This window comes from Pseudomonas sp. SR18, from assembly GCF_023701505.1.
Taxonomy (GTDB): domain Bacteria; phylum Pseudomonadota; class Gammaproteobacteria; order Pseudomonadales; family Pseudomonadaceae; genus Aquipseudomonas; species Aquipseudomonas cyclaminis.
In genome coordinates this window covers 112,953-168,366 of sequence record NZ_JAMQAU010000014.1, presented here as the reverse complement: position 1 = coordinate 168,366, position 55,414 = coordinate 112,953, and the positions used below count along the sequence as shown (strand labels likewise).

General features: G+C 60.2%; 57 protein-coding genes (2 of these 57 only partly in view). 34 read left to right on the top strand and 23 right to left on the bottom strand.

Annotated features, from left to right (window positions below):
- Positions 1 to 763: the 3' portion of a 1-acylglycerol-3-phosphate O-acyltransferase, YihG family gene (gene yihG, locus NDJ82_RS20450; protein WP_158878556.1), read on the top strand. Its footprint begins 125 nt before the window's first position; 763 of the gene's 888 nt are visible here — the last part of the coding sequence; its start codon lies off the left edge, out of view; its stop codon occupies positions 761 to 763.
- Here the strand turns inward: yihG and NDJ82_RS20445 are convergent.
- A complete protein-coding gene (locus NDJ82_RS20445) occupies positions 760 to 1,332 on the bottom strand; it encodes a DUF2780 domain-containing protein (RefSeq protein WP_191946813.1) in 573 nt (190 codons plus the stop codon). The two genes, yihG and NDJ82_RS20445, sit on opposite strands and share 4 nt — an antisense overlap.
- Positions 1,333 to 1,462: 130 nt before the next feature.
- Here NDJ82_RS20445 and NDJ82_RS20440 point away from each other — a divergent pair, with 130 nt between their 5' ends.
- From NDJ82_RS20440 to NDJ82_RS20410, 8 genes are all read left to right on the top strand, one after another.
- Positions 1,463 to 2,089, top strand: coding sequence for a sigma-70 family RNA polymerase sigma factor (locus NDJ82_RS20440; protein WP_250926179.1), 627 nt, complete (start codon positions 1,463 to 1,465; stop codon positions 2,087 to 2,089).
- Positions 2,086 to 2,763 carry an anti-sigma factor gene (locus NDJ82_RS20435; RefSeq protein ID WP_112192608.1) on the top strand — a complete coding sequence of 226 codons (678 nt, stop codon included), beginning with the start codon at positions 2,086 to 2,088 and terminating at the stop codon, positions 2,761 to 2,763. The genes NDJ82_RS20440 and NDJ82_RS20435 overlap by 4 nt, the downstream gene beginning before the upstream one ends.
- A 76-nt stretch (positions 2,764 to 2,839) precedes the next feature.
- On the top strand, positions 2,840 to 3,298 hold the full coding sequence (locus NDJ82_RS20430; RefSeq protein WP_112192609.1) for an anti-sigma factor domain-containing protein: 459 nt from the start codon (positions 2,840 to 2,842) through the stop codon (positions 3,296 to 3,298).
- Positions 3,299 to 3,548: 250 nt separating this feature from the next.
- Positions 3,549 to 4,523 (top strand): hypothetical protein, encoded by a 975-nt coding sequence (locus NDJ82_RS20425; protein WP_250926178.1) that lies wholly within the window; start codon positions 3,549 to 3,551, stop codon positions 4,521 to 4,523.
- Positions 4,524 to 4,883: a hypothetical protein gene (locus NDJ82_RS20420; protein ID WP_250926177.1), complete on the top strand. Its 360-nt coding sequence runs from the start codon at positions 4,524 to 4,526 to the stop codon at positions 4,881 to 4,883. It begins immediately after the preceding gene.
- Between the two features lie 134 nt (positions 4,884 to 5,017).
- A complete protein-coding gene (locus NDJ82_RS27545) occupies positions 5,018 to 5,629 on the top strand; it encodes a hypothetical protein (RefSeq protein WP_352230446.1) in 612 nt (203 codons plus the stop codon).
- Positions 5,554 to 5,991 (top strand): hypothetical protein, encoded by a 438-nt coding sequence (locus NDJ82_RS27540; RefSeq protein WP_352230445.1) that lies wholly within the window; start codon positions 5,554 to 5,556, stop codon positions 5,989 to 5,991. The genes NDJ82_RS27545 and NDJ82_RS27540 overlap by 76 nt, the downstream gene beginning before the upstream one ends.
- Positions 5,992 to 6,351: a hypothetical protein gene (locus NDJ82_RS20410; protein ID WP_158878552.1), complete on the top strand. Its 360-nt coding sequence runs from the start codon at positions 5,992 to 5,994 to the stop codon at positions 6,349 to 6,351.
- A 46-nt stretch (positions 6,352 to 6,397) separates the two neighbouring features.
- Here the strand turns inward: NDJ82_RS20410 and fdhA are convergent, their stop codons facing one another.
- From fdhA to NDJ82_RS20370, 8 genes are all read right to left on the bottom strand, one after another.
- Complete coding sequence (gene fdhA, locus NDJ82_RS20405; protein ID WP_099585732.1) at positions 6,398 to 7,597, bottom strand: formaldehyde dehydrogenase, glutathione-independent; 1,200 nt, start codon at positions 7,595 to 7,597, stop codon at positions 6,398 to 6,400.
- Between the two features lie 182 nt (positions 7,598 to 7,779).
- On the bottom strand, positions 7,780 to 8,637 hold the full coding sequence (gene purU / locus NDJ82_RS20400) for a formyltetrahydrofolate deformylase (protein ID WP_016977808.1): 858 nt from the start codon (positions 8,635 to 8,637) through the stop codon (positions 7,780 to 7,782).
- Between the two features lie 10 nt (positions 8,638 to 8,647).
- Entirely contained in the window at positions 8,648 to 9,280 is a 633-nt protein-coding gene (locus tag NDJ82_RS20395; RefSeq protein ID WP_250926176.1) for a sarcosine oxidase subunit gamma, read from the bottom strand.
- 124 nt (positions 9,281 to 9,404) lie between these two features.
- Positions 9,405 to 12,422 carry a sarcosine oxidase subunit alpha gene (locus NDJ82_RS20390; protein WP_250926175.1) on the bottom strand — a complete coding sequence of 1,006 codons (3,018 nt, stop codon included), beginning with the start codon at positions 12,420 to 12,422 and terminating at the stop codon, positions 9,405 to 9,407.
- Positions 12,419 to 12,721: a sarcosine oxidase subunit delta gene (locus NDJ82_RS20385; protein ID WP_065885450.1), complete on the bottom strand. Its 303-nt coding sequence runs from the start codon at positions 12,719 to 12,721 to the stop codon at positions 12,419 to 12,421. Before NDJ82_RS20385 ends, NDJ82_RS20390 begins: the two co-directional genes overlap by 4 nt.
- 15 nt (positions 12,722 to 12,736) lie before the next feature.
- Positions 12,737 to 13,987, bottom strand: a complete 1,251-nt coding sequence (locus tag NDJ82_RS20380; RefSeq protein ID WP_010207084.1) for a sarcosine oxidase subunit beta — start codon at positions 13,985 to 13,987, stop codon at positions 12,737 to 12,739.
- Positions 13,988 to 14,009: 22 nt separating this feature from the next.
- Positions 14,010 to 15,263 carry a serine hydroxymethyltransferase gene (glyA, locus tag NDJ82_RS20375; protein WP_099585735.1) on the bottom strand — a complete coding sequence of 418 codons (1,254 nt, stop codon included), beginning with the start codon at positions 15,261 to 15,263 and terminating at the stop codon, positions 14,010 to 14,012.
- 154 nt (positions 15,264 to 15,417) lie between these two features.
- Positions 15,418 to 16,146, bottom strand: coding sequence for a TraX family protein (locus tag NDJ82_RS20370; protein WP_250926174.1), 729 nt, complete (start codon positions 16,144 to 16,146; stop codon positions 15,418 to 15,420).
- A 90-nt stretch (positions 16,147 to 16,236) separates the two neighbouring features.
- Between NDJ82_RS20370 and NDJ82_RS20365 the strand changes: the two genes are divergently transcribed.
- Together NDJ82_RS20365 and NDJ82_RS20360 are read left to right on the top strand one after the other, a co-directional pair.
- On the top strand, positions 16,237 to 17,277 hold the full coding sequence (locus NDJ82_RS20365) for a threonine aldolase family protein (protein WP_250926173.1): 1,041 nt from the start codon (positions 16,237 to 16,239) through the stop codon (positions 17,275 to 17,277).
- Positions 17,278 to 17,453: 176 nt separating this feature from the next.
- Positions 17,454 to 17,651 carry a hypothetical protein gene (locus NDJ82_RS20360; protein ID WP_250926172.1) on the top strand — a complete coding sequence of 66 codons (198 nt, stop codon included), beginning with the start codon at positions 17,454 to 17,456 and terminating at the stop codon, positions 17,649 to 17,651.
- A gap of 56 nt (positions 17,652 to 17,707) precedes the next feature.
- On the opposite strand, the gene gbcB is transcribed toward NDJ82_RS20360, so the two are convergent.
- The gene (gene gbcB / locus NDJ82_RS20355) at positions 17,708 to 18,808 is read right to left on the bottom strand and encodes a glycine betaine monooxygenase reductase subunit (RefSeq protein ID WP_017738440.1); all 1,101 of its coding nucleotides are present in this window, start codon (positions 18,806 to 18,808) and stop codon (positions 17,708 to 17,710) included.
- A 282-nt stretch (positions 18,809 to 19,090) separates the two neighbouring features.
- Between gbcB and gbca the strand changes: the two genes are divergently transcribed.
- The 14 genes from gbca to NDJ82_RS20285 all read left to right on the top strand — a co-directional run bounded on the left by gbca (position 19,091) and on the right by NDJ82_RS20285 (position 32,234).
- Entirely contained in the window at positions 19,091 to 20,386 is a 1,296-nt protein-coding gene (gbca, locus tag NDJ82_RS20350; RefSeq protein ID WP_099585739.1) for a glycine betaine monooxygenase oxygenase subunit, read from the top strand.
- Between the two features lie 677 nt (positions 20,387 to 21,063).
- The gene (locus NDJ82_RS20345; protein WP_112192615.1) at positions 21,064 to 21,558 is read left to right on the top strand and encodes a type II secretion system protein; all 495 of its coding nucleotides are present in this window, start codon (positions 21,064 to 21,066) and stop codon (positions 21,556 to 21,558) included.
- Positions 21,533 to 21,913: a type II secretion system protein gene (locus NDJ82_RS20340; protein WP_099585741.1), complete on the top strand. Its 381-nt coding sequence runs from the start codon at positions 21,533 to 21,535 to the stop codon at positions 21,911 to 21,913. The genes NDJ82_RS20345 and NDJ82_RS20340 overlap by 26 nt, the downstream gene beginning before the upstream one ends.
- Positions 21,900 to 22,406, top strand: a complete 507-nt coding sequence (locus NDJ82_RS20335) for a type II secretion system protein (protein ID WP_177411501.1) — start codon at positions 21,900 to 21,902, stop codon at positions 22,404 to 22,406. Before NDJ82_RS20340 ends, NDJ82_RS20335 begins: the two co-directional genes overlap by 14 nt.
- 74 nt (positions 22,407 to 22,480) lie before the next feature.
- Positions 22,481 to 24,013: a lytic polysaccharide monooxygenase gene (locus NDJ82_RS20330; protein WP_250926171.1), complete on the top strand. Its 1,533-nt coding sequence runs from the start codon at positions 22,481 to 22,483 to the stop codon at positions 24,011 to 24,013.
- A gap of 269 nt (positions 24,014 to 24,282) precedes the next feature.
- A complete protein-coding gene (gene gspG, locus NDJ82_RS20325) occupies positions 24,283 to 24,714 on the top strand; it encodes a type II secretion system major pseudopilin GspG (RefSeq protein WP_112192618.1) in 432 nt (143 codons plus the stop codon).
- A gap of 6 nt (positions 24,715 to 24,720) precedes the next feature.
- Positions 24,721 to 25,185: a transglycosylase SLT domain-containing protein gene (locus tag NDJ82_RS20320; RefSeq protein WP_250926170.1), complete on the top strand. Its 465-nt coding sequence runs from the start codon at positions 24,721 to 24,723 to the stop codon at positions 25,183 to 25,185.
- Positions 25,182 to 26,366 carry a type II secretion system F family protein gene (locus tag NDJ82_RS20315; RefSeq protein WP_112192619.1) on the top strand — a complete coding sequence of 395 codons (1,185 nt, stop codon included), beginning with the start codon at positions 25,182 to 25,184 and terminating at the stop codon, positions 26,364 to 26,366. The genes NDJ82_RS20320 and NDJ82_RS20315 overlap by 4 nt, the downstream gene beginning before the upstream one ends.
- Before the next feature lie 4 nt (positions 26,367 to 26,370).
- Positions 26,371 to 28,008, top strand: a complete 1,638-nt coding sequence (locus NDJ82_RS20310) for a GspE/PulE family protein (protein WP_250926169.1) — start codon at positions 26,371 to 26,373, stop codon at positions 28,006 to 28,008.
- Positions 27,989 to 28,714, top strand: coding sequence for a hypothetical protein (locus NDJ82_RS20305; RefSeq protein ID WP_250926168.1), 726 nt, complete (start codon positions 27,989 to 27,991; stop codon positions 28,712 to 28,714). Before NDJ82_RS20310 ends, NDJ82_RS20305 begins: the two co-directional genes overlap by 20 nt.
- Positions 28,711 to 29,265: a hypothetical protein gene (locus tag NDJ82_RS20300; RefSeq protein ID WP_250926167.1), complete on the top strand. Its 555-nt coding sequence runs from the start codon at positions 28,711 to 28,713 to the stop codon at positions 29,263 to 29,265. The genes NDJ82_RS20305 and NDJ82_RS20300 overlap by 4 nt, the downstream gene beginning before the upstream one ends.
- A gap of 6 nt (positions 29,266 to 29,271) precedes the next feature.
- Positions 29,272 to 29,808: a hypothetical protein gene (locus NDJ82_RS20295; RefSeq protein WP_250926166.1), complete on the top strand. Its 537-nt coding sequence runs from the start codon at positions 29,272 to 29,274 to the stop codon at positions 29,806 to 29,808.
- Positions 29,805 to 30,296: a hypothetical protein gene (locus NDJ82_RS20290; RefSeq protein WP_250926165.1), complete on the top strand. Its 492-nt coding sequence runs from the start codon at positions 29,805 to 29,807 to the stop codon at positions 30,294 to 30,296. Before NDJ82_RS20295 ends, NDJ82_RS20290 begins: the two co-directional genes overlap by 4 nt.
- Positions 30,297 to 30,314: 18 nt before the next feature.
- Positions 30,315 to 32,234, top strand: coding sequence for a secretin GspD/PilQ domain-containing protein (locus tag NDJ82_RS20285; RefSeq protein WP_099585751.1), 1,920 nt, complete (start codon positions 30,315 to 30,317; stop codon positions 32,232 to 32,234).
- A 46-nt stretch (positions 32,235 to 32,280) separates the two neighbouring features.
- Here the strand turns inward: NDJ82_RS20285 and etfB are convergent, their stop codons facing one another.
- From etfB to NDJ82_RS20255, 6 genes are all read right to left on the bottom strand, one after another.
- Positions 32,281 to 33,051 carry an electron transfer flavoprotein subunit beta gene (gene etfB, locus NDJ82_RS20280; protein WP_112192626.1) on the bottom strand — a complete coding sequence of 257 codons (771 nt, stop codon included), beginning with the start codon at positions 33,049 to 33,051 and terminating at the stop codon, positions 32,281 to 32,283.
- Between the two features lie 10 nt (positions 33,052 to 33,061).
- Positions 33,062 to 34,282 carry an electron transfer flavoprotein subunit alpha gene (gene etfA, locus NDJ82_RS20275; RefSeq protein ID WP_250926164.1) on the bottom strand — a complete coding sequence of 407 codons (1,221 nt, stop codon included), beginning with the start codon at positions 34,280 to 34,282 and terminating at the stop codon, positions 33,062 to 33,064.
- Positions 34,282 to 36,234, bottom strand: a complete 1,953-nt coding sequence (dgcB, locus tag NDJ82_RS20270; protein ID WP_250926163.1) for a dimethylglycine demethylation protein DgcB — start codon at positions 36,232 to 36,234, stop codon at positions 34,282 to 34,284. The genes etfA and dgcB overlap by 1 nt, the downstream gene beginning before the upstream one ends.
- A gap of 171 nt (positions 36,235 to 36,405) precedes the next feature.
- Positions 36,406 to 38,466 carry a dimethylglycine demethylation protein DgcA gene (gene dgcA / locus NDJ82_RS20265; RefSeq protein WP_099585755.1) on the bottom strand — a complete coding sequence of 687 codons (2,061 nt, stop codon included), beginning with the start codon at positions 38,464 to 38,466 and terminating at the stop codon, positions 36,406 to 36,408.
- A gap of 15 nt (positions 38,467 to 38,481) precedes the next feature.
- Positions 38,482 to 39,012 carry a DUF5943 domain-containing protein gene (locus tag NDJ82_RS20260; protein ID WP_005792152.1) on the bottom strand — a complete coding sequence of 177 codons (531 nt, stop codon included), beginning with the start codon at positions 39,010 to 39,012 and terminating at the stop codon, positions 38,482 to 38,484.
- Between the two features lie 69 nt (positions 39,013 to 39,081).
- Positions 39,082 to 40,059, bottom strand: a complete 978-nt coding sequence (locus NDJ82_RS20255; protein WP_099585757.1) for a dipeptidase — start codon at positions 40,057 to 40,059, stop codon at positions 39,082 to 39,084.
- Between the two features lie 220 nt (positions 40,060 to 40,279).
- Here NDJ82_RS20255 and NDJ82_RS20250 point away from each other — a divergent pair, with 220 nt between their 5' ends.
- Complete coding sequence (locus tag NDJ82_RS20250; RefSeq protein ID WP_099585758.1) at positions 40,280 to 40,681, top strand: lysozyme inhibitor LprI family protein; 402 nt, start codon at positions 40,280 to 40,282, stop codon at positions 40,679 to 40,681.
- A gap of 41 nt (positions 40,682 to 40,722) precedes the next feature.
- Here NDJ82_RS20250 and NDJ82_RS20245 read toward each other — a convergent pair whose 3' ends face one another.
- Positions 40,723 to 41,688, bottom strand: a complete 966-nt coding sequence (locus NDJ82_RS20245; RefSeq protein ID WP_099585759.1) for a tyrosinase family protein — start codon at positions 41,686 to 41,688, stop codon at positions 40,723 to 40,725.
- A gap of 216 nt (positions 41,689 to 41,904) precedes the next feature.
- On the opposite strand from NDJ82_RS20245, the gene NDJ82_RS20240 reads away from it, so the two are divergent.
- On the top strand, positions 41,905 to 42,321 hold the full coding sequence (locus NDJ82_RS20240) for a DUF3010 family protein (protein WP_250926162.1): 417 nt from the start codon (positions 41,905 to 41,907) through the stop codon (positions 42,319 to 42,321).
- 124 nt (positions 42,322 to 42,445) lie between these two features.
- Here the strand turns inward: NDJ82_RS20240 and NDJ82_RS20235 are convergent, their stop codons facing one another.
- The gene (locus NDJ82_RS20235; RefSeq protein ID WP_250926161.1) at positions 42,446 to 43,624 is read right to left on the bottom strand and encodes an AAA family ATPase; all 1,179 of its coding nucleotides are present in this window, start codon (positions 43,622 to 43,624) and stop codon (positions 42,446 to 42,448) included.
- A 68-nt stretch (positions 43,625 to 43,692) separates the two neighbouring features.
- Positions 43,693 to 44,637, bottom strand: coding sequence for a GlxA family transcriptional regulator (locus NDJ82_RS20230; RefSeq protein ID WP_250926160.1), 945 nt, complete (start codon positions 44,635 to 44,637; stop codon positions 43,693 to 43,695).
- A 193-nt stretch (positions 44,638 to 44,830) separates the two neighbouring features.
- Here NDJ82_RS20230 and NDJ82_RS20225 point away from each other — a divergent pair, with 193 nt between their 5' ends.
- The 4 genes from NDJ82_RS20225 (at position 44,831) to NDJ82_RS20210 (ending at position 48,255) form a co-directional block, all read left to right on the top strand.
- The gene (locus tag NDJ82_RS20225; RefSeq protein WP_099585763.1) at positions 44,831 to 45,775 is read left to right on the top strand and encodes a choline ABC transporter substrate-binding protein; all 945 of its coding nucleotides are present in this window, start codon (positions 44,831 to 44,833) and stop codon (positions 45,773 to 45,775) included.
- A gap of 73 nt (positions 45,776 to 45,848) precedes the next feature.
- Entirely contained in the window at positions 45,849 to 46,736 is an 888-nt protein-coding gene (gene cdhC, locus NDJ82_RS20220) for a 3-dehydrocarnitine:acetyl-CoA trimethylamine transferase CdhC (protein ID WP_099585764.1), read from the top strand.
- A gap of 63 nt (positions 46,737 to 46,799) precedes the next feature.
- Entirely contained in the window at positions 46,800 to 47,765 is a 966-nt protein-coding gene (locus NDJ82_RS20215) for an L-carnitine dehydrogenase (RefSeq protein WP_099585765.1), read from the top strand.
- A 13-nt stretch (positions 47,766 to 47,778) separates the two neighbouring features.
- A complete protein-coding gene (locus NDJ82_RS20210; RefSeq protein ID WP_250926159.1) occupies positions 47,779 to 48,255 on the top strand; it encodes a thioesterase family protein in 477 nt (158 codons plus the stop codon).
- A gap of 147 nt (positions 48,256 to 48,402) precedes the next feature.
- On the opposite strand, the gene NDJ82_RS20205 is transcribed toward NDJ82_RS20210, so the two are convergent.
- Both NDJ82_RS20205 and NDJ82_RS20200 read right to left on the bottom strand, forming a co-directional pair.
- Positions 48,403 to 49,329 (bottom strand): hypothetical protein, encoded by a 927-nt coding sequence (locus NDJ82_RS20205; protein ID WP_198426412.1) that lies wholly within the window; start codon positions 49,327 to 49,329, stop codon positions 48,403 to 48,405.
- The gene (locus NDJ82_RS20200) at positions 49,326 to 50,603 is read right to left on the bottom strand and encodes an AAA family ATPase (protein WP_191959335.1); all 1,278 of its coding nucleotides are present in this window, start codon (positions 50,601 to 50,603) and stop codon (positions 49,326 to 49,328) included. Before NDJ82_RS20200 ends, NDJ82_RS20205 begins: the two co-directional genes overlap by 4 nt.
- Before the next feature lie 456 nt (positions 50,604 to 51,059).
- Between NDJ82_RS20200 and NDJ82_RS20195 the strand changes: the two genes are divergently transcribed.
- On the top strand, positions 51,060 to 51,323 hold the full coding sequence (locus NDJ82_RS20195) for a hypothetical protein (protein ID WP_017735989.1): 264 nt from the start codon (positions 51,060 to 51,062) through the stop codon (positions 51,321 to 51,323).
- Positions 51,324 to 51,429: 106 nt separating this feature from the next.
- Here the strand turns inward: NDJ82_RS20195 and gbdR are convergent, their stop codons facing one another.
- Entirely contained in the window at positions 51,430 to 52,533 is a 1,104-nt protein-coding gene (gene gbdR / locus NDJ82_RS20190; RefSeq protein ID WP_099585767.1) for a choline metabolism transcriptional regulator GbdR, read from the bottom strand.
- Between the two features lie 457 nt (positions 52,534 to 52,990).
- Entirely contained in the window at positions 52,991 to 54,367 is a 1,377-nt protein-coding gene (locus tag NDJ82_RS20185) for an L-serine ammonia-lyase (protein WP_158876711.1), read from the bottom strand.
- A 4-nt stretch (positions 54,368 to 54,371) separates the two neighbouring features.
- Here NDJ82_RS20185 and NDJ82_RS20180 point away from each other — a divergent pair, with 4 nt between their 5' ends.
- Positions 54,372 to 54,587 carry a hypothetical protein gene (locus NDJ82_RS20180; protein ID WP_143522468.1) on the top strand — a complete coding sequence of 72 codons (216 nt, stop codon included), beginning with the start codon at positions 54,372 to 54,374 and terminating at the stop codon, positions 54,585 to 54,587.
- 196 nt (positions 54,588 to 54,783) lie between these two features.
- Positions 54,784 to 55,414, top strand: the 5' portion of a protein-coding gene (locus tag NDJ82_RS20175) for a choline ABC transporter substrate-binding protein (RefSeq protein WP_099585769.1). The gene runs 317 nt beyond the window's last position; the window shows 631 of its 948 coding nt (coding positions 1-631); it begins with the start codon at positions 54,784 to 54,786; the stop codon falls past the right edge of the window.

Here is a 55,414-nt window from a genome sequence, read left to right as displayed (position 1 = left end):
CATGTCGTGGGCGGTGATGTGGATCGCCGAGACCTGGGCCGAGATCGACAAGCTGATCTTCGCACGCTGCATCCCCACCCAATGGGACATTCGCGGCGGCGACGACTTGCGCAGTGACACCTCGTATCTGGTCATCAGCAACCACCAATCCTGGGTGGATATTCCGGCGCTAATCCAGGCGCTTAACCGGCGTACGCCGTTCTTCAAGTTCTTCCTGAAAAAAGAATTGATCTGGGTGCCCTTCCTGGGCCTCGCCTGGTGGGCGCTGGATTACCCGTTCATGAAGCGCTACAGCAAGGCATTCCTGGCCAAGCATCCGGAACTGGCGGGGCAGGATCTTAAAATCACCAAAGAGGCCTGCGAGCTGTTCAAGCGCCAGCCGGTGACGGTGGTCAATTACCTGGAAGGTACGCGGTTCACCGAGGCCAAGCGCACGCAGCAGGGTTCACCCTTCACGCGGTTGCTCAAGCCCAAGGCGGGCGGCGTGGCGTTTGTGCTGGCGGCGATGGGTGAACAACTGGACGCGATCCTCGACGTCACGGTGGTCTATCCGCAGCAGAAGATTCCGGGGTTCTGGGACTTGATCAGCGGCGCAGTGCCGAAGGTGATCATTGATATCCGTACCCGTGAGCTGGACCCGGCGTTGTGGCAGGGGGATTACGAGAACGATCCGGCGTTTCGCCAGACCGTCCAGAACTGGGTCAACCAGCTCTGGAAGGAGAAGGACGCGCGCATCGGGCAACTGCGCGCGGAATCGACTTAGCTGCCGGTGCCCCAGGCCTCGGCCAGCTTGCCCAGCACGGAACTGCTGGCACCCTGGCCGCCCAGGTACTGCAGGATCACCGGGGCGAATTGACCGATCATGCCACTGTCCATGCCCAGCGCGCTGAACGCGGTGTTGAGGTCGTTGGTGCTCTTCACATTACCCAGCAGGCCGTCCAGGCCGCTGGTCTTGCTGCCGCCGGTCTGGCCGAGCATCCCGCTCAAGGCACCGAGGCTGCCCAGGGCATTGTTGCCCGATAGCTGATCCAGGCCAGGCACGCTGCTGCCCAACTGCGAGTAATCGTTGCCGCTCAGTTTATTCTTGGCCAGGCCCAGCATGGCGCCAGTACCGCCAACGGCTTGTTCGGGGGTGATATTGAGTTGCGAGGTCAGGGCGCTCAGCAGGCCGGCCGTCTCGGAAGACGGCGCGGCGGCAGCGGCTTTGTTGCTGCCGCCCTGCATACCGGAAATGGCATTGGCCGCGTCGCCGAGGCTGAAGCCTGCGGCAAACACCGGGGTTGCCGCCAGGGTCATCAGACAGGAAAGGGCGAAACCGCGTGAAATCTTCATTGAAACAACCTCTGGATATAGGTGCGAAAGCAGGCGTTTGACTGGGTATTCCGGAGGATTGTTCCCATGCCCGCATCCGAATCGCCCTACCCTACGTATAGGCTTCATACCCCGCCCGGAGCAGGATGGAATGAATGCCCAAGCTGGACTAACCTCTGCCTACCGTGCGCAGTCCCGTCGCCCTCGAAAGAGAGCCTGGAGAAGCCCTATTACCCTCACCGATGCTGACCCGTTGCGGCCCCTGCTGGCCCAATGCGCCTTGGGCAATCGCCAAGCGTTCGAAACGCTCTATCGCACTGTATCGCCACGTCTGCACGGCGTGGCCATGCGCTTCATGGGCCGCCAGGACCTGGCTGAAGAGGTGCTGCAGGAAGCCTTCATACGCATCTGGTACAACGCCTCGCGTTACGAAGCCCACTTGGCTGCGCCGATGACCTGGATGATCAACATCACCCGCAACCTGGCCATCGACCAACTGCGTAAACGCCGCGAACAGCCCCTGGCCGACGGTCAAGAAGACGCCTTGCTCGACGAAAGCCCCAGCGCCCACGACCTGCTCGACAGCGAACGCGACGCCCGCGCCCTCAACCGCTGCCTCGACACCCTCGACGGCATGCAGCGTCAATCGATCACGGCGGCGTACTTCCAGGGCCTGTCGTGCTCGGAGTTGGCCGAACACTTGGCCGCGCCGCTGGGCTCGGTCAAATCCTGGATTCGCCGCGGCATGGAACGCCTGCGCAGGTGCCTCGAATCATGAACTACCAAACCACAGCCCTGCGCCGCGCCCTGGCCGCCGACTACGCCATCGGCCTGATGCCCGCCACCGCCCGTCGGCGTTTTGATGCCCTCTTGCTGGACGATGCCGCATTGCGCGTCGAACTGGGTCATTGGCAGCAAACGCTTGCCAGCCTGACCGGCGGCCTGCCCGAGCGGCCGGTGCCTGAGCATGTATGGGCAGCCATCAACGCGCGGATCGAGCCGCAAGTGCTGCATGTGCCGGCGCAGAAACCGTTCTGGATGAACCTGCGCCTGTTGGCGGCAGCCTTTGGGGTCGTGCTCGCGGTGCTGGTCGGCCTGCTTTACCAGCGCGACACATCCGTGGAATACAACGCCACGCTGGTCGCCGCCGACCAGCAACCGGCGCTGCACATCCAGGCGTTTAGCGACCACCTGCAAATCGAACCGCTGGCCTTGGCTGCGGTAGAGCCGACGCGAGACCTGGAGCTGTGGGTCATCCCGCCCGGTGGCAAACCCATCTCACTGGGGCTGGTACCGGCTGCCGGCAAGGGTCGAATCCAGTTGAGCAAGGAACAGCAAGCGCTGCTGACAGCGCCGCTGACCCTGGCCGTGAGCCTGGAGCCTCGGGGTGGCTCGCCGACCGGTCAACCAACCGGGCCGGTGCTGTATCAAGGCCAATTGGCATCACTGTGAGCTGAACCGGGGCCAGGAACCCATCGCGCCCATCGGGGTCAATGACAAGTGTGAAAGCCCTGTCAGGAAAATCTCAATGAGCGCGACACGTCCCACAGTGATTGAACAGAAGCCCCCATTCTGGAACCGCCCCCGCCTGCTTATCGGCGTCTGCGTGGCCCTCCTCAGCGGCCTCGGCGGCGCACTCTACACTCAAGACAACGTCCAATCCGCCGCCACCCTGGTGACCACCACCCAGCAACCGGCTGCGCAAATCAGGGCGCATAAGGATTACCTCGAAGTCGAACCCATCGCCGCCACTGCCCCGGCACCCGACCAAAGCCTGGAGCTGTGGGCCATGCCCGAAGGTGGCCAGCCGGTTTCGCTGGGGCTGTTGCCGGAGGATGGCCAAGGCATCATCGGCTTGAACCCGCGCCAGCAGGCGAGCATCAGCCAGCCGGTGGAATTGATGGTGAGTGCGGAAACCAAAGGCGGTTCGCTGAGTAAGCAACCGACAGGCCCGACGGTGTACCAGGGCGCACTGGCTATTCGCTGATAGCGTAAAACCCGTGTGGGAGGGGGCTTGCCCCCGATGGCGGAGTGTCAGGCAGCCTATGTGTGCTGACCCACCGTCATCGGGAGCAAGCTCCCTCCCACATTTGATCTTCATCAGCTGATGGGATCGTAGGCATGCGCCTGGACTTAAGTAGTCCATTTCCGAAACGTTAAAACCGCCCCTGCATGCGTCTTACCTCGCTTGTAGCGCCTTCTTATAGTCGTGCGCCACAGTCCTGGAGGTACACGTTATGCAGGGAGCCTATGCATTTATCAATGAACGGCCGCAGCCTTATCCGTTACTCAAACTGAGCCTCTCGCTCAACCCCAATACCCAAACCAAGTTCGACATCCTCAACCAGCACATTCGCAACACCGTCGTGCTGCCTGGGCAATTAGTCATTATCGGGGACAGCCGAACCGCCGCTTGTACCGCTGAAGAAGCTCGCTTGATGCAATCAGCCGCTAACATCAAACATGCTTTATTGGCTCACTCCGCCACTGATCAATTTCTGATCAAAAACTACGATCAGTTGCAGGCCATCATGTCCCATGCGTCTTTGGGCATCGGCAGCGTGAGCAGTGCTTGGAGCAAGCACCTGACGCACGTCGAGCAGACGCTCAAGGAAATCGATGAGTTGCATAAGCAGTTCCTGAGGAGCGGTACCGTGAATGCGAGAAATGAATTTCTGGTTAAGCGCAGGGCTTTGTTTGCGAAGCTGGATGGTCAACTTTCAGGATTGGCACGGTTGGGGACGGGCTTGAAAAACGAAGGTTCGATTAAAAAAATGCTGGGAATTTCCAGTAAGAGTTATTGGCACTACGGGGAGATTCGCGGGTACGAGGAGACGATCAAGCGGGTAGCCAGGGCCTCGGAGATGTTGAAAAAAGGCACTTATATCGGGATCGCCCTGGATATTGGAGCGACTACGCTGGAGATAGCGGAGGCTTGCTCCACCGGGCGCGAGCAAGAATGTACGCAAGCGAAGTATGTTGAAGGAGGCAAATTGGTGTTTGCCGTTGGCGGTGCATACGCAGGAGGTAACATTGGCGCGGCTATCGGGATCGGTGCCTGCATGCTTGTTTTTGGCATACCTACAGCCGGCGCCGGGGCGCTGGCCTGCGCAATCGTAGGAGGCGCTGCAGGAGGGTTTGCCCTAGGCTCCGCCGCGAGCGACGTAGATAAAGAAGCGGGCACCTTTCTCTACAAAACCTGGGGAGACTGAATGGACCCCGTATCTATTGGCATGTTGTCAGGAGCCATCATGCTACTCAGCCTCCCGCTCAACTTTTATGTCATGTTCGATAAGCTCGATGCAGCAGAACACTATCTGCGATACAGCGCATACATCGTGGGGAATCGACTTACTCTGCGCCGTTTGCCCTTTGAGGGTAGACACGTGCGCCTCTATGTCGTGGCCACGGTTATTCTTCTGCCAAAACTTTTTCAGTGGAGAAACCTGATACTCACGGAGGATGTTGAAAAGATCCCGAGACGCCTCAGATACTGGATGGTTATACCCTCACTTATTACCCATCTATCAGCCCTGACGATGTTTATCAGTTGGCTGTTAATAAAAGCCTGATCTCCACAAAAGGTAGGTGCAAGCCTAATTCTTCGTAGTCCATTTCCGAAACACTCCCAACATCTCGGCCAGCTTCTTACACCCGCTTTGGCATCTTCATATAGTCGTGCGCCACAGTCCTGGAGGTGCACGTTATGCAGGGAGCCTATGCATTTATCAATGAACGGCCGCAGCCTTATCCGTTGCTCAAACTGAGCCTCTCGCTCAACCCCAATACCCAAACCAAGTTCGACATCCTCAACCAGCACATTCGCAACACCGTCGTGCTGCCTGGGCAATTGGTCATTATCGGGGACAGCCGAACCGCTGCTTGTACCGCTGAAGAAGCTCGCTTGATGCAATCAGCCGCTAACATCAAACATGCTTTGTTGGCACACTCCGCCACTGATCAATTCCTGATCAAAAACTACGATCAGTTACAGGCCATCATGTCCCATGCGTCTTTGGGCATCGGTAGCGTGAGCAGTGCTTGGAGCAAGCACCTGACGCACGTCGAGCAGACGCTCAAGGAAATCGATGAGTTGCATAAGCAGTACCTGAGGAGCGGTACCGTGAGTGCGAGAAATGAATTTCTGGCTAAGCGCAGGGCTTTGTTTGCGAAGCTGGATGGTCAACTTTCAGGATTGGCACGGTTGGGGACGGGCTTGAAAAACGAAGGTTCGATTAAAAAATGCTGGGAATTTCCAGTAAGAGTTATTGGCACTACGGGGAGATTCGCGGGTACGAGGAGACGATCAAGCGGGTAGCCAGGGCGTCGCAGATATTGAAGAAAGGCACTTATATTGGTCTTGCGATGGATGTGGGGTCGACGGCGATGGAGATAGCGGAGGCGTGTTCCACCGGGCGTGAGCAAGAATGTACACGGGCGAAATATGTTGAAGGCTCAAAGTTGGTGGGCAGTGTTGGCGGCGCATCTGCGGGTGGAACACTTGGACCTCTTGTCGGTATCGCCGCCTGCGCGATTGTTTTTGGCATACCAACGGCTGGCGCCGGAGCTTTGGTTTGCGCCATCGTCGGCGGTACTGCGGGCGGACTCGCGTTTGGCACGCTCGGAGGCACGGGTGGAGAATGGGTGGGTAACATTCTCTATCAGGCTGTGGAGAATTGAATGAACCAAGAATACTTTGCGGTGGGCTCATTCGCCCTTTTGTTATTGAGCTTCCCGATCATATTTTCTGCCATGTACAAAAAACTTGATGCCGCTGAGCGCTATATGAAATACAGCACTTTTATAGTCGGATGCAGGCACACCTTTCGTCATGCGCATTTTGAAGGAAGACCCCAACGCGTATTCGCTATGGCAACCGTTATTCTCATCCCCAAAATATTTCAATGGAGGGGGATGGTACTTGTTGAGGACGTTGAGAAAATACCACCTCGCCTCAAGTATTGGATGGTCATACCAACACTCGTTACTTGCCTCGCCCTTATAGGCATCGCCATCACTGGGATGCTTATAGTGGATTGAAATCGTATAAAACAAGGGCGACCCGAGGGTCGCCCTTATCTATCGTTTACGCCGCACTAAACAACTTATGCGGATCAATCACAAACTTCTTCGGCACACCCGCATCGAACTCGCCGTACCCACGCGGCGCGTCATCCAGGCTGATCACCTGCACGCCAACGATCTCGGCGATGTTGATCCGGTCCCACATGATCGCCTGCATCAACTGGCGGTTGTACTTCATCACCGGCGTCTGACCCGTGTGGAAGCTGTGGGACTTGGCCCAGCCCAGGCCAAAACGAATGCTCAGGCTGCCCATTTTGGCGGCGGCGTCGACGGCGCCTGGATCTTCAGTGACGTAGAGGCCAGGGATACCGATCTTGCCCGCTACACGCACCACGCCCATCAGCGAGTTGAGTACGGTGGCCGGGGCTTCGGCCTTGACGCCGTCGTGGCCGTGGCCGCGTGCTTCGAAGCCTACGGCATCGACGGCGCAGTCCACTTCGGGCTCGCCGAGCAGCGCGGCAATCTGCTCGTGCAGCGGTGTGTCGGTGGACAGGTCGGCAATTTCAAAACCCTGCGCCTTGGCGTGGGCAAGACGGATCGGGTTGACGTCGCCGATGATCACCACGGCCGCACCGAGCAAGCGTGCGGAAGCGGCAGCCGCAAGGCCCACGGGACCGGCACCGGCGATGTAGACGGAGCTGCCCGGGCCAACGCCAGCGGTCACGGCGCCGTGATAGCCGGTCGGCAAAATGTCGGAAAGGCACGTCAGGTCGCGGATTTTTTCCATGGCCTTGTCGCGGTCCGGCAGTTTCAGCAGGTTGAAGTCGGCGTACGGCACCAGCACGTATTCGGCTTGACCACCGGTCCAGTCACCCATGTCGACGTAGCCGTAGGCACCGCCCGGACGGGCCGGGTTGACGCTCAGGCACACGCCGGTGTGTTGTTCCTTGCAGGAGCGGCACAGGCCGCAGGCGACGTTGAACGGTACCGAGACCAGGTCGCCGATTTTCAGGTTTTCGACGCCTTTGCCCATTTCGATCACTTCGCCAGTGATCTCGTGACCGAGCACCAGGCCGGTCTGGGCAGTGGTGCGGCCGCGCACCATGTGTTGGTCGGAGCCGCAGATGTTGGTGGAAACCACGCGCAGGATGACGCCGTGCTCAATCTTCCTGCCACGGGGGTCCTGCATTTTGGGATAGTCGATTTTCTGTACTTCGACCTTGCCGTTGCCGAGATACACGACACCACGATTACCAGACATGCTTTCACCTCGCTGTTGTTTTTATGGAACTACGTTGCCCTTGGGGGCAGCGCGTTAAATGCTCGGGTACAGATGCTGTTTCTTGTGTTGTTTGTTGGGCCTCATCGGGGCAAGCCCCCTCCCACATTTGAAGGTATTCACAATTCAAAAGGTGGGAGGGGGCTTGCTCCCGATGGCGTCAGTCAGAGCACCACAGTTCTATTGGCATTCAAGAACACCCGCCGCTCAATGTGATACCCCACTGCCCGCGCCAATGTCAGCCCTTCGATGTCCCGCCCCTTGGCAATCAAATCCTCGGGATAGTGGCTGTGATCCACCACTTCCACGCCTTGGGCGATGATTGGGCCTTCGTCCAGATCGTTATTGATGTAATGCGCCGTGGCGCCCACCAGTTTCACGCCCTTGTTGTACGCCTGGTGGTAAGGCTTGGCGCCCTTGAACCCCGGCAACAACGAGTGGTGAATATTGATGGCCTTGCCATCCAGCTTGCGGCACAGCTCCGGCGACAGCACTTGCATGTAGCGCGCAAGGATCACCAGTTCGGCGCCGGTATCTTCCACCACTTGCCACACTTGACGCTCCTGGGACGGTTTGTCGTTGGGGTCGAGGGGGAAATGGTAGTAGGGAATCTGATGCCAGTCGGCCAAAGGTTTCAGATCGGGGTGGTTGGACACCACCGCGACCACGTCCATCGACAGTTGGCCGATGCGCTGGCGGTACAACAGGTCGTTGAGGCAGTGATCGGCCTTGGAGACCATGATCACCACTTTTGGCCGGTAGTTCGGCGCCGTCAGCTCGAAGATCATGCCAAAGGCTTCACCGCGAGTGGCCAGGCCATCGCGGAAACCCTGCTCGTCGAAGCCGTCGGGCTGGCGGAATTCCACTCGAATAAAAAACCGGCCCGAGAGGCGATCATCGAACGAATGGTGCTCGGTGACGTAGCAACCCTGCTCGAACAGGTAGCGGGTGACCGCGTCCACCGTGCCGAGCACGCTGGGGCAGTCGGCAGTCAAAATCCATGTATCAGGGGCGCGGCTCATGGGTCATTCCTCAGGCTTGAACACTCAGGCCGAATTCGGCAGAGGCGTCCTGCAGCCACAGCCACCAGTAATCCGAGAAACTGCGACGGATCAGCAGTTCCCAAGTGTCTTCAGCCGTGTGGCGGATCACCAGTTGCGACTTGGCGAACACCGTGCCCACTGCCTTGCCCACCGGGAAGTTGTTGGGATGCACGTCGTAGCTGGTGGACTTCATCAGCACGTCGCGCACGTTCGGGCCGCTCAGCTCAAGAATCTGCTGGCCGCCGCTGACGTTGACGATCTGGATATGCAAATCGCCCAGCGCAGCACGCAGGTTTTGCTCGGCGGCGAATTCTTCACCGCTCGGCACGATCAGCAACCACTCATCCGGGCCGAGCCATTGCAGGCTGGTTTCACCTTTGATGATGACTTGCAGGCCGCCGGGCAGTTCGATGCCCAGGGCCTTGTGCACGCCGGCGGCGAAGGCCGCGTCATGGCCGTCGCCACGAATGGTCAGGTGACCGAGGAGCTTCTTTTCACGCACGGTCACGCCGGCGTTCTTGCGGCCCTTGCCGACCAGGCTGGCGAGGTCGGCGTGGTGCAGCGAGGATTCGGCCTTGGCGCCGTTGGTGGGGCGTTGTTGGTAGACATTGGCTGCTGTCATAAAGCACCTGTTCTGAATTCTGTTGTGAGGCTGATGGCCTCATCGGGGGCAAGCCCCCTCCCACAGGGGAATGCATTTCAAAATGTGGGAGGGGGCTTGCCCCCGATGCAGGCAACTCGGTCTATCAGATGTTCTGCCGATCACCCTTAGGGTCAAAGAACACCGAAGACACAATCTCCGCCTCGATCACACTGCCATCCGCCTGCGGTGAGAACACCCGCTCACCGATGCGCTTCAAGCCGCCCTTCACCACGCCCATGGCAAACGAATAACCCAGGGAGTTGTGTGCATAACTTGAGGTGACGTGGCCGACCATCTTCATCGGGATCGTCTGCTTCGGATCGAACACCAACTGCGCGCCTTCCGGCAGCCACACGGTCGGGTCGATCGGCTTCAAGCCCACCAGTTGCTTACGCTCTTCGCGCACGCAGTCTTCACGGTTCATGCCGCGCCAGCCGATCCACGAGAACGGTTTGGTGCGGCCAACGCACCAGCCCATGTTCAGGTCGTCCGGGGTCATCGAGCCGTCGGTGTCCTGGCCGACGATGATGAAGCCCTTCTCGGCCCGCAGGACGTGCATGGTTTCGGTGCCGTACGGGGTCAGGTTGTACTTTTTGCCGGCCTCGACGATTTTTTCCAGCACGCCCATGGCGTAGTCGGCTTGCACGTTGACTTCGTACGACAGCTCACCGGTGAACGAGATACGGAACACCCGCGCTGGAACACCGCCCACCAGGCCTTCTTTCCAGGTCATGAACGGGAAGCCGTCCTTGTCCAGGTCGATGTCGGTCACTTCGCTCAGCAGCTTGCGGCTGTTGGGGCCGGACAGGGTCATGGTTGCCCAGTGGTCGGTGACCGACGTGAAGTACACCTTGAGGTCCGGCCATTCGGTCTGTTGGTAGATTTCCAGCCACTGAAGAACGCGAGCCGCGCCGCCGGTGGTGGTGGTCATCAGGAAGTGGTTGTCGGCGATGCAGGCGGTGACGCCGTCGTCGAAGACCATGCCGTCTTCCTTGCACATCAAGCCGTAGCGCGCCTTGCCCACGTCGAGCTTGGTCCAGGCGTTGCTGTAGATGCGGTTGAGGAACTCGCGGGCATCCGGGCCTTGAATGTCGATCTTGCCGAGGGTCGACGCATCGAGCAGGCCGACGCTGTCGCGCACGGCCAGGCATTCGCGTTTGACGGCGGCGTGCAGGTCTTCACCGTTACGCGGGAAGTACCATGGGCGTTTCCACTGGCCGACGTCTTCAAACTCAGCGCCGTTTTTCACGTGCCAGGCTTGCAGCGCGGTGTAACGCACCGGTTCAAAGATGTGCCCACAGTGACGGCCCGCCACCGCGCCGAAAGTCACCGGCGTGTAGTTGGGACGGAACATGGTGGTGCCCATCTGCGGGATGGTCACGTTCAGCGAGCGGGCGGCGATGGCCAGGCCGTTGACGTTACCCAGCTTGCCCTGGTCGGTGCCGAAGCCCAGCGCGGTGTAGCGTTTGACGTGCTCGACCGACTCGAAACCTTCGCGGGTGGCCAGTTCGATGGCGGCCGCGGTGACGTCGTTTTGCAGGTCGACGAATTGCTTCGGCGCCCGTGCGGTAGGTTTGTCGTGCGGCACTTGGTAGATCGCCAGGGTTGGCTCTTCCAGACGGCTCAGGGCTTTTGGCAGCGTGCCTTCCACCGGAGCGAAACCGGCTTCGCTGGCCGCGCGAACGCCGCCTTCAAAACCGTCCGCCAGGGAATCACCGAGGCCGTAGACGCCGTTGATGCCACCGACACACACACGTTTCTGCGGTGCTTCGCCCGGAACAAAACCGAGGATGTCTTCACGCCAGGTCGGCTTGCCGCCCAGGTGCGAGGCCAAGTGAACCACCGGGCTGTAGCCCCCGGAACTGGCCACCAGGTCGCAGTCCAGCCACTCGCCAGGGCTGCTGACTTTATGTGCCTTGACGTCAATCGCGGCAATCCGTGCAGCGGTCACGCGCTTGGTGCCACGGGCTTCGACCACAGCGCTGCCGGTGAGGATACGAATGCCTTTGGCGCGGGCTTCTTCCACCAGCGCGCCACGTGGGTTGTGGCGCACATCAGCCACGGCAACCACTTGCAGGCCGGCGTCGAGCCAGTCCAGCGCGACGCGGTAGGCGTGGTCGTTGTTGGTCGACAGCACCAGTTTCTTGCCCGGCGCCACGCCGTAGCGACGCACGTAAGTCGAGACCGCACCGGCCAGCATGTTGCCCGGCACGTCGTTGTTGCCGTACACCAGCGGACGTTCGCACGCGCCAGTCGCCAGCACGACACGCTTGGCGCGCACACGGTGGATGCGCTGACGCACCACGCCGATCGGCGCACGGTCACCGAGGTGATCGGTGAGTCGTTCGTGAATGGTCAGGAAGTTATGGTCGTGGTAGCCGTTGACGGTGGCGCGGGGCAGCAGCACCACGTCCGGCAGGGCTTTCAATTCGGCGATGACGCTGGCAACCCATTCAGCGGCTGGCTTGCCGTCGAGGCTTTCACGCGAGTCCAGCAAGGACCCGCCGAACTCTTCCTGCTCATCGGCGATGATCACGCGGGCACCGCTGCGCGCAGCCGCCAGTGCAGCCGCCAGGCCGGCAGGGCCTGCGCCCACGATCAGCACGTCGCAGTGACGGTTGAAGTTGTCGTAGGTGTCCGGGTCGTTCTCGGTTGGCGAGCGGCCAAGGCCTGCTGCCTTACGGATGTACTTCTCGTAGGTCATCCAGAACGATTGCGGGTACATGAAGGTTTTGTAGTAGAAACCCGGCGGCATCAGCTTGCCGCCAACCTTGCCGAGAATGCCCATCACGTCATTGTTGACGTTCGGCCAGCCGTTGGTGCTGGTGGCGACCAGGCCCTGGTACAACGCCTGTTGCGTGGCGCGCACGTTGGGAATTTGCGTGGCTTCGGTGGCGCCGATCTGCAGCACCGCGTTTGGCTCTTCAGCGCCCGCAGCAAAGATGCCGCGAGGACGCGAGTATTTGAAGCTGCGGCCGATGATGTCGACGCCATTGGCCAGCAGGGCTGCGGCCAGGGTGTCGCCTTCAAAGCCTTTGTAGCTCTGGCCGTTAAAGGTAAACGTCAGGACTTTATTACGGTCGATCCGGCCACCGTTGGACAGGCGATTGATCTGGCTCATACCTTCTCTCCAGAGGCCTTGGCGGTGAATTGTGGCTTCTCACCGATCTTGTAGGTTTCAAGAATTTCGTAGGTGACGGTGTCGCGGGTGGCGTTGAAGTACTGACGGCAACCGGCGGCATGGATCCACAGCTCGTGGTGCAGGCCACGGGGGTTATCGCGGAAGAACATGTAGTCGCCCCACTCCGCATCGGTGCAGGCATTCGGGTCCAGCGGGCGCGGGATGTGCGCTTGGCCGGAGGCGTGGAATTCCTCTTCGGAGCGCAGTTCGCCACAGTGAGGACAGAAGATATGCAACATAGGAAATTTCTCCTGTTAGTGGGCGACAGCCGCAGCGCCGTGTTCGTCGATCAACGCACCGTTATGGAAACGGTCGATGGAGAAAGGTGCGGCCAGCGGGTGCATTTCACCCTTGGCGAGGCTCGCGGCAAATACGTTGCCTGAGCCAGGCGTGGCCTTGAAACCACCGGTGCCCCAACCGCAGTTGAAGAACATGTTCGGTACCGGCGTCTTGGAGATGATCGGGCAAGCGTCCGGCGTGGTGTCGACGATGCCGCCCCACTGACGGTTCATGCGCACCCGCGACAGCACCGGGAACATCTCGACGATGGCCTGGATGGTGTGTTCGATCACCGGGTACGAACCACGCTGGCCGTAGCCGTTGTAGCCGTCGATACCGGCGCCGATCACCAGGTCGCCCTTGTCGGACTGGCTGATGTAGCCGTGCACTGCGTTGGACATGATCACGCTGTCGATGATCGGCTTGATCGGCTCCGACACCAACGCTTGCAGCGGGTGGGATTCGATCGGCAGGCGAAAGCCCGCGAGCGACGCCATATGACCGGAGTTACCCGCCGTCACCACACCGACGCGCTTGGCGCCGATAAAGCCTTTGTTGGTTTCCACGCCGATACACACGCCGTTTTCCTTGCGGAAGCCGATCACTTCGGTCTGCTGGATCAAGTCCACGCCGAGTGCGTCAGCGGCGCGGGCAAAGCCCCAGGCCACGGCATCGTGACGGGCCACGCCGCCGCGCCTTTGCACGGTGGCGCCGAGTACCGGGTAGCGGGTGTTTTTCGAGCAGTCGAGGTACGGAATCTCGTCGGCTACTTGTTTGGCGTTGAGCAGTTCACCGTCCACGCCGTTGAGGCGGTTGGCGCTGACGCGACGCTCGGAATCACGGATGTCTTGCAGGGTGTGGCACAGGTTGTACACGCCACGCTGGGAGAACATCACGTTGTAGTTCAGGTCCTGGGACAGGCCTTCCCACAGTTTCATCGCGTGTTCGTACAGGTGCGCCGACTCGTCCCACAGGTAGTTGGAACGTACGATGGTGGTGTTGCGCGCGGTGTTACCGCCGCCCAGCCAGCCTTTCTCGACCACGGCCACATTGGTGATGCCGTGTTCCTTGGCCAGGTAGTACGCGGTCGCCAGACCATGCCCGCCACCGCCGACGATGACCACGTCGTAGACCTTTTTCGGGGTCGGCGTGCGCCACATCTTCTGCCAGTTTTCGTGATGGCTGAGGGAGTGCTTGAAGAGGCCGAAGCCCGAGTAGCGTTGCATAGTCATTACTCCAAAACCGCGCTCAGCGATAAACCGGGAAATCAGCGCACAGGGCAGACACGTGCTTGGCCACGTTGGCCTCGACATCGGCGTCGCCGAGGTTGTCGAGGATGTCGCAGATCCAGCCAGCCAACTCGACACACTGCGCCACTTTGAAACCACGCGTGGTCACCGCCGGGGTGCCGATGCGCAGGCCCGAGGTCACAAATGGCGACTGTGGGTCATTCGGCACGGCGTTCTTGTTGACGGTGATGTGGGCGCGACCGAGAGCGGCGTCTGCGTCTTTGCCGGTGAGGCCCTGACGGATCAGGCTGACCAGGAACAGGTGGTTATCGGTGCCGCCGGACACTACATCGTAGCCGCGTTTGATAAACACGCCGGCCATGGCCTGGGCGTTGTCGATCACTTGTTGCTGGTAGGCCTTGAAGCCAGGCTCAGCCGCTTCCTTGAAGCACACGGCCTTGCCGGCGATCACGTGCATCAGCGGGCCACCCTGGGCACCAGGGAATACGGCGGCGTTGAGCTTCTTCTCGATGGCTTCATTGGCCTTGGCCAGGATCAAGCCGCCACGTGGACCGCGCAGGGTCTTGTGAGTGGTGGTGGTGACCACGTCGGCGTACGGCAGCGGGTTCGGGTACAGGCCAGCGGCGACCAGGCCGGCGACGTGGGCCATGTCGACGAACAGCAGCGCGCCGACTTTGTCAGCAATGGCACGGAAGCGCGGGAAATCCAGGGTCTTGGAGTAGGCCGAGAAACCAGCCACGATCATTTTCGGCTGGCACTCGACAGCCAGGCGCTCGACTTCGTCGTAGTCGATCAGGCCAGTGTCGGTGTTGATGCCGTACTGCACCGCGTTGTACAGCTTGCCCGAGGACGACACTTTGGCGCCGTGGGTCAAGTGACCGCCATGGGCCAGGCTCATGCCCAGGATGGTGTCGCCGGCATTGATCAGCGCCAGGTACACGGCGCTGTTGGCGGACGAACCGGAGTGTGGCTGCACGTTGGCGTAATCGGCGCCGAACAGCTGCTTGGCGCGTTCGATGGCCAGGGCTTCAACCTTGTCCACGTGCTCGCAGCCGCCGTAGTAGCGCTTGCCCGGGTAACCTTCGGCGTATTTGTTAGTGAGGCCGCTGCCTTGAGCTTCCATCACGCGCTTGCTGGTGTAGTTCTCCGACGCGATCAGCTCGATATGATCTTCCTGACGCTGCTCCTCGGCATTCATCGCCGCCAGCAGTGCATCGTCATAACCCTGGATCTGGTCTTTCTTGCTGAACATCGCGTCTCTCCCAGCCTTTCGTATTGTTGAGGCCCTCGCAGGGCCCTTTGATGCGATGGTAGGGCTGGCGCTGGTAGATCAAATGCCTACGCACGCCACGCAAAGGTGCGTTTACGACATTGCCGGAACAACACACAACAAATGTGGGAGGGGGTTAGGCGATAGTCTGGCGGACGAGTAGCAGCAGGAAGAAATGCAGGGGATAGAGGCTGTACGCCCAGCGGCGCATGGCGGGTGGTGAGATGCTTGTGGCATGTCGTAATAAGACCAATCCGGCCAATGGCGCAATCAGGCATGCAGCCAATCCCAGCAGCGCCACCAGCGTGCCGCTGTTGAGCAGGATTTGCCACTGATTGGCGGCCACGCAGACCAATCCCGGCAACACACTGAAATACCAAGGCCGGCGAAACACCAGCAGCATCGCCAATGGCAGCAATACACCAAAGAAACCGAACATTAAGTGGGATGAAAACAAAGCCGCTATCGTGACGGCGATCAGCGCCAATCCTCGATCAACCACCGCCTTCTGCTGCAATCCTCGGGCAACCAGCAACCCCAGCGCCAACGTGGGTAGAACGTTCAACGTATCGGCATCCTCGATAAACAACCGATACGGCACTTCGCTGATCACACTGAACAGCAGCAGCCATGCCAGGTAACGCCAATGGCCGGTCACCGGTGCATGCCGGGTGCGATGCAGGTTCGCTGCAATCGCCAGGCAAAACCACGGGAACGCCAGGCGCCCCGGCACGTACAGGCCGTCCAGGCTCAAGCCGACATAGCGCAGGTGATCCAGCACCATGCACAGCAGCGCCAACCACTTGAGCAAATCCAAAGCGCCATCGCGGACACGTCCGACAGGCATCGTTTCAGTCCCGTGCATAATTCCCCAGTGACTTTGCATTTACAGAGCGTGCGCACCCGCGACAATCTTGGTTACAGTGCGCACCAACATCGACCACAGGAATGGGCCATGACCGACAAGAGCCAACAATTCGCCAGTGACAACTACTCCGGCATCTGCCCGGAAGCCTGGGCCGCCATGGAACAAGCCAACCAGGGCCATCAACGCGCCTATGGCGATGATGAATGGACCCACCGCGCCGCCGACGGTTTCCGCAATCTGTTTGAAACCGACTGCGAAGTGTTCTTCGCCTTCAACGGCACTGCCGCCAACTCACTGGCGCTGTCGTCCTTGTGCCAGAGCTACCATAGCGTGATTTGCTCGGAAACGGCCCATGTCGAAACCGACGAATGCGGCGCGCCGGAGTTCTTCTCCAACGGCTCCAAGCTGCTCGTCGCCCGCACTGAAAACGGCAAGCTGACCCCGGAGTCGATCCGCGAGATCGCCCTCAAGCGTCAGGACATCCACTACCCCAAGCCGCGCGCCGTGACCCTGACCCAGGCCACCGAAGTCGGCAGCGTGTACACCCCGGAAGAAATCCGCGCCATCAGCGCCACCTGCAAAGAGCTGGGCCTGAACCTGCACATGGACGGCGCACGCTTCTCCAACGCCTGCGCATTCCTCGGCTGCTCGCCGGCCGACCTGACCTGGAAAGCAGGCGTCGACGTGCTGTGCTTTGGTGGTACCAAAAACGGCATGGCCGTGGGTGAAGCCATCCTGTTCTTCAACCACAAGCTGGCCGAAGACTTCGACTACCGCTGCAAACAGGCCGGCCAGCTCGCGTCGAAGATGCGCTTTTTGTCCGCCCCGTGGGTGGGCCTGCTGGAGAACGACGCCTGGCTCAAACACGCACGTCACGCCAACCATTGCGCACAACTGCTGAGCAGCCTGGTAGCGGATATTCCGGGGGTGGAACTGATGTTCCCGGTGCAGGCCAATGGTGTGTTCCTGCAACTCTCCGAACCGGCCATTGCGGCGCTGACGGCCAAGGGTTGGCGCTTCTACACCTTTATCGGCAAAGGTGGCGCGCGCTTCATGTGTGCGTGGGATACCGAGGAAGAGCGTGTAAGAGAATTAGCCGCGGATATTCGGAAAGTGATGGAAGCCTGAAACCACGGGCCTTCCAGCGCATTTTCAGAGACTGTTTGTACGTATTTCTGACAGTATCTATCTACCCCTTGCCTTGGTTAGGATCTCGTCACCCCGATTGAACGGACGCGTTATATCGGGGCTGACTGCCTGCCGAATTGTCGGCTGGAAAAGGAAATCCTATCGAGGGCAACACCATGGAAATTCAAAGCTACACCACTGATTCGCAACTCCGGAACGACACCAACGCCACACTCGTCAGCCTGGACGATCTTCGAAAGTTGGCGAACGTCGGCGATACCATCATCGAGCCTTCACGACTCTTTACCGTGACCGGTAAAGAATTCGAAATGACAGCATCCGGGGCGTACATCATCAACCTGTTTGTGCGTTAAGCACTGACTGTGGGAGGGGGCTTGCCCTCTCCCACATTTCAGACCGGCGCTGTTAGTCAGAACTCGATGCGCACGTCACCCTTCGGCACGCTGCAGCACGAGAGGATGTAACCTTCGGCTTCGTCTTCTTCGGTAATCCCACCGTTGTGCTCCATCTCCACCTCGCCACCCAGCTTCATCACCTTGCACGTCCCGCATATCCCCATGCCGCAGGCTTTCGGAATCAACAGCCCAAGCTTGGCCGCCGCTGCGTGCACGGTTTCGCCCGGCGCCACGCGAATGCTCTTGCCTGACGCAATGAATTCCACCTGATGCAGGTCCGCCAAGTCGACTTCCGGCGCGTCGGCGGCTTGTTCGGCTTGTTCCACCGCATCGGCACGGGCTTCCGGCGGCGTCGCACCGAAGGATTCCTCGTGATAGCGCGCCATGTCGAACCCAGCCACTTCCAGCAGGCGCTTGACCGCGTTCATGTACGGCGTCGGCCCGCAGCAAAACACTTCGCGCTCCAGGAAGTCGGGCACCATCAGTTCGAGCATCTTGTGGTTCAGGTAGCCGCGATAACCCGCCCAAGGCTCGCCCAGGCCGTGCTTTTCGCAGATCAGGTGCAGGCTGAAGTTGTCGATCCGCGATGCCATGTGCTCCAGCTCGCGGTGGTAAATGATGTCTTTGGGCGAGCGGGCGCTGTGGATAAAGGTCATGTCGACATTGGCGTTGGTGTCGTAGAACCAACGCGCCATGGACATCACCGGCGTGATCCCCACGCCGCCGCTGAGGTACAACACTTTCGGGCTTGGGAAATCGATGGCATTGAACAGCCCGACCGGGCCGTGCACCGCCAACTCCTGGCCTTCGTGCAACGTGTCGTGCAGCCAGTTGGAGACCTTGCCCCCCGGCACACGCTTGATGGTCACCGAGAAGCTGTACGGCACCGACGGCGAGCTCGAAATGGTGTAGGAGCGCATGATCGGCTGGCCTTCGATTTCCAGCTCCAGGGTGACAAATTGCCCCGGTTTGAAAAAGAACAGGATCGGCTGGTCGGCCATGAAGCAAAAGGTGCGCACGTCCCAGGTTTCCTGGATGACTTTGACGCAACGGACGATGTGCCGACCATTGGCCCAGGTCTGGGTGGTTACTGGATTCAGGAAACTGTTGGACATGCTGATTCTCCACTGCCGATGCTCGGCTTTATGGTGGCGATTCTGCGTAACGCGAGAACCACCCATTTACCTATCTGCGACATTCACATACTTATCGCGACCAGCCCCCAACGACAGGGGGTTGCGCGTCGGGATCAGATTGGGCCATGTCGCCCATGGATAAGGATCGTCGCAACGCCGGCCCCACACTCACTCCCAACAACGACGCTTTCTTTACGCCTTGCTGCAAACCTGATTAGCCACTTATCTCGGCCACACAGAATGGCCATGAGGACACACACGATGGACGTCACCGCAACTTTAAGCTTGGGCGATCCGCTGGAACCCGCACGCAAGGCCACCGCGCAAATGCTGCAAGAGCGCGAGCGCACGTTTTCGCTGCCGCAGCCGTTTTACTCTGATGAGCGGCTGTTTGATATCGACATGCAGGAGATCTTCCAGAAAGAGTGGTTGATCGCCGGCATGACCTGCGAGATTCCCGCCAAGGGCAACTACCTGACCCTGCAAATCGGCAAGAACCCGATCATCGTGATCCGTGGCGCCGAAGGCGTGGTGCATGCGTTCCACAACGTCTGCCGCCACCGTGGCTCGCGCCTGTGCACCAGCGACAAGGGCAAGGTCGCCAAACTTGTGTGTCACTACCACCAATGGACGTACGAACTGGACGGCCGCCTGCTGTTCGCCGGTACCGAGATGGGCGCCGACTTCGACATGAAGCAGTACGGCCTCAAGCCAGTGAACGTGAAGACCGCTGGCGGCTACATCTTCATCAGCCTGGCCGAGAACCCGCCGGCCATTGATGACTTCCTGTCGACGCTGAACCATTACATGGAACCGTACGACATGGAGAACACCAAGGTGGCGATTCAGACCACTTTGTTCGAGAAGGCCAACTGGAAACTGGTGCTGGAAAACAACCGCGAGTGCTACCACTGCAATGCGTCGCACCCGGAACTGTTGAAAACCCTGCTGGAATGGGACGACGTCACCGACCCGCGCGCCGATCAGGCGTTCAAGGACCACGTGGCCGCATCCGCCGCCGCCTGGGATGCCGAGAAGATCCCTTACGCCCACGCCAGCTTCGGCCTGCGTAACCGCATCGTGCGGATGCCGCTGCTCAAAGGCACCGTGTCGATGACGCTGGACGGCAAGCAGGGCTGCGCCAAGCTGATGGGCCGCATCAAGAACCCGGACCTGGGCTCGATGCGCATCCTGCACCTGCCGCATTCGTGGAACCACTGCATGGGCGACCACATCATCGTGTTCACCGTGTGGCCGATCAGCGCCCAGGAAACCATGGTCACCACCAAGTGGATCGTGCACAAGGACGCCGTCGAAGGCGTGGACTACGACGTGGATCGCATGCGCCAGGTGTGGGACGCCACCAACGACCAGGACCGTCGCCTGGCCGAAGAGAACCAGCGCGGCATCAACTCCACCGCTTACCAGCCTGGCCCGTACTCCAAGACTTACGAGTTCGGCGTGGTGAACTTTGTGGACTGGTACAGCGAACGCCTGCTGAGCAACCTGGGCGCGGCCCCGGCGCCGTATCTCAAAGGCGTGGCCGTACACGACTGATTGAGGTCACTCATAGTCGTCTTACCCCTACCGGGCGAGCGCACCGTTCGCCCCGTAGATACCGTCTTGACTCACACCGGGCAAGCGCGCGTTTCGCCACGCGCCTCGCCATCGATCAAAATTCAACCAAACCTCCCCCAGACCTCTCCCACCCTGCCTCCCAGCCTTTGACCAACAACTTATCCACAAAGCCACCCACAGCAATTGTGGGCAACTGCGTTGCTTGCTCAAAATTAACTGAAGAAAATCCGTGACTTATTCAAGTTGACGGGTTTCAGCGCACATTGATCAATTTATGATCAATAGCCTACAAGCTACGGAATACGTGGTTCACAGCGGTACGCAAACACCTTATCCACAGAACCGCCAACAGACTTTGGGGGCAACTCGACATCGGGCGCAGACCTTATCCACATCAAAACACCTGTAAAAACCGCCACTTAGCCTGGTCATTTTTCGTACAGCCCGCCACAGGCCTTGATTTCCGTGACCTGTGGACAAGCACAAACACCTTATCCACAGGCACGTGCACAGCGATTGTGGGTAACCACCGCTTATCGGCCAACTGTACAAAAAGCACTCATATTAAAAGTTCATCTACACTCACTTTGCAGTTATATCCACTGGCCCGGGTGAGTGCAGAAGTCCTTGGCGCGATAGAGGGAGATAGACCAGTGATGTGGCAGGGTCATTCCAGCCATCACTGCGCCAAAGGTTTTACGCTGATTGAATTACTACTGACGCTGGCCTTGTTGGCCACGCTTTCGACAGTGGCTTATCCGCTGACGGCGTTGATGGGTAAACGCGACCGGGAACTCGACCTGCAACGCTCGTTGCGGGAAATACGCCGCGCGATCGATTCCTACAAAGAAGCCAGCGACGACGGTCGTATTGAAAAAAGCATCAGCGACAGCGGTTATCCACCCTCACTGCAGGTATTGGTCGAGGGGGTCACGGACAAGACCGATCTCAAGGGCAAAAAACTCTTCTTTCTGCGCCGTATTCCCCGCGACCCTCTCTGTGAATGTCCACACCTGTCGCCTGCGCAAACCTGGCAACTACGCAGCTACAAGAGCACCGCTGATAACCCACAAGAGGGAGAAGATGTATTCGACGTTTCGTCCAGCAGCACTCGGGAGAGTTTGAATGGAACGTTATACAGCCAGTGGTAATCGGGGTTTCACCCTGATCGAGTTGCTGGTGGTCATGGCGATCATCGCCACTCTCATGACCCTGGTGACGCCCCAGTATTTTCGCCAGCACACCAAGGCCCAGGAAACCGTACTGCGCCATAACTTGTCCTCCATCCGCCAGGCGCTGGACCAATACCGTGAAGACCACGGCGCCAATCCCGAGTCCCTGCAAGCCCTGGTGGAACGGCGTTATTTGCGCGAAATCCCCATGGACCCCCTGACCGGCAAGCGCGAAACCTGGCGATTGCAGCCTTCCGATGAACAAGGCCTGGGCGACGTACGCAGCGGCGCCCCCGGCACCGCCAACGACGGGAGCACCTATGCCGACTGGTAAGCACAACCAGCATGGCTCGGTATTCATGGGCATGTTGGTGACGGTGGCCGTGGTGGCCGTGATGCTGATGGAAGCCGGCACGCTTTGGTCCAGCGTGATGCAGCGCGAGCGCGAGTTGGAATTGCTGGCGCGCGGCAATGAGATTCGCCGCGCGATCGGGCTGTATTACGCGGCCGGCAATACCTTCCCCAAGTCCCTCGAGGACCTGGTACTCGACCGCCGTCAACCGACCATCAAGCGCTACCTGCGCCGTGCCTATGCCGACCCGCTGACCGGCAGCGCCGAGTGGGGTGTCATCGCCGGCCCCGGCGACACCCTCATGGGTGTCTTCAGCAAGGCCAGCGGCACACCCTTCAAGCAAGGCAACTTTGCAGTCATCAATCAGAGTTTTACAGGACAAGGCAGTTATCAAGGGTGGGTGTTTCTGTTTGGCCCTGGGCAGAACAACCCTGCAACCCGCATCGCTCCCACGGAGGATCAACTGACCCGATGACACTCACGCAATTGGCACACTGATCGTTCCAGCAGTTCGGAACTTGTTTATCTGAATTGAAGGTGGACTAGAGCATGAATAAGTATACGAAGAGACTTTTCAAATGGACGGTGGCGACCGTGCTTCTGGCACCCGCCTTGAGCTGGGCACATGGTGCGCTGGACTTCCCGGCATCACGCGCGGTGAACTGCCAGGCGACCGGCGGTTACTGGCAATCTGAGGATGGTTCCTCCATCGTCGACAAAGGCTGCCGAGAATCCGCAAAGATATTTAACGGCTCGGCCGCGAAAGTATTCCCCGCGCAGCAATGGAATGAGGTTGCCCATATTCCAGAGATCAATAACCCATCCTTGGATCAGATCAAGGCCATCATCAAAGATGGTCAGATCTGCTCCGCCAATGATCTCAGGAAAGCCAGCCTGGATAAGCCAACGCCCTATTGGACAAAGACGGAGGTCATTCCTGGGCAATCACTCACGATGCGACTTATCGGCACTGCCCCCCATGTCCCGAGCAAGTTTTATGCATTTACGAGCCGACCCGGCTTCGATACGGCTACGGATATATTGAAATGGAGTGATCTGGTACCGCTGGGCCCGGAAGAGCGGTTTACCGTCGCTAAAACAAACTGGCAGACCCCGCCAAGAATCGCCGGGGCTTCGGGTTACTTTGAAATAGTTAGAACAATCCCGAGTGATGTGTCGGGAAGTGGGTTGATCGTGGGTATATGGGTACGGAATGACCCCAATGGCGAATTTTTTATCTCGTGCTCGGATGTGAATTACCAAGGAGGCGGCGTGCCTGAAGAACCACACAACATTGGTTCATTCATCACTGCCGATATGCAAACGGCCAAGCGCGGAGACTCCGTGCATTTCAGGATCTTTGGTATCGACGCGGCGAGAACGGAACTGGTCAACATCATCCATAAACTTACAGCTTCTAATGAAGCCCCCAGTCAGTGGGGGAAAGAAATCGCCGATAAAGTCAACCCTTCCATCGCCAGGATTGGCGAGTTGGAGGGCACGACAATCAGGTTCAATCAAGCCAACCCACTGATCAACTCGACCTATGTCACCAACAAAGGTTACACACAGGCGATGTCAATCATGCCAGGTGAGGACCCAGGCCCTGTTAATCCGGCACCGCCTGTAGCACGAATCACGGGCCCGACAACATTGAAATCGGGACAAGCCTTTACGTTCAGTGGGGCAGGATCAACTGGTAGCAATGGACCTTTACTCTATGAGTGGGCAGTGCCAGGGATGACAGGCGCACAGAACGGCTCGACCATCAGCGGCAAGGCAATCAGCGTCACACAGGCAACTCCGTTCAAGGCACGCCTGCTTGTTCGCGACCAGCAAAACGGCAAAATCAACCAGGCGGTGTTGGACTTTACGGTGACGCCACCCAGTGACGGTGGGGAATACCCGGCGTATGTACCCAACAAACAACCCCCCTATCAGGCAGGCGAGATCGTTTCCAACAAGGGCGCAAATTACGCGTGTAAACCCTTCCCTGCCAGCGGCTGGTGCTCGCAGTCACCCAGTCATTACGAGCCTGGCGCAGGAAGCCATTGGAGCGATGCGTGGGATAAAAAAGACTGAACCCTAAGGCGTTTACGGTGAAAGACAAACGCCGGATGAGTACGGCGTTTGTCTGCACATTATTCATTACGGGTTCAACCATTAGAGCCAAACGTTATTGCGGGGCCAGGGCGTCTATATCAGCCAACGCTATAGTTGAGAGAGTCCTTAACCCTAATTCAACTGGAACCACATTAAACAACGCAGTCCTACCGGCGGTGCCCGCGTGACGACGGGCCGGGAGAGTTATACACAACCGCCCTACCTTGGCACTCCCACAGGGTATTTCCATGCGCACACACTCTTTTATCCACAGCCCCCAACGCGGCTTCACGTTATTGGAGCTGCTGGTCGTCCTGCTGATCATCGCCCTGCTCGCCAGCTATGTCGGACCCAAGATGTTCGATCGCCTGGAACTGGCCAAAGTGCAAACAGCCCAGGGCCAGATGAAGTCCCTTGCCGACGCCCTGAACCAGTACCGCCTGGACAACGGCAACTACCCCGACGAAACACTCGGCCTGAATGCGCTGAGCACGCGCCCTGCCAACGCAAACAATTGGCAGGGACCGTACCTGAAAACGCTGCCGCCAGACCCTTGGGGCAACCCCTACCTGTACAAAAACCCCGGCGCCCCGCCCAACGATGCAGAGATCATTTCCCTGGGTCGCGATGGCAAGGCCGGCGGTGTGAACACTTACGCCGACATCGTGTACGGGCTGTGACCCGCCATGCGCACGCTGCGGATGGCCCTGACCCTGCTTTGTCTGTCGGGCATCGCCCAGGCCGACTGCTGGCAGTTGGCAGCCAGTCGTTACCACGTCGATCCGCTCCTGTTGTACGCCATCGCCAGGGTCGAATCCGGTCTCAACCCGATGGCTCGCAACGTCAACAGCGATGGCAGCCAGGACATCGGCCTGATGCAGATCAACAGCCGTCACTTGCCGGCACTGGCGCGGTTCGGCATCACCGAACAGCACTTGATCACCCAGCCCTGCACCAGTGTCATGGTGGGTGCGTGGATTCTTGCCGGGTTTATCCGCGAGCAAGGTTATGGCTGGCAGGCTGTGGGCGCGTATAACGCCGGGGCCAAGCCGGACCGTGAAGCACGGCGCTCGCGCTATGCCCTGGCCGTGTGGCGCTACTACGGCGAGTTGCTGCAACAACGCCAGCAACTGGCCAGGCAAACCCCATGATCGACATCGACGCCCGCATCATTCGCGACGGCCATTTGCAGACGCTGCGTCTGCAAGCCCTCGATTTGCCCCAGGCACGCCAGCAATTACAGGCCGACGGCGCCCAGGTCATTTCGCTGAAGGCGCGCCGCGCGTTCACTCTGCCGAGTCGACGCGCCAGGTTTGCCCTCGGCCTGTTTATCCAGGAACTGGTGGTGCTGCTGGACGCCGGCCTGGTGCTGGTGGAAGCGGTGGAAACCCTGCGCGACAAGGCGCCAGCGGGCGTCAACCGCCAGGTCATGAGCGATCTTCTGGCCTCCATGTACGAAGGCAACTCGCTGTCCAGGGCGATGCAGCTCAGGCCGCAGACGTTTCCTTCACTGCTGATTGCCACCGTGGCGTCCTCCGAGCACAGCGGCCAATTGGCCGTGGCCTTGCGCCGTTACCATCATTTCGAAGCGCATTTGGAAACCGTCAAAAAGCGCGTCAGCGGCGCCCTGATGTACCCCTTGGTGGTGCTCAGCGTGGGCGCGTTGATCCTGCTGTTTTTGCTGTTCTTCGTGATTCCGCGCTTCGCCTCGGTATTCGATGCGGTCAGCGACCTGCCGGCCACCGCACGCTTCATGGTGTGGTGGGGGGCGCTGGTGGATGCGCGAGGCATGGAGTTACTGATCGGCCTGGCGCTGGCCATCGCGGCACTGGTCCTGATGTTTCGCAGCGCCGGGCTCAAGCGTCGCGCAGCGGGCCTGTTCTGGAAGATCCCCAGCCTGGGCGCCCAGCGCACGCTGTTTATCCTCGCGCGGTTTTATCGCACGGCCGGCATGTTGCTGATGGGCGGGATGCCGGTGGTTACGGCGGTGGAGCTGTCCGGTGCGTTGCTGCCCGTGGAACGCCAGGCGGACCTGCGCCAGGCCCTGAGCGACATCCAGGCCGGCCAGCCACTCTCCACCGCCCTGGCCCGCCATCAACTGACCACCGCTGTCGCCGAACGCCTGTTGCGGGTGGGTGAGCAAAGCGGCGAGCTGGCGGCCATGTGCGAACGGATCGCGCAGTTTCACGACGAGGCGCTGGAGCGGGCCATCGAGCTGTTCAGCAAGGTCTTCGAGCCGCTGTTGATGCTGGTCGTGGGCGGGTTGATCGGCTTGATCGTATTCATGCTGTACATGCCGATTTTCGAACTGGCAGGTTCCATCCAGGGGTAGCGCGATGAGCGAGCAGACACGGCAATGGCAAGCGCTTGCGACGCAACGGGGCATGAGCTTGTCCAACTACCTGTTGGAGGTGCTGGACAAGGCGCCCGACCAATTACCGACGATCGCCCAGCCCCTCGGCCTGCTCGCCATCGCCCCGGAACACCTCAATGAAGACTGGCGTTTCGATCTACTGGCGCTGCCCCAGGCACTGATCCATAACGTATTGCCTGTGGATAACCACGGCCAGCCGTGCCTGGTGCTGGGAGATCCTTTCACCTTGGCCAGCCGACACTGGCTGCAGTCCTCCAAGACCTTGCGCCAACTGCCCCTGGCCATGAGCCTGCCCGGCGCGGTCAAGGCCCAGTTGACCACGGCCGAAGCCAGCCAACGGGTGATGCAGCCCTTTGGCGACGACGCTGAAAGCGCCCTCGTCGGCCAGTCCGCCCAGGAAATATCCCTGAGCAGCATCGCTCGCGACGACAACCCGGTGGTGCGCCTGGTCAACTCCATGCTGTTCGATGCGCTGCAAAGTCGCGCCAGCGACATCCATGTGGAAACCACACCGCAGGGTCTGGTGATCAAGTACCGCATCGACGGCGTGTTGCAGCAGATGGGCCAAGCCGGCGGCATGGACATGGCCGAGCAGGCGCTGTCGCGGATCAAGGTGTTGTCGGAGCTGGACATCGGCGAGCGACGGGTGCCCCAGGACGGACGTTTCAAGATGAAAATCCAGGGCCGCGAGGTGGATTTTCGCGTGTCGATCATGCCCAGCATCCACGGTGAAGATGCGGTGTTGCGGATTCTCGACAAATCCCAGCGCGGCGAGTCGCTGAGCCTGGAAAACCTCGGCCTGGCCACCGACACCATTGCGCGCATCCGCGTACTCGCCAGCGAACCCTACGGCATGCTGCTGGTGACCGGCCCCACCGGCAGTGGCAAATCCACCACGCTGTACGCCGCGTTGTCGGAGACCAATACCGGCGAGAAAAAGATCATCACCATTGAAGACCCGGTGGAGTACGAACTGCCCGGCGTGCTGCAAATCCCGGTCAACGACAAGAAAGGTCTTACCTTCGCCCGTGGGCTGCGCTCGATCCTGCGCCACGATCCGGACACGATTCTGGTCGGGGAAATCCGCGACGGGGAAACGGCAGGCATTGCAGTGCAAGCCGCGTTGACCGGGCATCTGGTGCTGTCGTCGGTGCACGCCAACAGCGCGTTCAGCGTGCTGGAGCGCTTTACCTACATGGACGTGGACCCGGCCAGTTTTGTCGAAGCCCTCAACGGCGTGGTTGCCCAACGCCTGGTTCGGCGCATCTGCCCGGACTGCGGCGTAGACGCTACCCCCGATCCAGACATCGCCCACCTCGCCCAACTGCCCGAGACCCAGCTCAAACAAGGCCACTACCGCATAGGAAAAGGCTGCGAGGCCTGTCGCCACACCGGCTATCGCGGTCGGCTCGCGCTGGCCGAAGTGTTGACCCTGACCGACAGCATCAAGGAGGGCCTGCTCAACCGCAGTTCGGCCGCCACCTTGCGCGAACTGGCCCGTGAAGCCGGCCACGTATTTATCCGCGATATCGCCCTGGCCCATGCGGCCAAGGGCGAGACCACGCTCAAGGAGGTTCACCGTGTCATTTCCCTTTATTGAGCACGTGGTGGCGCTGCACAGTGCCAGCGCCGAATGGGCGGCTCGCCCACGCTGGCGCGGCGCACGTATCTGGCACGCGCAGCACACCGGCGAGCCATTGGCCGCTTGCGCCGCACTGCTGGAGCAGGCACCTCGGGGCCACGTGGGCTTTCTGGACCGGGCTACCGTGCTGCTGGGCTTTCCCCATGTGCACTACCTGATATTGCCGTGGCAAACCGGCCTGTACAGCGCAGGCGATTGGCAGGCATTTGCCGAAGCCACCTTCAGCCAACAGGTCGGCATCGACCCTGAGCATTGGCAGGTGCAAGCCGCCAACGGTCACTTCGGCCAGGCTTGTGTCGCGGTCGCGACCTCACGGGAGCTGCTGCAAGACCTGCGCGACCTGTTCAAGCTGCACCGCTTGCCCCTGGTCACCTGTATGCCGTTGCTGACCGCCGTGGCGCAGCAGTACTGGCGACAATTGCCCGACGACTGCGTACTGGCCGTGCCCGAAGCCGACAGCCTCAGTTGCCTCTACCGACAACAGGGCACAATCGAGCAGCTGTGCGTCATTGCCACCCAACCAGGCAGCACATTGAGCGACAACCTGTTCACCGCCGACCTGCTGGTCGAGCGGCACGCGCTGACCCCGCTGGTCGTCACCAATAACCCTGCGGACAATCGCCTGGGCCCCGTGCACCCCTGGCTGGAGGCATCGACAGCATGAGAACCAGGCTCGTCAGTGCCTGGCAACGGCTGCACGCCCGCCGTGCACCCGCCGTTGATTTCCAACACGCCACGGCGACGCTTCGGCCACTGGTGACTGCGCTTTGGCTGATGGTTGCGGTAATGATGTTCGGCCTCTGGCGACAGTGGCAACACATGGAGTACCAACAGCAAAAGACCGATGAACTGGAGCAACACTTTATCCAACTCACCCGCCGCCAGGAGCAGTTGATCCAGGCGGCCATTCGCTTGTCGCCCCAGCAGAAAAAACAGCTGGCAGCCTTCGCCCAACAGAAGGCCAGCCCCTTCGCCCTGATGGATGCCGTGGCCCAGGCCTGGTCGAAAGAAATCGCCCTGACCCGTGTCGAGGTCAACACCCAGGCCCAACTGATTCACCTGGATCTGGAAGCCAAGCAGTTGGGTGATGCGTTTCGCTTCGTGGACCGGCTCAAGGCCCGGCCAGGGGTACAGGTACATCTGCAACAAAGCGCGCTCAAACCCGATGATCCGCAGCACCCGGTGCAGGTCAAACTCAGCGTTGGATCAGGATAGCCAGCCATGGACACCCTCACTCGCTACCTGCCACGTCTGCGCTGGCAACTGATGCAGTGCCAACGGCGCCTGGGCTTCTGGGGCTTGCTGGCGTTGGGTGTGATGTTCACGACACTGGTGATCGAAGTGGCGGTGATTTACCCGGCAGGCGCTACCGACCGCATGCGTCGCCAGGAAATACAGGCCGGCATCGACGAGCAGCCACAGGAGGTGCAGGTCACCGAGCCGGTCGTGGTCGAGCGACTGCCCAGCGCAGACGACTTTGCCCCGCGCCTGGAAAAGCTGCTGGGCGTTCTCACTCAACGCGGCTTTATCATCAAACAAACCACGCTCGCCTACTCCGCCCCCGGCGACAGCGGGCTGCAACGCCTGGACGTGGACATTCCGCTTACCGGCCCGTACACCCTGCTGCGCGACGCCCTGACCGACGTCGCCAAAGAGCCGGCCGTGCGCATCGAGCACCTGACTCTGGAGCGCAAGGACATCACCAGCGGCATGCTGAATATCACTCTCAAGGTGAGCGTGCTGGGGGTGACGCAATGAAACTGTCGCCGTATTTGCGCGTGCTGTTAGTGCTGACCCTGATCGGCTGCGGCTGGCTGTTCTGGCAGGACAACGCAAACAGCCCCGACACCGCATCAACAGCGGTAATCCGCCCGCCGGTAGCCGCCTTGCCAGCGCCTGTTGTCGAAGCGGACACGCCCATGGTCGAAACGGTTGACCTGTTCCCCGCCCAAAGCTGGACACCCCCACCGCCCGTTGCCCCCGTCGACACTTCACCGCCCAAGCCGCCACCGCTGCCCTTCACCGTCAGCGCGCAGTGGCGCTATGAGAGCCAATCGAAAATCGTCGTGCTTCAGGGCAACGGCCGCCAGTACACGCTGTGCAACCGTTGTTCGGTACCCGGGCGCATCGTGCCCGGCAAGATGCTCGACGCGCACTACCGCCTGGACAAACTCACCGACACCGCTGTGGTGCTGACCTACATGCCGCTCAAGCATGCCAGCACTTTGCGGCTGGACACTCACTGACCGGAGCAGGACACGATCATGGCGATACGTACGTGGGTTCCCTTGAGCCTGGCCGTGGCCTTGCTCAGCGCCTGCCAGACTCAACGGGCGATCAAGGAGAGCGACGAGTTGCGCCAGAAGGGCGACATCATCCGCTCCGTCGAAGTGCTGCAAGCCGAAGCCAAACAAGCCCCCGACGACGTGCAATTGCGCACCGCCAACTACAGCAAGCTGGAGTTGCTGGTGGCGCAATACAGCCGCGAGGCCAGCACCGCGCTGATGCGCGGCGACGATGCCGCCGCCATCCGCGCCCTGGAAACCATCCTCAAGTACGACCCCAGTAACCTCGGCGCGCGCCAGGAAATCCAGAGCATCCAGGCGATGAAACAGCTGCGCCCGCAACTGGCACAAGCCTACGAACTGAAGCGCTCCAACCCCGTGGAAGCACTCAACCTGGTGCGCCGGATCATCGCGCAAAAGCCCAACTACCGAGAGGCCCTGGACTTTCGCAATGCCCTGACCCGTGAACTGGTGAGTGCCGACTACCTCAGCGCCGACCTCTCCGAGGCCATGCGCAAACCCCTGAGCCTGGAGTTCAGCGCCCAAAGCCTGACCACGATTTTCGAGACCATTGCGCGCCTGTCGGGGGTCAACTTCGTCATCGACAAGGACGTCAATCCCAGTGCCTCAGCGAGCATGACCGCGAGCCGAACCACCGCCGAAGACGCGCTGAACCTGCTGCTGACCACTCAAGGGCTGGACAAGAAAGTCCTCAACGCCAACACCATTCTGGTTTACCCCCGACGCCCGGACAAAGAACGGGAATATCGCGAGTTGGCCGTACGCACCTTCTACCTTAGCCATGGCGACCCCAAGGTCATCGCCGCCGAGATCAAGCAAGTGCTCAAGCCCAAGGAGGTATTGGTGGACGAACGCCTGAACGCGGTGATTGTGCGCGATGGCCTCGACACCCTGAGCGCGGTGGAAAAACTCGTGGAGGCCATTGATATCGCGCAGTCGGAAGTGACCATCGACATTCAGGTGCTGGAGGTCAGCCTGACCGACGAATTGAACCTGGGCATCCAGTACCCGGAAAGCATCGGCCTGTCCGTGGGCAACCTCGCCAACGTGCCTGCGGGGCTCGCGGGCATCCCGATCAGCGCGTTGCGTGGGATCAATGGCGACAATATCCTGCTCGATTCCGGCAGCACCTCGGCGCGCATCAATATGCTGCAGCGCAGCGGCAACACCGTGACCCTGGCCAACCCCAGGGTACGGGTGCGCAACCGCGAAGAAGCCCAGGTGAACATTGGCGACAAAATCCCCGTGGTCACCACCACCACGGCCAACCAGATCACCACCTCGTCGGTGTCTTACCAGGACGTGGGTTTGCAAATCACGGTCAAGCCCAACATCAGCCTGAGCGATGAGGTAAACCTGGAGTTGAACGTGGAAATGAGCCATATCACCAAGCGCATTCCCGGCTCGGAAAACGTACCGGCCACCTTCGAGCTGGGCTCACGCGCCACCAAGACCCTGCTGACCGCGCGCAACAATGAAACCCAGATCGTCTCGGGGCTGATCCGCACGGCGGATGTCGACGAAGGCTCGGGGCTGCCGTGGTTGAGCCAGATCCCGTGGATCGGCAAGAAGCTGTTTGGCACGAACCAGAATACCCAGCAGAAAACCGAGATCATCCTGCTGCTGACGCCGAGGATCGAACGCAACCTCGACCTGCCGATTTCCCAGATCAGCACCTTTCACAGCGGCACCGAGGCGCGCAGCTCTACACAAGGCATGATCCTGCGCGATACCACCGAGAAGATGATCCTCAAACCGATTGGCGGCGATCCCACACCGACGCTGCCACCGCCGATGCAGCAGCCGGATGCCACCTGGCAACCGCTGCCGCCACCGTTGCCGGAGTTGGTGCCCAAGCCGGCCCCAGCGCCCCCTTAATCTCAGAACCTTATGCAGATCAAAATGTGGGAGGGAGCTTGGTGGGTTAGCGCACCACGCCTTCTTCTATGAGCAACTTGAGAATCGCCTGGGCACCTTCTTCGGCGCTCACACCTTTGAGCACCTGCCCACCGCCACCACTGGCCTTCGCCGTCGCAGCCTTCATGCGGTCTGCCCCGCTCTTGGCCTTGATCACCTTGAGGCGCTTGGGCCGGGGCTTGGCCGGTTGCAGCGCCGCGTCGGTGAATAACAGGTCTTCTTCAATTTCGACCTCATGGGCCGCCAGTTCGCCGCGCTGCGCCGGGCCGTAGGCACTTTGCCGAGGCTTCGGCGCGGCGTTATCCACCGTCGCCAAAAACGGCAGGCGCACTTTCAGGCGCCGCCGCTGACCACGGGGCAAGGCTTGCAGCACATGGGCCACGCCGCCTTCGATGGACTCCACCTGAGCCAACCCGACAATCAGCGGCCAGCCCAGTTGCTCGGCGAGCAGGAACGGCAGCATCCCCGAGCCCTCACCGGTTTCGGCCTGGCTGCCGGTGAGCACCACCTGGGCACCGGCCTCGCGCAGGTAGTCACTGAGCACCGGCAAGGCGTCGGCGCCAGCCGGTTGTTCGAGCACATGCAGTTGCGGCAAACCCATGCCCAGGTAGCTGCGCAAGGTGGGTTCGGCGATGTTGCCGGCGTGCAGCACCTGCAATTTATCCCCAGCCATTTGCAGGCCGAGTTCAACGGCACGCGCATCCTGTTCGGCACGGCGCGGGCGCCCTGACGTGGGGTGGGCGCCGATGGATACCAGGCTGATTACATTCGTGGTCATAGTCATGTCCCTAAGCCGCATCGCGCTTGGCGCCGTTGCGGTAGGCCTCTACCGCATCGATCAACGCTTGCAGAATCGCGGCGCTCTCGCCAATCACCGACAGGTCGGCACGCTTGATCATGTCGCAACCCGGGTCGAGGTTGATCGCCACCACCTTGTCGCAGGCACCGATGCCTTGCAGGTGCTGGATCGCCCCGGAAATTCCCACGGCCACATACACCCGTGCGGTGACCCAAGTGCCGCTGGCGCCGACCTGGCGATCACGGGCCATGAAGCCGTCGTCCACCGCCACTCGCGACGCGCCTTCGGTGGCGCCCAGGGCAGCAGCGGTCTGGTGGAACAGGTTCCAATCCTTCACGCCGTTGCCGCCGGAGAAAATGAACTCCGCTTCGGCCATGGGAATCGCCGCCGGGTCCACCGCCACCGCGCCGAGGTCTTCGATACGCGGCAGGCTGCGGGCCAGGGTTGTGGATAACTCCACGGGCAAGACTTCATGGCGCGTGTCGCTGACCGGATCGGCACATTCGACGGCGGCGAGGATCAAGCGTGGCAGTGGCCGCGCCAAGTCTTGCTGGCCGGCACCGGCGCGGCCGATGCACTCGTCACCCTTGATCTGCCACACCCGCGTGGCCGGGCGTTCCTTGAGGCTGGCGGCAAAACGCCGACCCAGCTCACCCCCGCCACTGCGGCTGTCGGGCAGCAGCCAATGGCGTGGGTTGAACTGGTTATCCACAGCCCGCAAACCCTGCACGCGTTGCTCGGGTGAATAACCGTCGAACTCATGCCCCTCCAGCACCAGCAGTCGGTCGACACCGGCGGTGGCAAACGCGCTTTCCTTGTGCTCGCCAAACACCACCGCCAACACCGCGCCGTCGTTACCGGCAAGTTGTCGCGCCAGGCCGAGCAGGTCACGGTCGTGGCTGCTCAGGCGGCCGCCGACCATGTCCGGCACTACGTTGATGTAGAACGCAGGCTGCGGCACCTGATGCAGCGGCAATTGCACTTCCACCGCCGCCGTACGCTTGGCCGCGCCGCCCTGCTGGGCGCCGCTGCGGTCGATGCGCTTGATGCCGTTGGGGCCGATAAACCCGACGCCATGGACGTTTTTGCGGATAACGCCGTTCGGCCCCATCCAACTCTGTTGCACCGGCTGCATGGCCGCATGCAACGGGTGCAGACGGTTACGGGCGATCCATTCAGCCCGTGGGTCGCGGCGGATAATGTCGCTCATCAGTGCATCTCCGCAGACGTTTGTTGGACAGGACGTTTAGTCACTTTCGCCGGCGCAGTGTCTTCAAGCAACGCATCAGCCACCAGCTCGGCAATGTCCTTGATCAATGGCCGCGGCTCGACAACACCTTCAAGCATCGCCGTGCATTGCGGGCAACCAACTGCCACCAACTCGGCACCGGTCTCGCGGATATCGTCCATGCGCATATCCGGGATCCGTTGCTTGCCAGGAATGTCCGTGATCGGCGCCCCGCCGCCACCGCCGCAGCAGCGCGAACGGAAGCCCGAGCGTTGCATCTCCTTGACCTCGATCCCCAGCGCCCGCAGCACTTGGCGCGGCGCCTCGTATTCGCCGTTGTAGCGGCCCAGGTAGCACGGGTCGTGATAGGTCACGCTGTTGCCTTTGTGCTGGCCCAGGTTCAGCGCGCCGTCACCGATCAGCTCGGCCATGAAGGTGCTGTGGTGCTGCACGAGGTAGTTGCCGTTGAAGGCGCCGTATTCGTTTTTCAGCACATGGAAACTGTGGGGGTCGCAGGTGACGATGCGTTTGAAGCTGTACTTGGCCAAGGTCTGGATATTGCGCGTGGCCAGCAGTTGGAACGTCGCTTCATCGCCCAGGCGACGGGCGACGTCGCCGCTGTCGCGCTCTTCCAGGCCGAGCACGGCGAAGTCGACGTTGGCGGCTTTGAGCACTTTGACGAACGCACGCAGGGTGCGTTGGTTGCGCATGTCGAAGGCTCCGTCGCCGACCCAGAACAGCACGTCGGTGGTGCCCTTGTCACTGAGCAACGGCAGGTTCAGATCCGCCGCCCAGTTGAGGCGACCGCCCGGTGCAAAACCGCCAGGGTTGTCGGTGGCGATCAGGTTTTCCAGGACTTCGGCGCCTTTGTTCGGGGTGGCGCCTTTTTCCAGAGTGAGGTGGCGACGCATGTCAACGATGGCGTCCACGTGCTCGATCATCATCGGGCACTCTTCCACGCAAGCGCGGCAGGTGGTGCACGACCACAGGGTCTCGGCGTCCACCAGGCCGTTGACGATCGGTTGATGCGGGTTGCCACCGTGTTCGCCAATCGCCTTGCCCGGATACGGGCTGCCGGCGAACTTGGCATCGGTGCCACCGGCCAGGCCGACCACCATGTCCTGGATGAGTTTTTTCGGGTTCAGCGGCTGGCCGGCAGCGAAGGCCGGGCACGCCGCTTCGCACTTGCCGCACTGCACGCAGGCGTCGAAGCCGAGCAGTTGGTTCCAGGTGAAATCCTTGGGTTTCTCCACGCCCAACGGCGCGGATTTATCACTGAGGTCCAGCGGCTTCAAACCGGTGGAGCGACCACCACCAAAGCGTTCGGCGCGGCGGTGCCAGGCCAGGTGCAGGGCACCGGCGAAGGCGTGCTTCATCGGCCCGCCCCAGGTCATGCCGAAGAACATTTCGGACACGCCCCACAGCACACCCACGCTGAGCAACGCCGCGAGCAGCCAGCCACCGAAGTCGGCGGGCAGAATCCCGGCCACCGGCAGCGTCACCAGGAAGAAACTCACCGAGAACGCCATCAGGCTTTTCGGCAGGCGCATCCATGGGCCTTTGGACAGGCGTGCGGGCGGGTTGCGCCGACGCAGGTACATAAAGATGGCGCCGACAAACATCAACACCGAAGCCAGCAGCAAGGCATAGCCGAGGATGCGGTTTTGCAGGCCGAAGCCATGCACCAGAATCGCCAGCAGCGCCGACAGGACAAAGCCCAGCGCCGTGGCGACGTGGGTGTTGGCGATGTATTTATCGCGGGCGACCACGTGGTGCAGGTCGACCATATAGCGCTTGGGCATGGCCAACAGACCGCCGAGCAGGTCGACCTTGGAGGCACGGCCACGGCGCCACATGTTCACGCGGCGCAGCGCGCCGAGGACGGCGAGGCCCAGGGCGGCAAACAAGAGAATAGGCAGCAAGGTGTTCAACATGGTGAAGCTCCCACAGACCACACAGGTCTACTGTGAAACCGGCCTAAATGTGGGAGGGGGCTTGCCCCCGATAGCGGTGGGTCAGCTACAGCTGTATCAACTGACACTCCGCCATCGGGGGCAAGCCCCCTCCCACATTTGAAACCAATCCCACATTGGTTCGGTGTCGGGTCAGAAATCCTTGCACAAGCGCAGGGCGTCGTAGATCGCAGCGTGGGTATTGCGCTGCGCCACACAGTCACCGATGCGGAACAGCAAGTACCCCTCGCCCGCTTCGCTCAGGCACGGCTGCGGTTTGATCGCGAACAGCGCTTCAACGTCGATCTGGCCCTTGTTGCGCGAGCCTTCCTTGAGCCCGTAGTAGATGGCTTCGTCCGGACGCACGCCGTTCTCCACCACCACCTGGTCCACCACCCGCTCCTCTTTGGCGCCGGTGTATTCGTTCTCCAATACCGCCACCAGCTTGTCGCCTTCGCGGTAGACCTTTTCCAGCATCATGTCGCCGGTCATGATCACTTCTTTGGGGTACATGCTGCGGTAGTAGGTCGGGAACGACGTACCGCCAATCGCCACGCCTGGCTTGATGTCGTCGGTGACGATTTCCACCTGGCAGCCTTTGTCGGCCAAAAAGTCCGCCACCGACATGCCGGTGAATTCACAGATGGTGTCGTAGACCAGCACGTTCTTGCCCGGCGCGACTTTGCCGTCGAGCACGTCCCAACTGCTCACCACCAGGCCTTCGGCGGCGCCCCAGTGTTCGTTCTGCTCGATAAACGGATGCCCGCCGACCGCCAGCACCACCACGTCCGGACGCAGGTCCAGGATGGTCGCGGCATCGGCCGCCACACCCAGGCGCAGGTCGACTTTCAAGCGCGCCAGTTCCAACTGGAACCAGCGGGTGATGCCGGCGATCTGGTCGCGTTGCGGCGCCTTGGAAGCGGTGGTGATCTGCCCGCCGATAAACTCTTTTTTCTCCAAAAGGGTCACGTCGTGGCCACGTTCGGCAGCGACACGTGCAGCCTCCATACCGGCGGGACCGGCACCCACCACGACCACTTTGCGTTTCGGCCCGGTGGATTTCTCGATGATGTGCGGTACGCCCATGTATTCACGGGAGGTCGCGGCGTTCTGGATGCACAGCACATCCAGGCCCTGGTACTGGCGATCGATGCAGTAGTTGGCGCCGACGCACTGTTTGATCTGGTCGATCTGGCCCATCTTGATCTTGGCGATCAGGTGCGGGTCGGCGATGTGCGCACGGGTCATGCCGACCATGTCCACATAGCCGCCTTCCAGAATGCGCGTGGCCTGGTTCGGGTCCTTGATGTTCTGCGCGTGCAGTACCGGAACCTTGACCACTTCCTTGATGCCGGCCGCCAGGTGCAGGAACGGCTCCGGCGGGTAGCTCATGTTCGGGATCACGTTGGCCAGGGTGTTGTGGGTGTCGCAACCCGAGCCCACCACGCCGATGAAATCGAGCATGCCGGTGTCGTCGTAATACTTGGCGATCTGCTTCATGTCCTCGTGGGACAGGCCGTCCGGATGGAACTCGTCACCGCACAGGCGCATGCCCACGCAGAAGTCGTCACCGACCTCGGCACGCACGGCTTTGAGCACTTCCAGGCCAAACTTCATGCGGCCTTCAAAGGTGCCGCCCCATTCGTCGGTACGCTTGTTGACCCGTGGGCTCCAGAACTGGTCGATCATGTGCTGGTGCACGGCGGACAGTTCCACACCGTCCAGGCCACCGGCCTTGGCGCGTTTGGCGGCGCTGGCGTAGTTGCCGATCACGCGCCAGATCTCTTCCGGCTCGATGGTCTTGCAGGTTGCGCGGTGCACCGGCTCACGCACACCGGACGGCGACATCAGGGTCGGCCAGTTGAAGCCGTCCCAACGCGAGCGTCGGCCCATGTGGGTAATCTGGATCATGATCTTGGCGCCATGCTTGTGCATGGCATCGGCCAGGTTCTGGAAGTGCGGGATGATGCGGTCGGTGGACAGGTTCACCGAGCTCCACCATTCCTGGGGGCTGTCGATGGCAACCACCGAGGAACCGCCACAGATTGCCAGGCCGATACCGCCCTTGGCTTTCTCTTCGTAATACTTCACGTAGCGGTCAGTGGTCATGCCGCCGTCGGTGGCATACACCTCGGCGTGGGCGGTACTGAGCACGCGGTTGCGGATGGTCAGTTTGCCGATCTGGATCGGCTGGAACATTGCTTCGAAAGCCATGGCACGGTCCTCGGCTTACAGCGGCTTGACGGTGAACAAACCATCATCGTGGCCCTCTTCGGAGCCTCCGTAGACTTGTTCGGCGACGGTGCGGATCTTGCTGCCACGGGCCTCAAGAATCTGGTCCATGGCGCCGGCAAACCAGCCGGTGAACATGTAGTCCACCTTGCGCCCGACCTTGCCGTACACGTAGACGAACGCAGAGTGTTCCAGCTTGACGCTGGCGGTGCCTTTGTCGAGGTCGATGTCCTGGATCTTGAACAGGCCCCAGCCGCGTTGCGACAGGCGCTTCATGTAGTGCTCGAACACCGCGACGCCTTCCAGGCCGTGGCACTCGGCTTCTTTTTCACACCAGTGCCAGGCGGATTTGTAGCCGGCCTTGTAGAGGATCTCGGCGTAGGCGTCGGCGCCCAGCACTTCTTCGATGCCCATGTGGTTGTTGACGAAGAAATGGCGCGGCACGTACAGCATCGGCAGGGCGTCGGACGTCCAGACACCGGTTTCGCTGTCGACTTCGATTGGCAATTGCGGGGCGATTTTGGCCATGGAAACTTAACTCCAGAAAATTCTTAGGTGTGCCCTCGACGCGAACGGTCGAGGGAAAAATGCGGTGGCTTATTCGCCCCAGACGTCCTTGAGCACGTTGACCCAGTTCTCGCCCATGATCTTGCGCACCACGCGCTCGCTGTGGCCGCGCTTGAGCAGGGTTTCGGTGAGGTTGGGAAACTCGCCCACGGTGCGGATGCCCAGCGGGTTGATGATCTTGCCGAAGCTGGTCAGGCGGCGGGCGTAGCCCTTGTCATGGGTCAGCATTTCGAAGAAATCCTGGCCATGGCCCTGGGTAAAGTCGGTGCCGATGCCAATGGCGTCTTCGCCGACGATGTTCATGGTGTATTCGATGGCTTCGGCGTAATCGTCGATGGTCGAATCGATGCCCTTGGCGAGGAACGGCGCGAACATGGTCACGCCGACAAAGCCGCCGTGGTCGGCGATGAATTTCAGCTCTTCATCGGACTTGTTGCGCGGGTGCTCTTTCAGGCCGGACGGCAGGCAGTGGGAGTAGCACACCGGTTTTTTCGATTCGAGGATGACTTCTTCGGAGGTTTTGGAGCCGACGTGGGACAGGTCGCACATGATGCCGACGCGGTTCATCTCGCCAACGATCTCGCGACCAAAACCCGACAGGCCGCCGTCGCGCTCGTAGCAACCGGTGCCCACCAGGTTCTGGGTGTTGTAGCACATCTGCACCACACCGACGCCGAGCTGCTTGAAGATCTCGACGTAGCCGAGCTGGTCTTCAAATGCATGGGCGTTCTGGAAGCCGAAGATGATGCCGGTCTTGCCCAGTTCCTTGGCCTTGCGGATGTCGGCGGTGGTTTTCACCGGGATTACCAGGTCGCTGTTCTCGCGGATCAGGGTCTGGCTGGCGACGATGTTATTGATCGTGGCCTGGAAGCCTTCCCACACCGACACGGTGCAGTTGGCGGCGGTGAGGCCACCCTTGCGCATGTCCTCGAACAGCTCGCGGTTCCACTTGGCAATAATCAGCCCGTCGATAACGATGCTGTCGGCGTGAAGTTCGGCTGGGCTCATCAGGCTGTCCCCTTATTGGCAATTCATGCGCCGAATCGTCTGCCGGCGCTTTGGGGCCAGCATATGCCCAGGGGCAACCTGAGCCGGGTGCAAAAACGACAGGGGAATTGCCGAAAGCGTCAATCCGCGACAAAGGCTGTTAAGAGAGGTCTGACTGGCGGCTGTTATTTGTCTTACGCTTGAGCCAGAATTCCCGCATCACCTGATATGAGACGGCGCAATGAAATCGATTTTCCTGGCTTTGGCACTCATCGCAACCGGCGTCCACGCGGCCGAAGACACCGACAGCACGCCGTGCGATGGCATCGAAAGCGACACGCAAACCCTGGAATGCGCCACTTACAACAAAACCACCGCCGAACAATTGTTGAAAGACAACTATCAGGGCCTGCTCGAACGCATGGGCTCCACCTATGGCAGCGACAAAACCAAGCTGGCTGACATTACCGCCCGTCTGAAGGACGCCCAGCAGAAGTGGGAAAAGCTGCGTGACGCCGATTGTGCGGTGGATACCTTTCCTGCGGTGACTGGCACCAAAGCCTACGCGATTGCGCACAACGACTGCCTGGCGCGGATGAGTGATGAGCGGTCGGAGTTTTTGGAGTCGATTGGGCAGGAGTGAATGCCAACTCCCGCCGCCAACGTGCGGGAGCGGCGACGGATTCAAGCCATGAAAGGCGACTTGAACGGGCTGCGAACCAATTCTCGCGATGGAGAGTATTGATAGCCCAGCTTGGCGATATCCAACACCTGACGAATACTACGCTCACCCCACGGGTTGATCAGGTCCCCAACGTTGTGGCCCTCCGGACCGCAGCGCATCGGCGCGTAATGGGGCGCCCACTTGGGTTTATCCAGCTTCATTTGCGCTTGCCAGTCCGCCCATACCTTGTCGATAAAGCAATGATGGAGGAAGAACACCGGATCCTCCGGCGAGGTCATCGCCAACATATTGCCGCCGATCCAGAGATGCACGCGGTTATGCAACTGGGAGCCAGGCGTAGTCACTTGTGGATCGCCACGTTGAGTGACCCAGCCCTCCAAACGATTGCGAAACCCACGGGTATAGGGTCCTGAATCAAAAGGCGGCGTGTCATACAAGCTTTCACGCATGGCCATCTGCAGATCGGCCACTGTAGGAAGCGAGCCGACCCACTGACCAAACTGGCGCTTGAGGCCTTTGCCCGGCAAATCATCCTCGGGGTACTCAGGCACTTCCCATTGACCGCCGCTGTAGGCAAACGGCCCATCCTTGACCCGAAACTGATCGCTTGGATCGCCGTTTCCGCCCATCAAGTCCGTCCTCCAGACCGGTGATCCCGCAGGATTGGCCGCATCTTCGGTCCAGTCCCAATAAGGCAGCGCTACATCGGGACTGATACCGCGCAACTCAGCCTCAAGCTGCATAAGCATCTCTCGATGCCAGGGCAGGAAGGCCGGCCCGAGATGGGCCCCATTGCGGTAGTCGGGATCCTGGGGCTCATCGCAATGCACAGTCGGCACCATGACGCCGTGATGCCAGTGAACGTACTTGTCGTATTCACCGCGTCTCTTGAGTTCAAGCAAGCTATCAATAAACGACTTTTTCTCGCTATCACTCAGAGAGCGAATATTTTTCCTGATGATCATTGCGCAACTTCCTTCTCAGAAGGTCGAGGGGGTTGACTCTTTCAAACCAATCTATGCAGGACTTCCATCATTGGCTACTGTCAGAAATAACAGGTCGGAATGATCTTCTGACAGACGGTCATGGGTTGCGGTTTTTATTTGAGCCGATTTGGAGTTGGCTTTAGTCTTGAGGTGCGCGACCATCCGTCGCCTCTCCACCTATTGCCAGGCCATGACATGAAAACCTGCGGCATCGAAATCAAAGGCAGCGAAGCCATCATCGCCCTCGCCGCCCTGGACAACCAGGCGCTGACCCACGTCGCCCTGGCGACCAAGAAAATCGCCCTCGACGATGACGATGAAGCGGCCAACGTCAAAGCCTTCGCCGCTCAGGTGAAAGCGTTTGTGCAGGACAACGCCATCACTCGCATCGCGATCAAGAAGCGCAGCAAGAAGGGTGAATTCGCCGGCGGCCCGACGACGTTCAAGATTGAAGGGGTGTTTCAGTTGCTGGAGGGCGTGGAGGTGACCTTGCTGTCGCCGCAGACCGTTAATGCGCAGAACAAAAAGCACAATTTTGACCTGCCGGCGACGCTGAACAAGTATCAGCATGAGGCCTTCAAGACCGCGTGCTCCGCCTTGGTAAAAAAATAAGCCACACCACAATCCAATGTGGGAGGGGGCTTGCCCCCGATGGCAATGGATCAGTCAGCACATGTACTGCCTGACACACCGCTATCGGGGGCAAGCCCCCTCCCACATTGGATGTGTGTTGCTTTTAGTGGGGTGTATGGCGCTTGTGCAGCAGCCAATCCCCAAACGCCTTGTCTTCCAGGGCATACCCACCCCGGCTCGATTTCCACACCAATTCCTTGTCGCGCAGGGCATCGATACAGGCCTGAATCGTCTGGGTGCCCGGCACCACGTCGCTGCCCATGTCTTCCAGCGCCTTGCTGACCGCCGTCAGGGTGCTGTCGGTGAACGGGGCAAAGGGTTCGTTGTGTTGCGAACGCTCTACCATCACCGCCAGCACCGCACGCTGCGGGATGGTCAGCGCGTTCCAGGCGCTTTCGAATTCGGTCCATACACCTGCGCGCAGCAGTTCGGCGCGGCTGTGCAGCAGGTGGCCCAGGTTGCTCGCCGCGCCCAGCTCCAACGCGACTTCACCGATGATCGTGCGCAACATCTCGGGGCGACGGCCCACCAGCTCAAAAGCTTCATCAATATCCGCCGCGTTGAATTGGTTGGTCTTGGCCAGGTGCGCGTTGAGATGCACGGTGTAGGCCTGGGTGAATTCTTTGCCGAGCAACGGAAACGGCGTGATGCTGGAGCCGAAAAACGGCTGGCTTTTGCCCAACACCAGATGTGCCAGCTTGTCGCGATTGGAGCCGGTGAACACCAGATGCAACCCGCTGCCGTCTTCGTCACGACCTTGGTTGAGTTGGTCCCGGGCCGCTTTCAACGCGAACATGGCGTTGATGCCTGAATCGCTGGTCAAGGCGTGCTGCGCTTCATCAATCACCAGTACGACGGGTTTTTCCGCCGCGCGGTGGAGCAATTCCAACGCCTGGGTCAACGTGGCGCCTACAGGCAATTGCGGCTTGCTGAAATCCCAGGACAACGTCCGCAGAAAGCTGAGCTTCTCGATCCCGATGTTCTTGGCCAGTTTGCGAATGCCTTTTTCATAGGGAACCAGCGCGGCCGCTATGGCGCTGGCGATCAACTCGGCGGGATCCTTTTCCTTGTCGGCCCACAGATCCACATACACGGCCAGCCAACTGCGCAGCTGACACTCCGGGATGAGGTCTTCGCGCAAAAACGTACTTTTACCGGTGCGGCGCGGCGCGGCGAGAAACAGGCCAGAGGTGAAATCCTGAATCCCGGCCCCCACAAGACCATCGGCAATGCTGCGCGCCAGGGCGGGGCGGCGGAACACAAAGCCGCTGTGCTTGGACATGGTTTTATACTCAATTATGGAAAGGACTATAAATTATAGCTGTGAGTATAATTGACTATAATTGCCCGTTAAACCACCTCCCGTCGCCGATCCTCCCTTGGGCACTTCGCAAACCTTGCCCGATAGCTGCGAGTGAAGTACGACGGTGACTCAAACCCGCAGGCAATGCTCACCTCCAGCACGCTCATGTCGCTTTGACGTAAGAGCTGCCGGGCTTTTTCCAGGCGCAGGCCGAGGTAGAAGTTGCTTGGCGTGTCGTTCAGGTGCAGGCGGAATAGCCGCTCCAACTGGCGTCGGGTGACTTTGATCGCGTCGGCCAGGGCCAAGGTGCTCAGGGGCGGCTCGGTGTGCTGCTCCATCTCGCCGATCACGTGGACCAACTTTTTGTTGTTGATGCCGTAGCGCGTGGCGATCTGCATGCGCTGGTGGTCTTTGCGTGGGCGGATGCGGCCGAGCACGAATTGTTCGGAAACCTGAATGGCAAGCTCCGGGCCGTGGGCCTGGGCGATCAGGTCGAGCATCAGGTCGATGGACGCGGTGCCGCCGGCGCAGGTGATGCGGCGGCGGTCGATCTCGAACAGTTCCTGGGTCACGGTCAGGTGAGGATAGGACTCCTTGAACGCATCGATGGCTTCCCAGTGCAGGGTCAGGCGATGGCCTTCGAGCAGGCCGGCTTCGGCGAGGACGCAGGCGCCGGTGTCGATGGCGCCGAGGGTCACGCCGTCGTGGTCGAGGCGGCGCAGCCAGTGTTCCAGTGCGGGAGTGGCGAACTGCAACGGTTCGAAGCCGGCCACCACCAGTAAGGTCACGCCTTTTTTCAGCGGTTCCAGCGCGGCGTCGGCGTTGACCGACATGCCATTGCTCGCCAATACCGCGCCGCCATCGGCACTCAGCACATGCCAACGGTACAGCTCGCCACGAAAGCGGTTGGCCACCCGCAGCGGCTCCAGCGCAGAGATAAAGCCAATGGCCGAAAACCCCGGCATCAGCAAAAAGTAGAAATCCTGGGACATGGTGGCGCTCTCGTCGGACGGGCAGCGTGGCACTGTGATACTCCCGTTCCGGGGCGGATTCAAGGGGGCAGGTCGCTGCAGTGCAAGAGGTGGTCGCCGCCGTGCGTTTTGCCATCCCCTGGCTTGCGTAACTTGGCTGCACGGCGCACAAAGACGCCGGACCCCACAATAACGACCTGCCGAGGGATCCACCATGAATCGACTGATCAGCCGCTGCGTGCTTGCACTCAGCGCCAGCGCCATTTTGAGCACCAACGTAATGGCAGCGGATGCCGCTTCATGCCAGAACGTGCGCATGGGCGTGGTGAACTGGACGGACGTCATCGCCACCAGTGCCATGACCCAAGTACTGCTCGACGGCCTCGGCTACAAGACCAAACAGACCAGCGCCTCCCAGCAAATCATCTTCGCCGGCATCCGCGACCAGCGCCTGGATATGTTCCTGGGCTACTGGAACCCGCTGATGACCCAGACCATCACGCCGTTTGTCGACGCCAAGCAAGTCAAAGTCCTCGACAAAGCCAGCCTGGAAGATGCCCGCGCCACCCTTGCCGTGCCGACGTACCTGGCCGACAAGGGCCTGAAAACGTTCGCCGATATCGCCAGATTCGAAAAGGAACTGGGCGGCAAGATCTACGGGATCGAGCCGGGCTCGGGGGCTAACACCCAGATCAAGGCGATGATTGCCAAGAACCAGTTCGGCCTGGGCAAATTCCAACTGGTGGAGTCCAGTGAGGCCGGCATGCTCGCCGCTGTGGACCGCGCCGTGCGCCGCAAGGAAGCCGTGGTGTTCTTCGGCTGGGCGCCGCACCCGATGAACGTCAACGTGGCGATGACTTACCTCACCGGCAGCGATGACGCCCTCGGCCCGAACGAAGGCATGGCGACGGTGTGGACCGTGACCTCGCCGACCTACGCCGAACAGTGCCCCAACGTGCACAAGTTGCTGACCAACCTGACCTTCACCGCCGCCGACGAGAGCCGGATGATGCAGCCGTTGCTGGATCACAAGGACGCTATCGAGTCCGCCAAGCAGTGGCTCAAGGATCACCCCCAGGACCAGGCGCGCTGGCTGGAAGGCGTGACCACCTTCGACGGCAAACCGGCTGCAGCCAACCTGCAACTGACCAGCAAATAACCCGCTTTCCATCACCGTTTCGCAGCCCGCACAGGCTGCGAACGGTTTCACCACGCCTGCAAGGAACCGCCCCATGAACCACGACGTCATCATCACCTGCGCACTCACCGGTGCTGGCGACACGACCGCCAGAAGCCCACACGTGCCGGTCACCCCCAAACAGATCGCCGCCGCTGCGGTGGAAGCCGCCAAGGCCGGCGCCACCGTGGTGCATTGCCATGTGCGCGACCCCGAAACCGGTAAGTTCAGCCGCGACGTAGCGCTGTACCGCGAACTGATGGAGCGCATTCGCGAGGCCGACATCGACATCATCGTCAACCTCACCGCCGGCATGGGCGGCGACCTGGAGATCGGCGGCGGCGAGAACCCGATGGAGTTCGGTCCCAACACCGACCTGGTCGGCCCACTGACGCGCCTGGCCCACGTCGAAGCGTTGCTCCCGGAAATCTGCACCCTGGACTGCGGCACCCTGAACTTCGGCGACGGCGACACGATTTACGTGTCCACCCCGGCGCAACTGCGCGCCGGGGCCAAACGCATCCAGGAACTGGGCGTTAAGCCTGAACTGGAAATCTTCGACACCGGCCACCTGTGGTTCGCCAAGCAGATGATCAAGGAAGGCCTGCTCGACAACCCGCTGTTCCAACTGTGCCTGGGCATCCCATGGGGCGCGCCGGCCGATACCACCACCATGAAAGCCATGGTCGACAACTTGCCCGCCGACGCAGTGTGGGCCGGCTTCGGCATCGGCCGCATGCAAATGCCAATGGCGGCGCAGGCGGTGCTGCTGGGCGGCAATGTGCGAGTCGGCCTGGAAGACAACCTGTGGCTGGACAAGGGCGTGCTCGCCACCAACGGCCAGCTTGTGGAACGGGCGAGTGAAATCCTCAGCCGTCTGGGGGCACGGGTCATGAGCCCGGCCGAGGGCCGCGTGAAGATGGGCCTCACTAAACGCGGTTAAAAAATGTGGGAGGGGGCAAGCCACCTCCCACATGGGTTCTTCACATTATTCAGGAATGTCTCCATGCGCTTTATCACTGAGATCAAAACCTTCGCCGCCCTCGGCAGCGGTGTTATCGGCAGCGGCTGGGTGTCCCGCGCCCTGGCCCACGGGCTGGATGTGGTGGCCTGGGATCCGGCGCCCGGCGCAGAAGCGGCACTGCGCAAACGTGTCGCCAATGCCTGGGGCGCGCTGGAGAAACAGGGCCTGGCACCGGGCGCATCACAGGACCGCCTGCGCTTTGTCGCCACTATCGAAGAATGCGTAAAAGACGCGGATTTCATCCAGGAAAGCGCCCCGGAACGCCTGGAGCTGAAACTGGAACTGCACAGCAAGATCAGCGCAGCCGCCAAGCCCGATGCATTGATCGGTTCGAGCACCTCCGGCCTGTTGCCGAGTGAGTTCTACGAGGGTTCGACCCACCCGCAACGTTGCGTGGTCGGGCACCCATTCAACCCGGTGTACCTGCTGCCGCTGGTGGAAGTGGTGGGCGGCAAAAATACCGCGCCGCAGGCAATCCAGGCGGCGATCAAGGTGTACGAATCCCTTGGCATGCGCCCGCTGCATGTGCGTAAGGAAGTCCCCGGTTTTATCGCCGACCGGCTGTTGGAAGCGTTGTGGCGCGAGGCGCTGCACTTGGTGAATGACGGTGTGGCCACTACCGGCGAAATCGACGATGCGATTCGTTTTGGCGCCGGCTTGCGCTGGTCGTTCATGGGCACCTTCCTCACCTACACCCTGGCGGGCGGCGATGCCGGCATGCGCCACTTCATGGCGCAGTTCGGGCCGGCATTGCAGTTGCCGTGGACCTACCTGCCCGCGCCGGAACTGACCGACAAGCTGATCGACGATGTGGTCGATGGCACCCGCGATCAGTTGGGTGACCACAGCATTTCGGCGCTGGAGCGCTATCGTGATGATTGCTTGCTGGCGGTGCTGGAAGCAGTGAAAACCACCAAGGAAAAACACGGTATGACCTTCGCCGAATAACGGACAACTCACCATGCCTGCATTGATCACCTACACCACCCCAGTCCTCCCCGACTGGGTCGACTACAACGGCCACCTGCGCGACGCGTTCTACCTGCTGATTTTCAGCTACGCCACCGACGCGCTGATGGACACCCTGGGCCTGGACAGCGACAACCGCGAAGCCAGCGGCCACTCGCTGTTCACCCTGGAACTGCACCTGAACTACCTGCACGAGGTAAAACTCGGCGCCAAGGTTGAGGTGCACACCCAACTGATCGCCCACGACGCCAAGCGCCTGCACCTCTATCACAGCCTGCATCCAGTGGGCGAAGAACGGGAACTGGCGGGCAACGAGCAAATGCTCTTGCACGTCGACCTGGCCGGCCCGCAGTCGGCGCCGTTTACCGAGGCGACGCTGGGGAAAATCGCCACTATCAGCGCCTGGCAGGCCGACGTTCCGCGCCCCGCGCTCCTCGGCCGGGTGATTGGGTTGCCCCTGAAAAAATAGCCCCCCAAAAAAATAAGGAGCCACCATGCAAACCGTTGCCGACTTTCGTACCTACACGTTGATCAGCGACCTCGCCAACGCGCACGACACAAGTGCGAGGCGTGCCCACCCGGGAGCTGCAACCTGGGCCGCAATTTCTGCTTTGCCTCATTCATGAGGCTCATTGGCGCTAAACGCAGGTCCGAGAGTTTCAGAGAGAATTTCGGCGGCGTAAATCGCTGCCTGACGGGCAAAGTGGTTAGACGTTTCAACTGTGCCGACAGAGAGTTCACAAAAGTTCGCACCTGTCGACGTGGCAAGCTCCATCGCTATCAACGTTGCTACGACTTGAGAGTCATCGGCTTGGGCCCAAACAGAAAGCTTCCACCGATGGGCATTGTTGTTCGCCCCCCCATTGCCTCTTATCAACTCTCGCACTTTTTGCTGAGCACTCATGCATGCATATTCGTAGGCGTCCCGCACTTGTCGTCGAGAAGGTGAAGGGCATTCCACGGGATTGGAAGGTGGCGCTCGTTTATCGATGGCAGCAGCAATAAGGGGGGCTTTTCTTCTCAACCCCTCTAAGGTTAGCTCCTCGTCCTCATACATTTTCAGCCACTCACGACGCGACTTCAGCAACCGCTCGTCGTCTCGAATGGGAAGACTGGCCAACGTTTTTCTAGCGATTTCACGGAAGGCGACGGGAACCTCATCAGTCACCACAAGTTGCAGGGAGGGTAGCAATACTTCAAACCACCCTTCGCGCACATCAAAAGGATCCAGCAAATCAGCGGCGGGCGTCTTATTTTTTGAGCTGTTCAGCCAGCCTGACATGTACCGGTAATTCGACCACTCATAAGCGAGTGTCATGTCCTCATTACAACTGACAAAATGATCGACCGTTCCATCCGGGATCCACATTGCGCCAAACGCGCAACGATCAGAAAAACCCTCGGCCAGTAGAGGTTTGAACGCTGTCCACAAATCTCTAGGACGCTCTTTATCCGGATTCTGTAAAAGCCACTCCCTACCTTTTTCCCGGCACTTTTCATGAAAAAGAGCAGGTTCATCAATTGGATTTGGCGTCGGAATCATTTTTTAGCGCCCCCGTTGTTCTCTACAGTGACGATCCAGCGAGGCCAGAATTGATCGAAGTCCGGCAATACCCTTTTCAACTCTTCATGAATCTCTTTTTCAGTGTGCAGGTGAGGTGCAAGTAAATGCTTGTCACCGCGCATCCAGGCTTCCGCAGATTCAATTGCTTTTTCGGCTTCGACAGATCGGGCCTGTTGCAGGCCAAATGATTCGGAAACCAGCCAATTCACCACATCACCTTGTTTGGCCCAGCGTTCTTTAGTGATTTTTGCCTCATGTCCATGCAGGTTGATATTGAAAATTGCATCTTCACGCTCATCAAAATCAGGTTCGACGGAGGCAAGTACCAAAGGTGAATGAGTAGCTACTATCAGTTGTACGGCCACTTTCTCACCTGTCATAGCTTGAACCACCTTCAGTATCGCCGGGACGATGCGACGCTGCCATTGAGGGTGAAGATGGCACTCCACCTCATCAATCAGAAAAATAACTTCTTTTGCGGGATTGATTTTTCTTTGCTTGCAGGCTCGCTTGTGTCCATTCCAAGTCCATACCAGCATGTAGGCTAATGCTGCGATCCGACGCATGCCTGCGGACGCATGAATCAAGGGAACATCTTGACCATAAGGCATCCTCAAAGTCGGATATTCAGTCTCGTCGAGCGCCCCTATATAACATGGCTCTCCGGGCAGGAGCTGCTCAACACCTGACGGTGAAAGCGCGTCCAGAGCTATCGTCAACTCGTGGAATGATGAATCGTTGGTAGTGCGTTGCCAGCGAACCCAGTCATGAATCAATCCATTGCAGATATTGGTGCCTTTTTCTGAGATGGCCCCTTTCCAGACCTGGTCAGGCGAAAAGTTGAAGGCACGAATCTTCTCCTCTGACTCAGCCGTCTGATCGCTCCAATAGTTACGCGCTGGATCCCATGCTGAGAAACTGCCGTCGACCCCTGCATAAATCACCACACCGGGAATAGAAGGGCGTGCTTTCTGTTGACGCCAGACACCATCAACGAAGGGAACCTCACCTTCCTTGTCGCCATCGGTCACCTTGCTGAAGGCGAAGCGGATGCTCGGAGCAATAGAGCTTTCACGGGGAATGGCTTCTGCCCCTCTTGCCCAGGTCCGAGTCAACACCCACCAGGCCGCATCCAGCAAAAAACTCTTACCAAGTCCGTTGTCTCCGGTGATGAAGTTCAAACGAGGGGCAAACTCAACGGGACCGAATTTTTCAGCAGGGCCGACGCCTTTAAGTGACAAGATCTTTAGCATTGCACTACCTTCCGTTTTGCCTACGAAACTGAGGTTTAATCACATGCGTGAGATTCAGTTTGTTATCCAGAGAGTTCATTTGAATATGATCAAACAAGCTGTGGAAATATAGGCATTCCTGTATTTAATTTTGGACAATGCTAATGCCAAACAAGGACCGGTAGCTATCCCAGACCTGTAACCAGCAGGAAAAGAGACATTTGAACAAAAAAAGCCCCGATCCAGCCGTGACTGGATCGGGGCAGAGGTGCCTTGTGAGAGCGTTACATCCCGAGGGTGACCAAACCATCAAGCTGTGTGCCTGGGTGCAGTGTGCCGGTAAGTGCCGTCGGCAAATGGCCCGAAAACGACACGCTCATAGCCATCTGAGGCATTCGCGCATTCTGCCCTTGCCGACCGCCGGAGTGGCTACCAGAATCGAGGTCGAACCCCGCTCCCCTCACCAGGATAAACGTCATGATGCATGCGGATTTGATTGATCAGGATGACCTGCTGGGCCAACTGCGCTCACTGGGTTTCGAAGTCTCCAGCGGCTCTACTGCCGAGCAGGCCTGTGAATGTGCCGTACGCGGTTTGAGCGAAGCGCGGGCCAAGGCGCTCAAGGGTATGGTTGAGCAGATGTACACCGGCAGCGCGACGATTTTGCCGGCGGTGCGTCAGGCGATTGATAAGCAGCTGTTGCCGGCTTTGGTGCAGTTCAAGCAGAACTCTGGCGCCTGATAGACCGCTATCGGGGGCAAGCCCCCTCCCACATTTTGACCGCATTCGCATGTTGAAACTCGGTCAACTATGGGAGGGGGCTTGCCCCCGATGCAGGCGACTCGGTCTAGAGCCTCACACTGGCAAAAGTCGACTCATTGCGCGCCTGGCTCAACGCCGACATCGGCCCCGCCAACGGTGCCAATACCAGCGCCTGCGGAATCGGCATCATCGCCACCTGCTGGGTGGTGTTGGAACCGACGCGCTCATCCCGTGGCGGAATGCCGAAGTATTCGCGGTAGCACTTGGAGAAGTGCGGCGTGGAGACAAACCCGCACACCGAGGCGACTTCGATGATCGACATCGGCGTCTGCTTGAGCAGTTGCCGTGCGCGAATCAGGCGCAGCTTGAGGTAGTAGCGCGACGGCGAGCAATGCAGGTATTTCTGGAACAAGCGCTCCAGCTGGCGCCGCGACACGGCGACGTACACCGCCAACTCGTCCAGGTCGATCGGCTCTTCCAGGTTGGCTTCCATCAGCGCGACGATTTCCTGCAGCTTCGGCTGGTTGGTGCCAAGCATGTGCTTGAGCGGCACACGCTGGTGATCCTGTTCGTTGCGGATGCGCTCGTACACAAACATCTCGGAAATGGCGGCCGACAGTTCACGGCCGTGGTCGCGGCTGATCAGGTGCAGCATCATGTCCAGCGGCGCGGTGCCGCCGGAGCTGGTGAAGCGGTTGCGATCGAGGGTGAACAGGCGGGTGCTCATGGCCACACGCGGGAAAGCTTCCTGCATCGACGCCAGGCATTCCCAGTGCACGCTGCAATCAAAGCCGTCGAGCAAACCGGCGCAGGCCAGGGCCCAACTGCCGGTACACACGGCGCCAAGGCGACGGGACTGGCGCGCCTGGCTTTGCAGCCACGACACGTGTTCACGGGTAACGGTGCGCTGGATACCCACGCCGCCGCACACGATCACCGTGTCCAGGGCCGGGGCTTTGTGCATGGAGGCATCGGGGGTGATTTGCAGCCCGTCGCTGGCCCAGACCTGGTTGCCGTCGACACTCAGGGTTGTCCAGCGATACAGCTCGCGGCCGGACAGTTGGTTGGCCATGCGCAGCGGTTCCACGGCCGATGCCAGGGAAATCAGCGTGAAATTGTCCAGCAGCAAAAAGCCGATGGATTGAGGCGCACGGTTCTGGGGTTGGGCCCCTGAGTTGAACGACGTCATCGCGGTATCTCCTCACACAAAGCGGGTGATGGCCTCAGGCGAGGCTCTTGTTATTGCGCTCTTCGTCGGTAAAGAAGAGAGGCTTTGAATGGATAGAGCAAATGCCGTGCCTAAAATTGAATGGCTATTCAATAAATCCTGAAAACGACCTGTTGATGCCTCTATATAAGCCCGCGCGGGAAGTACGGGATATGGCTTGAAATGATGTAGGAGTAGGTCCGCTCAAGGGGCGTGAGCAGAACGGTAGCACTTGTGGGAAGGCGCTTTGAGGCGTGTGGGATAAGCCTGTCACCCCAAGCACGGGCGACAGCAGGTCGAGGGAAAATCGTTTGGAAGCTACTTATCTGTTTGCGACGCGCTAAAAGGTGGCGCTTTTGGCTTGGGTGTTCACTTTATGAGCAGTGTTGGGCGGACTACCGCTATCGGGGGCAAGCCCCCGATTAGCAGCAACTCGGTCTCAGCACTCCACCGCGCTGACCGCCAAGCCACCCCGCGACGTCTCTTTGTACTTGTCATGCATGTCCGCGCCGGTATCGCGCATGGTGCGGATCACCCGGTCCAGGGAGATAAAGTGCTGCCCATCGCCACGCAAGGCCATTTGCGCCGCGTTGATCGCTTTCACCGCCGCAATCGCGTTGCGCTCGATGCACGGCACTTGCACCAGCCCGCCCACCGGGTCGCAGGTCAGGCCGAGGTTGTGCTCCAGGCCGATTTCGGCGGCGTTGCACAGTTGTTCCGGCGTGGCGCCGAGGATCTCGGCCAGCCCGGCCGCGGCCATGGCGCACGCGGAACCCACTTCACCCTGGCAGCCGACTTCGGCGCCGGATATCGAAGCGTTCTTCTTGCACAGAATCCCCACCGCCGCCGCGCTGAGCAGGTAGTCGACCACGTTGGCTTCGGTGACTTCGTCGCTGAATTTCATGAAGTAGTGCAGCACGGCCGGAATAATCCCCGCCGCACCGTTGGTAGGGGCGGTGACCATGCGACCACCGGCAGCGTTTTCTTCGTTGACCGCCAGGGCAAACAGGTTGACCCACTCCATGGCGCTCAAGGTCGAGCCGATCACATTGGGTTTGCCCAGCTCCTGCAAACTGCGGTGCAACTTGGCGGCACGGCGACGCACATTCAGGCCCCCAGGCAGGATGCCTTCGTGCTTGAGGCCCTGCTCCACACAGTCCTGCATGGCGCGCCAGAGTTTCATCAGGCCGCTGCGGATTTCTTCTTCGGAGCGCCAGACCTTTTCATTGGCCATCATCAACTGGGCGACGCGCAGGTTGTGGGTCTTGCACAGCTGCAACAGCTCCACCGCGCTGGAAAAGTCATAGGGCAGCACGGTGCGGTCCATGTCCGCCACGCCGCTTTGCGCCTGGGCTTCATCCACCACAAAACCGCCGCCGACCGAGTAATAAGTGTCGCGGTACAACTCGCCGTCATCACCGGACACCACCAAGGTCATGGCATTGGGGTGAAAGGGCAGGTTTTCGTCGAGCAGACGCATGTCCCGTGCCCACACGAATGGCACCGGCAAACGCCCGTCCAGCAGCAGGGTGTCGGTTTCGCGCAGGGTGTGGATGCGCACGCCGATTTGCCCGGGATCGATTGCGTCCGGCCATTCGCCCATCAGGCCCATGATCGTGGCGGTGTCGCTGCCGTGGCCGATGCCGGTGGCCGACAACGAGCCATACAGCTGAACTTCGACGCGCCGTACTTGTTCCAACAATTCACGTTCACGCAGTGCCTGGACGAACAACGCCGCGGCGCGCATGGGGCCGACGGTGTGAGAACTCGAAGGCCCGATGCCGATCTTGAACAGGTCGAAAACGCTGATAGCCATTAACGTGAAACTCCTCGATAAGCACGGGCCGGGCTTGAACGAGCTGCTACGCTCAGATCGCCCAGATGGCGGCATCATCAAGGTTTTATCTGCCGTCACGGCGTCTCACACCGACGCACCCATGCTCACCAGCGTCGCACGCGTGCGAACACCTGTTTTGGCCGTTTTCAGCGGTGCAGATGGGCAAAAACTGCGGTTTTACCTTGGGAAAAACCTGTAAGCGACGTCACCGACACTGGATACGACCCTCCCTGTACTGGATACGACGCCCCCTGTAGGCGTCAGATTTTCACTGGTACATGATCAGTCTCGACTCGTTGGCAAGGCACCGTGGCAGAGCTGTTGTCGCACGCTCCAACCGCAACCCTTATAAAGCGCGGCGCAAGCCGCCAGAAAAAACACAGGAGTCTACCCAGATGAAAGGTTCACCCTCGTTGTTGTTGGCCGCCATGCTGAGTCTGCCAGTCATGGCACACGCTGCAGAACCGGAACAGTGCAAGACCGTCAACTTCTCCGATGTCGGCTGGACCGACATCACCGTCACCACCGCGACCACCAGCGAAGTCCTCAAGGGCCTGGGCTACAAGCCGCGTACCACGATGATTTCGGTACCGGTGACCTACAAGTCCCTGGCCGACGGCAAGAACATGGACATCTTCCTCGGCAACTGGATGCCGACCATGGAAAACGACATCAAGCAGTACCGCGATGCCGGCACCGTGGAAACCGTGCGCGCCAACCTGGAGAACGCCAAGTACACCCTGGCGGTCCCCGAAGCGCTGTACAACAAGGGCCTGAAAGACTTCGCCGATATCGCCAAATTCAAGGATGAGCTGGGCGGCAAGATCTACGGCATCGAGCCGGGTAACGACGGCAACCGCACCATCCAGACGTTGATCGACAAAGACGCCTTCGGCTTGAAAACCGCCGGTTTCAAAGTGGTCGAATCCAGCGAAGCCGGCATGCTCTCCCAGGTTGAGCGCGCCTCCAAGCGCGACCAGGCCATCGTGTTCCTCGGCTGGGAACCGCACCCGATGAATACCCGCT

Excerpts from the sequence above, each read along its gene's own strand:
- NDJ82_RS20390 (WP_250926175.1), bottom strand. The coding sequence starts at position 12,422 with ATGAGCCAGATCAATCGCCTGTCCAACGGTGGCCGGATCGACCGTAAT.
- NDJ82_RS20410 (WP_158878552.1), top strand. The coding sequence starts at position 5,992 with ATGAACCAAGAATACTTTGCGGTGGGCTCATTCGCCCTTTTGTTATTG.
- NDJ82_RS20290 (WP_250926165.1), top strand. The coding sequence starts at position 29,805 with ATGAAACTGTCGCCGTATTTGCGCGTGCTGTTAGTGCTGACCCTGATC.
- glyA (WP_099585735.1), bottom strand. The coding sequence starts at position 15,263 with ATGTTCAGCAAGAAAGACCAGATCCAGGGTTATGACGATGCACTGCTG.
- NDJ82_RS20365 (WP_250926173.1), top strand. The coding sequence starts at position 16,237 with ATGACCGACAAGAGCCAACAATTCGCCAGTGACAACTACTCCGGCATC.
- gbcB (WP_017738440.1), bottom strand. The coding sequence starts at position 18,808 with ATGTCCAACAGTTTCCTGAATCCAGTAACCACCCAGACCTGGGCCAAT.
- NDJ82_RS20380 (WP_010207084.1), bottom strand. The coding sequence starts at position 13,987 with ATGCAACGCTACTCGGGCTTCGGCCTCTTCAAGCACTCCCTCAGCCAT.
- purU (WP_016977808.1), bottom strand. The coding sequence starts at position 8,637 with ATGAGCCGCGCCCCTGATACATGGATTTTGACTGCCGACTGCCCCAGC.
- NDJ82_RS20440 (WP_250926179.1), top strand. The coding sequence starts at position 1,463 with ATGAATGCCCAAGCTGGACTAACCTCTGCCTACCGTGCGCAGTCCCGT.
- NDJ82_RS20260 (WP_005792152.1), bottom strand. The coding sequence starts at position 39,012 with ATGGCCAAAATCGCCCCGCAATTGCCAATCGAAGTCGACAGCGAAACC.
- gbdR (WP_099585767.1), bottom strand. The coding sequence starts at position 52,533 with ATGACGTCGTTCAACTCAGGGGCCCAACCCCAGAACCGTGCGCCTCAA.
- NDJ82_RS20310 (WP_250926169.1), top strand. The coding sequence starts at position 26,371 with ATGAGCGAGCAGACACGGCAATGGCAAGCGCTTGCGACGCAACGGGGC.
- dgcA (WP_099585755.1), bottom strand. The coding sequence starts at position 38,466 with ATGGCTTTCGAAGCAATGTTCCAGCCGATCCAGATCGGCAAACTGACC.
- etfA (WP_250926164.1), bottom strand. The coding sequence starts at position 34,282 with ATGAGCGACATTATCCGCCGCGACCCACGGGCTGAATGGATCGCCCGT.
- NDJ82_RS20210 (WP_250926159.1), top strand. The coding sequence starts at position 47,779 with ATGCCTGCATTGATCACCTACACCACCCCAGTCCTCCCCGACTGGGTC.
- NDJ82_RS20425 (WP_250926178.1), top strand. The coding sequence starts at position 3,549 with ATGCAGGGAGCCTATGCATTTATCAATGAACGGCCGCAGCCTTATCCG.
- NDJ82_RS20195 (WP_017735989.1), top strand. The coding sequence starts at position 51,060 with ATGATGCATGCGGATTTGATTGATCAGGATGACCTGCTGGGCCAACTG.
- NDJ82_RS20360 (WP_250926172.1), top strand. The coding sequence starts at position 17,454 with ATGGAAATTCAAAGCTACACCACTGATTCGCAACTCCGGAACGACACC.
- cdhC (WP_099585764.1), top strand. The coding sequence starts at position 45,849 with ATGAACCACGACGTCATCATCACCTGCGCACTCACCGGTGCTGGCGAC.
- NDJ82_RS20435 (WP_112192608.1), top strand. The coding sequence starts at position 2,086 with ATGAACTACCAAACCACAGCCCTGCGCCGCGCCCTGGCCGCCGACTAC.
- NDJ82_RS20445 (WP_191946813.1), bottom strand. The coding sequence starts at position 1,332 with ATGAAGATTTCACGCGGTTTCGCCCTTTCCTGTCTGATGACCCTGGCG.
- NDJ82_RS20240 (WP_250926162.1), top strand. The coding sequence starts at position 41,905 with ATGAAAACCTGCGGCATCGAAATCAAAGGCAGCGAAGCCATCATCGCC.
- NDJ82_RS20245 (WP_099585759.1), bottom strand. The coding sequence starts at position 41,688 with ATGATCATCAGGAAAAATATTCGCTCTCTGAGTGATAGCGAGAAAAAG.
- NDJ82_RS20230 (WP_250926160.1), bottom strand. The coding sequence starts at position 44,637 with ATGTCCCAGGATTTCTACTTTTTGCTGATGCCGGGGTTTTCGGCCATT.
- NDJ82_RS20235 (WP_250926161.1), bottom strand. The coding sequence starts at position 43,624 with ATGTCCAAGCACAGCGGCTTTGTGTTCCGCCGCCCCGCCCTGGCGCGC.
- NDJ82_RS20250 (WP_099585758.1), top strand. The coding sequence starts at position 40,280 with ATGAAATCGATTTTCCTGGCTTTGGCACTCATCGCAACCGGCGTCCAC.
- gspG (WP_112192618.1), top strand. The coding sequence starts at position 24,283 with ATGCGCACACACTCTTTTATCCACAGCCCCCAACGCGGCTTCACGTTA.
- NDJ82_RS20205 (WP_198426412.1), bottom strand. The coding sequence starts at position 49,329 with ATGATTCCGACGCCAAATCCAATTGATGAACCTGCTCTTTTTCATGAA.
- NDJ82_RS20300 (WP_250926167.1), top strand. The coding sequence starts at position 28,711 with ATGAGAACCAGGCTCGTCAGTGCCTGGCAACGGCTGCACGCCCGCCGT.
- NDJ82_RS20395 (WP_250926176.1), bottom strand. The coding sequence starts at position 9,280 with ATGACAGCAGCCAATGTCTACCAACAACGCCCCACCAACGGCGCCAAG.
- NDJ82_RS20385 (WP_065885450.1), bottom strand. The coding sequence starts at position 12,721 with ATGTTGCATATCTTCTGTCCTCACTGTGGCGAACTGCGCTCCGAAGAG.
- NDJ82_RS20320 (WP_250926170.1), top strand. The coding sequence starts at position 24,721 with ATGCGCACGCTGCGGATGGCCCTGACCCTGCTTTGTCTGTCGGGCATC.
- gbca (WP_099585739.1), top strand. The coding sequence starts at position 19,091 with ATGGACGTCACCGCAACTTTAAGCTTGGGCGATCCGCTGGAACCCGCA.
- NDJ82_RS20330 (WP_250926171.1), top strand. The coding sequence starts at position 22,481 with ATGAATAAGTATACGAAGAGACTTTTCAAATGGACGGTGGCGACCGTG.
- NDJ82_RS20430 (WP_112192609.1), top strand. The coding sequence starts at position 2,840 with ATGAGCGCGACACGTCCCACAGTGATTGAACAGAAGCCCCCATTCTGG.
- NDJ82_RS27545 (WP_352230446.1), top strand. The coding sequence starts at position 5,018 with ATGCAGGGAGCCTATGCATTTATCAATGAACGGCCGCAGCCTTATCCG.
- NDJ82_RS20295 (WP_250926166.1), top strand. The coding sequence starts at position 29,272 with ATGGACACCCTCACTCGCTACCTGCCACGTCTGCGCTGGCAACTGATG.
- NDJ82_RS20200 (WP_191959335.1), bottom strand. The coding sequence starts at position 50,603 with ATGCTAAAGATCTTGTCACTTAAAGGCGTCGGCCCTGCTGAAAAATTC.
- NDJ82_RS27540 (WP_352230445.1), top strand. The coding sequence starts at position 5,554 with ATGCTGGGAATTTCCAGTAAGAGTTATTGGCACTACGGGGAGATTCGC.
- dgcB (WP_250926163.1), bottom strand. The coding sequence starts at position 36,234 with ATGTTGAACACCTTGCTGCCTATTCTCTTGTTTGCCGCCCTGGGCCTC.
- NDJ82_RS20340 (WP_099585741.1), top strand. The coding sequence starts at position 21,533 with ATGGAACGTTATACAGCCAGTGGTAATCGGGGTTTCACCCTGATCGAG.
- NDJ82_RS20225 (WP_099585763.1), top strand. The coding sequence starts at position 44,831 with ATGAATCGACTGATCAGCCGCTGCGTGCTTGCACTCAGCGCCAGCGCC.
- NDJ82_RS20370 (WP_250926174.1), bottom strand. The coding sequence starts at position 16,146 with ATGCACGGGACTGAAACGATGCCTGTCGGACGTGTCCGCGATGGCGCT.
- NDJ82_RS20285 (WP_099585751.1), top strand. The coding sequence starts at position 30,315 with ATGGCGATACGTACGTGGGTTCCCTTGAGCCTGGCCGTGGCCTTGCTC.
- NDJ82_RS20185 (WP_158876711.1), bottom strand. The coding sequence starts at position 54,367 with ATGGCTATCAGCGTTTTCGACCTGTTCAAGATCGGCATCGGGCCTTCG.
- NDJ82_RS20345 (WP_112192615.1), top strand. The coding sequence starts at position 21,064 with ATGTGGCAGGGTCATTCCAGCCATCACTGCGCCAAAGGTTTTACGCTG.
- fdhA (WP_099585732.1), bottom strand. The coding sequence starts at position 7,597 with ATGTCTGGTAATCGTGGTGTCGTGTATCTCGGCAACGGCAAGGTCGAA.
- NDJ82_RS20215 (WP_099585765.1), top strand. The coding sequence starts at position 46,800 with ATGCGCTTTATCACTGAGATCAAAACCTTCGCCGCCCTCGGCAGCGGT.
- NDJ82_RS20315 (WP_112192619.1), top strand. The coding sequence starts at position 25,182 with ATGATCGACATCGACGCCCGCATCATTCGCGACGGCCATTTGCAGACG.
- NDJ82_RS20255 (WP_099585757.1), bottom strand. The coding sequence starts at position 40,059 with ATGAGCCCAGCCGAACTTCACGCCGACAGCATCGTTATCGACGGGCTG.
- NDJ82_RS20420 (WP_250926177.1), top strand. The coding sequence starts at position 4,524 with ATGGACCCCGTATCTATTGGCATGTTGTCAGGAGCCATCATGCTACTC.
- NDJ82_RS20335 (WP_177411501.1), top strand. The coding sequence starts at position 21,900 with ATGCCGACTGGTAAGCACAACCAGCATGGCTCGGTATTCATGGGCATG.
- etfB (WP_112192626.1), bottom strand. The coding sequence starts at position 33,051 with ATGACCACGAATGTAATCAGCCTGGTATCCATCGGCGCCCACCCCACG.